Consider the following 57,671-nt stretch of genomic DNA (forward strand, 5'->3'; position numbering starts at 1 on the left):
TGAAGGAGATGCCATGAAAGAGAAGCCCCCTGTTGACGTCAGGCTGGATAAATGGCTGTGGGCTGCGCGTTTTTATAAAACGCGTGCGATAGCTCGCGAAATGGTTGAAGGCGGTAAGGTGCATTACAACGGGCAGCGCAGTAAGCCGAGCAAGATTGTCGAGCTGAATGCCACCCTCACCTTGCGCCAGGGAAATGACGAGCGGACGGTGATTATTAAGGCCATTACCGAACAGCGTCGCCCGGCAACGGAAGCCGTTACGCTGTACGAAGAAACCGCGCAAAGCGTGGAAAAGCGCGAAAAAATAGCGCTGGCGCGTAAACTTAACGCGTTGACCATGCCGCACCCGGACAGGCGACCGGACAAAAAAGAGCGCCGCGACCTGTTACGATTTAAACACGGCGACAGTGAATGACTGTCACCCGCAAGAGAGATGATTATGCCGCAACATGACCAATTACATCGTTATCTGTTTGAAAACTTTGCCGTGCGCGGCGAGCTGGTAACCGTTTCACAAACCCTGCAACAGATCCTCGAAAACCATACTTACCCACAGCCGGTTAAAACCGTGCTGGCCGAGCTGCTGGTCGCCACCAGCCTGCTGACCGCTACGCTAAAGTTTGCCGGTGATATCACCGTACAGCTCCAGGGCGATGGCCCGCTGAGCCTGGCGGTGATTAACGGTAACAACAAGCAGCAGATGCGCGGTGTCGCGCGCATTCAGGGCGATATCCCTGAAGATGCAGATCTGAAAACGCTGGTCGGTAACGGCTATCTGGTGATCACCATTACACCGGAAGAAGGTGAACGCTATCAGGGCGTGGTGGGTCTGGAAGGTGACACGCTGGCCGCCTGTCTGGAAGATTACTTCCTGCGTTCAGAACAGCTGCCAACGCGTCTGTTTATCCGCACTGGCGACGTCGATGGCAAGCCAGCAGCAGGCGGTATGCTGTTGCAGGTGATGCCAGCACAAGACGCGCAGGCCGATGATTTTACCCACCTCGCCACGCTGACGGAAACCATTAAAGCCGAAGAGCTGCTGACGCTGCCAGCAAATGATGTGCTGTGGCGTTTGTATCACGAAGAAGAGGTGACCCTGTACGATCCGCAGGACGTGGTGTTCAAATGCACCTGTTCACGTGAGCGTTGTGCAGATGCGCTAAGAACCCTGCCGGACGAAGAAGTGGACAGCATTCTGGCTGAAGAAGGCGAGATCGATATGAATTGCGATTACTGCGCGAGCCATTATCTGTTTAACGCGATGGATATTGCTGAGATCCGCAACAACGCATCCCCTGCTGACCCACAAGTACATTAAGTTCATTGCCCGGCAGACAGTCCATTCTGCCGGGCGACTTATTCCAGCGTTTACTCCGCGTAGTAGTTAATCTCTAACCGTTCCCCATCGAGAGTGATATCCCGCCAGATTCTGGGTGCTGTAGTCAGCCTGTGATTTTCCACCGCCTGCAAAAGCGTCGCTTTCGTGAATCCTTCAGGTAACTGGGCTGCGCCGAGCAAAGACCATTGCTTTTCCTTCATGCCAAAGATCAGACTTTCCCCCTCACCAAAAGCATAGAGCACCTGCTCCGGCTGACCATCTGCGTTAAGATCCTGATTCACTAGCACGCATGCATCCTGCTCAACACAGGAGTTAATGCGGTAGCTTTGCTGTTTTACAAACCGCCAGAATGCGTCATCGGGTTTTTTGCTACCCGGCGCAATCATCACCATCGGTGCCAGTTGCGTTGTGGTCAGTTCCCGCATGGGATCGAGGTTCCCGCGTAGAATGGCGTTTAAATCACGTCTGCGCTTACTGTCCTTAGTGAAAGCGTCATCTTTTTGTAACGCCTCCAACGCAGCACGCCCCGGTTTTCCGCTATTACGCAACATGTACAGGCTGACCTGATCCGGTGAAATTTGGCCACTATGATAACGGGCCATATGGCTGTTGACGCTAATACGCCAGACGTCAATGACCGGCGATGTCAGCAGAATCAACAGTCCCAGAGACAGTAACGAAACACCGAGGATGACTTTGCTCTGAATTTCCAGTGGATTGTGTCCGCGGCGCATAATGCTCGCCATGTAGCCGAATGACCAAACCAGCAGCACTGCGATGATCAGCGCACCATGCAGACGCTCAGGCGTCCAGCCATACTGATTGACGCGGACCCAGAGCGCCCAGCTGGCTATCAACATATAAACTGGGGCGACGAGAAGTGAGGTGTTAATCAGATAACGTAATGCCCCTGGATAGGGTAAGTCGCGTTTTTGCGGCTCGCGCACAACGACCATCAATAGCAGGAGCAGCAACGTCAGCGTCGACATCAGCCCCGCCGCAGACACCCGTTGCGAAATCGCCTCCAGACCGGTAAAGGGTAATGTCAGCATAAACATCAGCGCTAACAACGTGACCAGAGGCAACAGACCCGTGGCGATCAACGTCAGAAGCTTTTGTACCGCCGTCACCAGGCGTGACTGCGTACGTGCCAGAATCACCGCCAGCGCGGTAATAAGGCCAAACGTTACATAACCAAACCAGTCGGTCTCAAAGAATAGCGTGTTAAAAAAGGGAATACCGACCAGCTTAAACATCTCGCTCCACAGCAGGAGGACCATCCAGAACAGGCCGTTGGCGACAAAGACGATCAGCAATGTCAGAACATTCAGCCATATCTGGCTGTAAAACTGCGGATAGCGCGCCTGGTCGGTACGCGCATGGAGTTGGTACTGGATCCAGGGTAACGCCAGCATAGCCATGAGAAAGAGCCGCCAACCGTAGACAAAGAAAATCTCATCCTCATTCCACCGGTTCCCTCCTGCAACGTGCCCCTTCAACCAGATGCTCATCGCCAGTACAACGCAGAAGATCACCGCCATCCAGCACCACAGCGCGCGCTGTTTAAACGAGACCACAGAAAGCAGAATCGCCGACGTCAGCGCTATCGTTACAGGCATTCCATAGAACAGCCAGCTACTGTTATGGGGGATGAGGTAAGTCATCAGCAGGTAACACACTACGCCTTGCAGCAGGCCAATAAACATCATGCCCCAGCGGGTCGTACGTGAAAGCTCAACACTGTCCATGTCGTAATCCAGAATGAAGGGAAAAGATCATTATCGCATCAACATCACAATTATTGGCACTTACCGGTGTCTTTCAGCCCCTCACAACGCGACGTGAATCGATATTTCATATGTTTGAGTTACGTTATTTTCCTACATGAATGCGATTACACTCACAAGATTCCCGCCAAATATACTCTCCATTAACGTTTTAAGAACATTTTCCACAACAAAAAAGGGTTTCCTGCCATAATATCCGCCTATTTGCGACAGGAGTCGCAGCGTATTCAGTTATCTGTGATTTTGCCGGATGCGTAAATCTATGAGCCTTGTCGCGGTTAACAATCCCTAAAAAACCTTACTATTCCAGGTAATACATATTGGCTAAGGAGCAGTGAAATGCGTGTGAACAACAGTTTAACCCCGCAAGATCTCGAGGCTTATGGTATCAATGACGTTCAGGATATCGTTTACAATCCCAGCTACGACCTGCTGTACCAGGAAGAGCTTGATCCAAATCTGGAAGGCTACGAGCGCGGAGTGTTAACGAATCTGGGCGCCGTTGCTGTTGATACCGGTATCTTTACCGGGCGTTCACCAAAGGATAAGTACATTGTCCGTGACGACACCACGCGAGATACGCTCTGGTGGTCCGACAAGGGTAAAGGTAAGAACGACAACAAACCGCTTTCCCAGGAAACCTGGCAGCACCTGAAAGGATTAGTCACCCAGCAACTCTCAGGCAAACGCCTGTTTATCGTTGATGCATTCTGCGGCGCGAACGCCGATACCCGCCTTTCAGTGCGCTTTATTACCGAAGTCGCCTGGCAGGCACATTTCGTTAAAAACATGTTTATCCGCCCAAGCGATGAAGAACTGCTTGATTTTAAACCTGATTTTATCGTGATGAACGGTGCGAAATGCACCAACCCGCAGTGGAAAGAACAGGGGCTAAACTCTGAGAACTTCGTGGCTTTCAACCTGACTGAACGTATTCAGTTAATTGGCGGGACCTGGTACGGCGGAGAGATGAAAAAAGGCATGTTCTCCGTGATGAATTACCTGCTGCCGCTGAAAGGCATTGCCTCCATGCACTGCTCGGCAAACGTCGGTGAAAAAGGTGATGTGGCGGTGTTCTTTGGCCTGTCCGGTACCGGTAAAACCACGCTGTCTACCGACCCGAAACGTCGCCTGATTGGCGATGATGAGCACGGCTGGGACGACGACGGTGTGTTCAACTTCGAAGGCGGCTGCTACGCGAAGACCATCAAGCTGTCTAAAGATGCAGAACCAGAAATCTACAATGCGATTCGCCGCGATGCGCTGCTGGAAAACGTCACCGTACGTGAAGATGGTTCTATCGACTTCGATGACGGTTCTAAAACCGAGAATACCCGCGTTTCCTACCCGATTTATCACATCGATAATATCGTTAAACCAGTGTCAAAAGCGGGCCATGCCACCAAGGTTATCTTCCTGACCGCCGATGCGTTTGGCGTTCTGCCACCGGTATCCCGTCTGACCGCAGATCAAACCCAGTACCACTTCCTGTCTGGCTTCACCGCCAAACTGGCTGGAACCGAGCGCGGCGTGACTGAACCGACCCCAACATTCTCTGCCTGTTTCGGTGCGGCCTTCCTGTCACTGCACCCGACGCAGTACGCAGAAGTGCTGGTGAAACGCATGCAGGCTGCTGGCGCACAGGCCTATCTGGTTAACACCGGCTGGAACGGTACCGGCAAACGTATCTCGATTAAAGATACCCGCGCCATTATCGATGCCATCCTGAACGGTTCTCTGGATGACGCAGAAACGTTCCGTCTGCCGATGTTTGACCTGGCGATCCCAACCGAACTGCCGGGCGTAGACACACGTATTCTCGATCCGCGTAATACCTACGCGTCACCAGAACAGTGGCAGGAAAAAGCCAATGCGCTGGCGAAACTGTTTATCGAAAACTTCGAGAAGTATACCGATACCCCAGCGGGCGCCGCGTTAGTCAGCGCCGGTCCGAAGCTGTAATTTTTGATTCGTTATATAGCCCCTTATCTGAAAGGATAAGGGGCTTTTTATTGTATTTACTCTTTTAAAATGTACTCTGTACACCTATAATTTGTACTATTAGCCCCATGCGCAGGAAGCGCCATGTTCACATTTATTGAGCTACAGGGATTTAGTAAACGCCGTCCGTTACTTTTACCTGACGATGAGTTTCGTGCCTTTCAAGAGGCGCTTATTGAAAACCCTGAGGCAGGGGATACTATCGCTGGTACGGGGGGATTCAGAAAAATTCGCTGGAGTCGCTCTGGTATGGGTAAGCGCAGCGGTATTCGGGTTATCTATTACAACGTGACGCGTAAAGGTCGAATCTATCTGGCTTTGCTCTATCCTAAGAATGAACAGGATGATTTAACCGAAGAGCAAAAAAGAGTTTTAATGCACTTATCCGATATGCTGATTTAATTATGAGAATTTTAATCATCAGGACACCGCGATCCGGTGTGGTGAGGCCAAAATGAAAGACGAATTATTTGCCGATTTGCTGGCCAGTGCAGAAGAAATGGTACGTATAGAGAAAGGTGAAGAAACACCTAAACCTGAACATGTGCATACTTTTAGCGAAATTGATGTTAAAGCCATCCGCGAAGCAACAGGGTTACGCCAACAGGATTTTGCCATAGCGGTTGGTGTGAGTTATGACCTGGTTAAAAGCTGGGAAACGAAACGACGCCAACCCACTGGAGCACCAAGAAAACTGCTTTTATTAATTCAAAAAAACCCATTTATAATTAATCAATTAAAAGCAATTTAAGCCAGAGGTTTTACTGTTTACCCCATAAACAGAGGGAGGCTTTCGCCTCCCTTTTTTATGCGTCTTTGGTTGTTCCCGGCACACGGGAGACAGGAACCGGAAGCCAGGCGCGAATCGACAGCCCACCGCGTTCGCTGGTGCCGATTTCCAGCATGCCGTTATGGTTATCGATGATGCGCTGCACGATCGCCAGGCCCAGACCGGTACCGCTGGTACTACGGGCACTGTCGCCGCGTACAAACGGCTGGAACAGATGCTTACGCTGCTCCGGCTTGATGCCCGGACCATCATCCTCGACCTGGAACCAGGCGCGATGTGGCTCTGTGCCACTGCTAACCTTAATCCAGCCATTACCATAGCGGGCAGCATTGACCACCATATTGGCAACCGCGCGTTTGATCGACAGCGGATGCATCTTCACCTGAATGAGGCCAGGCTGCAGCGCGGTATCAATCTCACGTTCATAACCGCTTTCTGCCGCAACGACTTCTCCTAACACCGCGTTCAGATCCGCCATCTCCATCGGCATCTCCTGCCCGGTGCGCAGATAGTCGATAAACTGTTCGATAATGGCGTTACACTCTTCGATGTCCTTATTGATGGACTCCGCAAGGTAGCCGTCTTCTTCCCCCATCATCTCGGTCGCCAGGCGGATACGCGTCAGCGGCGTACGTAAATCGTGGCTTACCCCGGCCATCAGCAGCGTTCGGTCATCGGCCAGCTGCTTCACGCCCGCCGCCATATGGTTGAAGGCTCGGGTCACCGAGCGCACCTCAGAGGCACCATATTCGCGCAGTGGCGGCGGAATAATGCCTTTACCCACCTGCAACGCCGCATGTTCCAGATCCACCAACGGCCGGTTCTGGATACGAATAAACAGCCATGCACCACCGATTGCCAGCAGCATGATCGCCAGCGTATAGCGGAACAGCGGCGAGAAATCGCCCTGATGAATTTCAGTGAGAGGAACGCGAACCCAGATATTCGGAGACAGCCAGGTTTTCAGCCACACGACCGGCGAGCTTTTGTTGACCTCAACGCGAACTTCCGTCGGACCACCCAGCTGCTGCGCCATCTGATGACTTAAGAATTCATAGTGCTGCGCCCAACGCAACCCCGCTTCTTCAGCGGCTTCGTTGGAATAGAGGGAAATCCCCAGCTCACGGTAAATTTCCCGGCGGAATGCGGGAGGCACGACCAGTTGCGTGCCGTCCTCCAGCTGCAGTTTATCGGTCATCAGCATACGGACTTCGTAAGCCAGGACCTTATTAAACTGCTGGAGGCTCGGCAGGATCGCGAAGTTCAGCACCACCAGATAAGTCGTCACCAGGCTGGCGAACAGCAAGGTGACGATGAGCAATAACGTGCGAGCAAACGAACTTCGTGGCGAGAAGCGCATTCGCCTCATGCTTTAGAACCGTCCGGGACAAAGACGTAGCCCAGACCCCATACGGTCTGAATATAACGTGGATGTGCCGGATCTTCTTCCACCATACGACGCAGACGGGAAATCTGCACGTCAATAGAACGTTCCATCGCGGAGTACTCGCGACCACGGGCCAGGTTCATCAGCTTATCGCGGGACAACGGCTCACGCGGGTGACTGACCAACGCTTTCAGCACGGCAAATTCACCGCTGGTCAGCGGCATAGGTTCATCTTCACGGAACATCTCACGGGTGCCGAGGTTCAGTTTGAACTTACCAAAAGCGATAACCGCTTCTTCCTGAGACGGCGCGCCCGGCAGTTCATTTGCCTGACGACGCAGTACGGCACGAATACGCGCCAACAGTTCACGCGGGTTAAACGGTTTCGGGATATAGTCGTCAGCGCCGATTTCCAGCCCAACGATACGGTCAACCTCTTCCCCCTTCGCCGTCACCATAATGATCGGCATTGGGTTGCTCTGGCTACGCAGGCGGCGGCAAATCGACAGACCATCTTCACCTGGCAGCATCAAATCCAGTACCATAAGGTGGAAGGATTCACGGGTCAGCAGACGATCCATCTGCTCAGCGTTTGCGACGCTTCGAACCTGGAAGCCCTGCTCGGTCAGATAACGTTCCAGTAGCGCGCGCAGGCGCATGTCGTCATCGACCACCAGAATCTTATAGTTCTCTTGCATTGTTATTACTCCCAAAGGTTCGCAACAATTGTAAGTGTGTATTCTTAAGAAAGCTCACCTGAGTAACCAGCAAATTCTGGTATGAATTCCAGGCTAAATTGTTACAAAGCATATTAAACAGCAGCTTAAGTATACAATGTTTCTCGTAATACATTATTTATTCTGTTGATATGCTCACGTAATACCAATTGTGCGCATCATCACAGAATCAAGGTAAAACAATAAGATGAAAACGCCCCTGATAACCCGTGAAGGGTATGAAAAACTCAAACAAGAGCTGAATTACCTCTGGCGTGAAGAGCGCCCGGAAGTCACCAAGAAAGTGACCTGGGCCGCCAGTCTGGGTGACCGCAGCGAAAACGCTGACTACCAGTATAATAAAAAGCGCCTGCGCGAGATCGACAGACGCGTCCGTTATTTGACCAAGTGCATGGAGAATCTAAAAATTGTCGATTACTCCCCTCAGCAGGAAGGAAAAGTGTTCTTTGGCGCATGGGTTGAGATTGAAAATGATGACGGCGACATCCGCAAATTTCGCATTGTCGGCTACGATGAAATCTTTGGCCGTAAGGATTACATCTCTATCGACTCACCGATGGCGCGCGCCCTGCTCAAAAAAGAGGTCGGCGATCTCGCGGTAGTGAACACCCCTGGCGGAGAAGCAAGCTGGTACGTGAATGAGATTGAGTACGTTAAATAAGACGGAACAATCCGAAGCCCCTGCTGATGGCTGGCATTTTTGCCAGTCAATCCGTATAACTATCCCCTGATTTTTATCCTAAAGACGAAGCTATCCATGATGAATGATTCTTTCTGCCGCATTATCGCAGGTGAAATTCAGGCTCGTGCTGAACAGGTAGAAGCTGCCGTTCGCCTGCTTGATGAAGGGAACACCGTGCCGTTTATCGCACGTTATCGTAAGGAAATCACCGGCGGTCTGGATGACACGCAGCTGCGTAATCTGGAGACCCGTCTGGGATATCTGCGGGAACTGGAAGACCGCCGTCAGGCGATCCTCAAATCTATCGGCGAGCAAGGCAAACTGACCGACGATCTGGCGAAAGCGATCAACGGCACGTTAAGTAAGACCGAACTCGAAGACCTCTACCTGCCATACAAACCTAAACGCCGCACCCGTGGGCAAATCGCCATTGAAGCGGGTCTTGAGCCGCTGGCCGACCTGCTGTGGAACGATCCCTCTCACGACCCAGAAACCGAAGCAGCCAAATACCTCAATGCCGAAAACGGCGTGGCGGATACCAAAGCCGCGCTCGACGGCGCGCGCTACATTCTGATGGAGCGTTTTGCCGAGGACGCCGCGCTGCTGGCAAAAGTCCGTGATTACCTGTGGAAGAACGCCCATCTGGTTTCCATCGTAGTGAGCGGGAAAGAAGAGGAAGGCGCCAAATTCCGCGACTACTTCGATCACCACGAACCTATTTCCACCGTTCCTTCTCACCGAGCACTGGCGATGTTCCGCGGGCGTAACGAAGGCGTGCTGCAGCTTTCTCTGAATGCTGACCCGCAGTTCGATGAGCCGCCAAAAGAGAGCCACGGCGAGCAGATTATCCGCGATCATCTGGGTCTGCGCCTGAACAACGCACCGGCGGACAGCTGGCGTAAAGGCGTTGTCAGCTGGACATGGCGCATCAAAGTGCTGATGCACCTCGAAACCGAACTGATGGGCACCGTGCGCGAACGTGCGGAAGATGAGGCCATTAACGTCTTTGCCCGCAACCTGCACGACCTGCTGATGGCCGCTCCGGCCGGGTTGCGTGCCACTATGGGTCTCGATCCTGGTCTGCGTACCGGCGTGAAGGTCGCGGTTGTTGACGGGACCGGCAAGCTGGTGGCGACCGACACCATTTATCCGCATACCGGACAGGCAGCCAAAGCCGCCGTTGCTGTGGCCGCGCTGTGCGAAAAATACAACGTTGAGCTGGTGGCGATTGGCAACGGTACCGCATCGCGTGAGACCGAACGCTTCTTCCTCGACGTGCAGAAACAGTTCCCGAAAGTGACCGCGCAAAAAGTGATCGTCAGCGAAGCCGGGGCCTCGGTGTACTCTGCTTCTGAACTGGCGGCGCTGGAGTTCCCGGATCTCGACGTTTCCCTGCGCGGTGCGGTGTCTATTGCCCGCCGTCTGCAGGATCCGCTGGCCGAGCTGGTGAAAATCGACCCGAAATCGATCGGTGTCGGCCAGTACCAGCACGACGTTAGCCAGACCCAGCTTGCCCGTAAATTGGATGCGGTAGTCGAGGACTGCGTAAACGCCGTCGGCGTTGATCTGAATACCGCCTCCGTTCCGCTGTTGACTCGCGTAGCCGGTTTAACCCGCATGATGGCGCAGAACATTGTTGCCTGGCGTGATGAGAACGGTCAGTTCCAGAACCGTCAACAGTTGCTAAAAGTCAGCCGTCTGGGGCCTAAAGCCTTTGAGCAGTGCGCGGGCTTCCTGCGCATTAACCACGGCGATAACCCGCTGGATGCCTCAACCGTTCACCCGGAAGCCTATCCGATAGTGGAACGCATTCTGGCCGCCACCGAGCAGTCGCTGCGCGACCTGATGGGCAACAGCACTGAATTGCGTAACCTGAAAGCAGCCGACTTTACCGACGAGCGCTTCGGGGTGCCGACCGTAACCGACATCATCAAAGAGCTGGAAAAACCGGGTCGTGACCCGCGTCCTGAGTTCAAAACCGCACAGTTTGCTGACGGCGTAGAAACCATGAACGATCTGCTGCCGGGCATGATTCTGGAAGGCGCAGTCACCAACGTCACCAACTTTGGTGCGTTTGTCGATATCGGCGTTCATCAGGACGGTCTGGTGCATATCTCCTCGTTATCGAACAAATTCGTTGAAGACCCGCACACCGTGGTAAAAGCCGGCGACATTGTGAAGGTGAAAGTGCTGGAGGTTGATCTACCGCGTAAGCGTATCGCCCTGACCATGCGTCTGGACGAACAGCCGGGTGAAACCAATGCCCGTCGCGGCGGCGGTGGCAACAACGAGCGCACACAGGGTAACCGCCCGGCGCCTAAAGCCGCAAAACCCCGTGGTCGTGAGGCGCAGTCAGCCGGTAACAGTGCGATGATGGATGCACTGGCGGCGGCAATGGGTAAAAAGCGCTAGTGTGACGCGTGTGCCGGATGGCAGTGTAAACACCTTAGCCGGCCAACTTGTCGTAATTAACTTGTAGGCCGGATAAGACGCGCGAGCGTTGCCATCCGGCCTATTTAATATATTTATCGCTTTCCGTCACAATATATTTATCACTTTATTAACAGCTGAAACCTTAATTAAACATTAATAAATTCCAATAGTTTCTCCCTCGAATCATTCGTGTCAGACCTGAATAAATGTTGAGCCATATCAAAATTGACTCAAATTATTCGCCAATCCAACATTCCGTCACATTTATTCTATTGATGATAGAAACCATTCTCATTATCATTGTTTTGTTGATTATTTACTCTTTCCTTCGTTGGCTAATCATCTGGTCTCATGCCGCCTTTCGCCCCATGAGGTAATCATCCAGTTAGCGAGATATAAGTAGGTCCCTATGCAATTCACTCCAGACACTGCTTGGAAAATTACCGGTTTTTCTCGTGATATCAGCCCGGCGTACCGGCAGAAGCTCTTGTCGCTCGGCATGCTGCCAGGCTCATCGTTCAATGTGGTTCGCGTCGCCCCATTAGGCGATCCTATCCATATTGAAACACGCCGAGTCAGCCTGGTGTTGCGGAAAAAAGATCTGGCGTTATTAGAAGTGGAAGCGGTTTCCTGTTAATACAGTGAGTCTATAAAAATGAAAAAACTAACCATTGGTTTAATTGGTAATCCTAATTCCGGCAAGACAACATTATTCAATCAGCTTACCGGCGCGCGTCAGCGTGTGGGTAACTGGGCTGGCGTTACCGTTGAGCGCAAAGAAGGTCATTTCTCGACAACTGACCATCAGGTTACGCTGGTGGATTTACCCGGCACCTATTCTTTGACGACCATCTCATCGCAGACCTCCCTCGATGAGCAAATTGCCTGTCACTATATCTTAAGCGGCGACGCTGACCTGCTGATCAACGTGGTTGATGCCTCAAACCTCGAGCGTAACCTCTACCTGACGCTGCAACTGCTTGAACTGGGGATCCCCTGCATCGTCGCGCTGAACATGCTGGACATTGCTGAGAAGCAGCAAATCCGGATTGATATCGATGCCCTTTCCGCCCGTCTGGGCTGCCCGGTGGTGCCGCTGGTCTCAACCCGTGGTCGCGGGATTGAAGCACTGAAGCTGGCTATCGATCGCTACAAAGAAAACGACACCGTCGAGCTGGTACATTATGCCCAACCGCTGCTGCGTGAAGCCGAGTCTCTGGCTGACGCGATGGCCAAAGAGATGCCGCAGCAACAACGTCGCTGGCTCGGCCTGCAGATGCTGGAAGGCGATATCTACAGCCGTGCCTACGCGGGTGATGCGGCACAAAATCTGGATGCCGCGCTGACTCGCCTGAGTGAAACAATGGACGATCCGGCGCTGCATATTGCTGATGCACGTTACCAGTGCATTGCCGCCATCTGCGATACCGTCAGCAACACCCTGACCGCAGAGCCAAGCCGCTTCACCACCGCGGTCGATAAGGTCGTACTTAACCGCTTCCTCGGCCTGCCAGTATTTCTGTTCGTGATGTACCTGATGTTCCTGCTCGCCATTAACATCGGGGGCGCGCTGCAGCCGCTGTTTGACGTCGGTTCCGTGGCACTCTTTATCCATGGTATTCAGTGGATTGGCTACACCCTGCACTTCCCGGACTGGTTAACCATCTTCCTGGCGCAGGGTCTTGGCGGCGGGATTAACACCGTGCTGCCGCTGGTGCCGCAAATAGGCATGATGTACCTGTTCCTCTCGTTCCTCGAAGACTCCGGCTATATGGCGCGTGCTGCGTTTGTGATGGACCGTTTGATGCAGGCTCTGGGATTACCGGGTAAATCGTTTGTCCCGCTAATTGTCGGCTTCGGCTGTAACGTCCCTTCCGTGATGGGCGCACGCACGCTGGATGCACCGCGTGAACGTCTGATGACCATCATGATGGCGCCGTTTATGTCCTGCGGTGCGCGTCTGGCGATTTTCGCCGTGTTTGCTGCGGCGTTCTTTGGCCAGAACGGCGCGCTGGCCGTCTTCTCATTGTACGTACTGGGTATCGTCATGGCGGTACTGACCGGCCTGATGCTCAAGCACACCATTATGCGTGGCGAAGCCACACCGTTCGTGATGGAGCTGCCGGTTTACCATGTACCGCACGTGAAAAGCCTGGTCATTCAGACCTGGCAGCGCCTGAAAGGCTTTGTCCTGCGCGCCGGTAAAGTCATCATCATCGTCAGTATTTTCCTCAGCGCGTTTAACAGCTTCTCCCTGAGCGGAAAAATCGTCGATAACATCAACGACTCGGCGCTGGCGTCCGTCAGTCGCGTAATCACCCCTATCTTCAAACCGATTGGCGTACACGAAGATAACTGGCAGGCCACCGTGGGTCTGTTCACCGGAGCCATGGCAAAAGAAGTGGTTGTCGGTACGCTGAATACGCTCTATACCGCTGAAAATATTCAGGAAGAAGAGTTCAACCCGGCCGAGTTCAACCTCGGTGACGAGTTGGCAGGTGCGCTGGGTGAAACCTGGCAAAGTCTGAAAGACACCTTCAGCCTGAGCGTGCTGGCTAACCCTATCGAAGCCAGCAAAGGCGACGGTGAGATGGCAACCGGCGCAATGGGCGTGATGGGTGCGAAGTTCGGCAGCGCCGCCGCCGCGTACAGTTACCTGATTTTCGTGCTGCTGTATGTCCCGTGCATTTCGGTAATGGGCGCTATTGCTCGTGAATCCAGCCGTGGCTGGATGGGCTTCTCCATTCTGTGGGGACTGAACATCGCCTACTCTCTGTCGACGCTGTTTTACCAGACGGTCAGCTACAAAGAGCATCCGACCTACAGTCTGGTGTGCATTTTAACCGTCATTCTGTTTAACATCGTGCTGCTGGGAATGCTGCGCCGCGCACGCAGTCGGGTAGATATCGAACTGCTGGCGACCAATAAGACGCCAAGTTCCTGCTGTGCCAGCACCACCGGCGATTGCCACTAGGCGGTGAATGATGGCATCGCTTATTCAGGTACGTGATTTACTGGCTCTGCGGGGGCGTATGGAAGCAACACAAATCAGCCATACGCTGCACACCCCGCAGCCGATGATTGACGCCATGCTGAATCAGTTAGAACAGATGGGTAAAGCCGTGCGTATTCAGGAAGATGCCGACGGATGTCTTTCTGGAAGCTGCAAGAGTTGCCCTGAAGGGAAAGCCTGTCTGCGCGAATGGTGGGCATTACGCTAACCTGTTGCAATAGGCCGGATGGCGCTACGCTTATCCGGCCTACAAATAGCCCCCAATCCCCGAGCGGGATACAGCGCTAGATCTGCTGCTTCAACGCCACCAGCGCGGCACAGAACTCAGCAGGATGCGAAATAAACGGCGCATGTGCCGCTTTGGCGAATATCAACGACTCACTCTGCGGCCACAGTGCATCCAGCATCGGCACGACTTTACGCGGCACCAGACCATCGAGATAGCCGTACAAACGCAGGAACGGCATGTCCAGGGCGCAGAGCGGCTCACGCAGGTCGACCATTTTCAGGATCTCCAGCCCACCATTCAGCACCGCCACATCCGGCATCGGTAACGCCAGCACCGTTTTCTTCAGCGCTCGCGCATCCTGACGCGCCGTCTCCGTCCCCATCGTTTGCAGTGCCAGGAAACGCTCCACCGTCCGCTGGAAGTCTTCGCTAAGCTGCTGCTGGAAGCCCGCCAGCACTTCGGGCTTAATACCAGGCCACTCATCGCGTGCGCTAAAGCATGGCGAAGAGGCGACGGTAACCAGCGCCTGCACGCGCTCAGGATGGGTCAACGCCACCTGACTCGCCACCAATCCGCCCAGACTCCAGCCCAGCCAGATGGCTTTCTCCGGAGCCTGTTGCAAAACGCACTCCGCCATTTCTTCCAGCGGCATCGCACCAAAACCCTGACTGCGCCCAAATCCCGGTAAATCAACCAGGTGCAGCGTAAAATGCGAGCTTAATTCCTCACTTATGCAATGCCAGACTTCCGCATTCAGTCCCCATCCGTGCAGCAGCACAAGATGGCAATTTCCCGAACCCCGGGTCTGCCACCAGATGTCATTCATCAGTTACTGTTCTCTTTTGACCAACAAGGATGAACCTATGCTAACAGTACCAGGATTGTGCTGGCTATGCCGAATGCCGTTAATGCTCGGGCACTGGGGAATGTGTTCCGTTTGCACGCGTGCGACGTGTCAACATGTCTGCCTGTGCCCACAGTGCGGGCTGCCCGCCGCCCACCCCGATATTCCCTGCGGACGCTGCCTGCAAAAGCCGCCGCCGTGGCAGCGACTGATCGCGGTCAGTGACTACGTGCCGCCGCTGAGCGGGCTTATCCACCAGCTGAAGTTTTCCCGGCGTAGTGACATCGCCCCCGCACTGTCGCGCTTGATGTTGCTGGAGGTATTGCAGGCTCGCCGTACCCGTGGCCTTCCCCTGCCGGATCGGCTGATTAGCGTTCCACTCTGGCAACGCCGCCATTGGCGCAGGGGATTTAATCAAAGTGACTTACTGTGTCGCTCACTGGCACGCTGGCTGGGCTGCGACTGGGACGGTCAGGCCATCACACGAACTCGCCCCACCGCCACACAGCACCATCTCAGCGCCCGATTACGCAAACGCAACCTGAAAAATGCGTTTCGCCTTGAATTGCCGGTGCAGGGACTCCATATGGTTGTTGTGGATGATGTCGTCACTACCGGAAGTACCGTCGCGGAGATCGCGCAGCTGCTTTTACGCAACGGCGCGGCGACTGTCCAGGTATGGTGCCTGTGTCGAACCTTGTAGAGCCTCGATGATGGGCGTATTATAACCAAGTAAAATAGTCAACTATTAGGCCATTACTATGATCCATATTTCCGATGCTGCACAAGCGCACTTTGCCAAACTGTTGGCAAATCAGGAAGAAGGGACACAAATTCGCGTATTTGTGATTAATCCCGGCACGCCTAACGCTGAATGCGGCGTTTCTTATTGCCCGCCGGACGCCGTGGAAGCAACCGACACCGCCATTAAATTTGACCTGCTGACCGCTTACGTTGATGAACTGAGCGCACCGTACCTGGAAGAGGCAGAAATTGATTTTGTTACCGACCAGTTAGGCTCCCAGCTGACCCTGAAAGCACCTAATGCGAAAATGCGTAAAGTGTCTGATGACGCACCGCTGATGGAACGCGTGGAGTACATGCTGCAGTCGCAGATTAACCCACAGCTGGCTGGCCACGGTGGCCGTGTCTCCTTGATGGAAATCACCGACGAAGGCTACGCAATTCTGCAATTCGGTGGCGGTTGTAACGGCTGTTCAATGGTCGATGTCACACTGAAAGAAGGCATCGAGAAGCAGCTGCTGGCTGAATTCCCGGAGCTGAAAGGCGTTCGCGATTTGACCGAACACCAGCGCGGCGAGCACTCTTACTACTAGCTCCCGAACCTGTAGAGTATCCGTAGGCCCGATAAGACGCATCAGCGTCGTCATCGGGCATTGATGCCGGATGGCAGCGTAAACGCGTTATCCGGCCTACACCCCTGCATTTCTCCGCATATGTCCTGCAATAATCCCCCTATAATTTGACCTGCCTCTCATAATTTAAATTTTGCCTGCCCAGGTGATTTTCAATCACTACATGTTACCCGTATCATTATCGCACGCACCTGGAACACTCATAACAGCCAGCTAAACTACGTAGTTTTGAAGGCAATCAGCATTGGTGCCGTAATAACTCTGTTCCCGGTCGGGACAATCAGAATTTGTCATCTAAACACTGACGTTACCCATAACAAAGTAAAGGCCAGGTAAATCATGCCATTAGTCATCGTTGCTATCGGTGTAATCTTGTTACTCCTCCTGATGATCCGTTTCAAAATGAACGGCTTCATCGCTCTCGTCCTGGTGGCGCTTGCTGTCGGATTGATGCAAGGGATGCCACTGGATAAAGTCATCGGTTCAATTAAAGCCGGCGTCGGCGGAACCCTTGGTAGCCTCGCCCTGATTATGGGTTTTGGCGCCATGTTGGGCAAAATGCTGGCAGACTGCGGCGGTGCGCAACGTATTGCCACCACGCTGATTGCTAAATTCGGCAAAAAGCACATCCAGTGGGCCGTGGTATTAACCGGCTTCACCGTGGGCTTTGCGCTGTTCTACGAAGTGGGCTTCGTGCTGATGCTGCCGCTGGTATTCACCATCGCTGCCGCCGCAAACATCCCGCTGCTGTATGTCGGTGTGCCAATGGCCGCTGCGCTGTCTGTGACCCACGGCTTCTTGCCGCCACACCCGGGTCCGACCGCAATTGCCACCATTTTCCACGCCGATATGGGTAAAACCCTGCTGTTTGGTACGATTCTGGCGATCCCGACCGTTATTCTGGCGGGTCCGGTGTATGCGCGTTTCCTGAAGGGCATTGATAAGCCAATTCCGGAAGGTCTGTACAGCGCAAAAACCTTCACTGAAGAAGAAATGCCAGGCTTTGGCGTCAGCGTCTGGACCTCTCTGGTTCCGGTCGTGCTGATGGCAATGCGTGCTATCGCGGAGATGATCCTGCCGAAAGGCCATGCCTTCCTGCCGGTTGCAGAGTTCCTCGGTGACCCGGTCATGGCAACGCTGATTGCCGTTCTGATTGCGATGTTCACCTTTGGTCTGAACCGTGGACGTTCGATGGATCAGATTAACGACACGCTGGTGTCCTCCATCAAGATCATCGCAATGATGCTGCTGATTATCGGCGGTGGCGGTGCGTTCAAACAGGTACTGGTGGATAGCGGCGTCGACAAATACATCGCCTCTATGATGCATGAAACCAACGTCTCTCCGCTGCTGATGGCATGGTCAATTGCCGCTGTACTGCGTATCGCACTGGGTTCTGCTACCGTGGCAGCCATCACCGCAGGTGGGATTGTGGCACCGCTGATTGCAACGACCGGCGTGAGCCCTGAGCTGATGGTTATTGCAGTAGGCTCCGGCTCCGTCATCTTCTCCCACGTGAACGATCCGGGCTTCTGGCTGTTCAAGGAATACTTCAACCTGACCATCGGCGAGACCATCAAGTCATGGTCAATGCTGGAAACCATTATTTCGGTATGCGGTCTGGTAGGATGCCTGCTGCTAAATATGGCTATCTGATGTAAAAAAGCCGGGATTTTCCCGGCTTTTTTTTACTTCTTCTTCGCGGCAGCTTTTCGCCGTTTGTCCAAATCCTTAATCAGCTTGTTCACCCCACCATCGGCAAACATCGCCTCTAGCGTCGTCGTCAGCTTACGCCGCCAGTTTTTGTACTGGTCGCTGGTCCCCGGAATATTGACCGGCTCCGCCATATCCAGCCAGTCCTCCGGCTGCAGGCCCAGTAGGGCGCTGTTGCTGTCGGCGATATAGCGCTGCATACCCCGGTTGAGGATCGGCGTCATCGACATCAACGACGCCTTGTGTCCGGCGCGTTTTGGCAGACAGCCGTATTTGTGCAGCGCATCCAACAGGCCCTGCTTCGCCAGTTCACGGTCCTGATACAACCCGCGCAGCACAACTTCATCCGGGTACAGCCCCAGCGTTTTACCGAGCGTCAGATCACCGCTGTCCCAATAGCCTTTAAGCGTAGGAAGGTCATGCGTCGCCGCGACTGCCATTGATTGTTCCGGGTACGCCTGCGGCGCGCGGAAGTTCTTCTCATGGTCATTCTCAAAATAGAGCACTTTGTAGGAATACACGCCGCTGTCACGCAGCTTGCTGACAATTTCTACCGGTACAGTACCCAAGTCTTCACCAATCACCATACAGTGATGACGTTGACTTTCCAGCGCCAGAATAGAAAGCAGGTCGTCGACCGGGTAATGCACGTAGGCGCCATGATCGGCGGTTTCGCCGTAGGGGATCCACCACAAACGCAGCATCGACATTACATGGTCAATACGCAGCGCCCCGCAGTTCTGCATATTGGCACGCAGCAGCTCGATAAACGGCTCGTAGGCGCGCGCGGTGATGATATGCGGATCCATCGGCGGCAGGCCCCAGTTCTGACCGAGCGGACCAAGAATATCCGGCGGTGCACCAACGGACGCTTTCAGGCAGTACAGCTCACGGTCACACCAGGTTTCCGCCCCACCTTCTGCTACGCCGACCGCCAGATCGCGGTACAACCCGATAGGCATTGCAAAGCCCTGACTGGTTTCCCAACAGGCAGCAAACTGGGTATACGCCAGCCACTGTAGCCAGAGGTAGAAATCCACTTCATCGCGGTGCTCTGCGCAGAATTGTTTCACCGCCGGTGAGTCCACCGTCCGGAAGTTTTCCGGCCACGCAGGCCAACCCCAGCGCGATTCATCTTCTTTCGCCTGATATGCATGCAGCGCGTCGAACGCCGCCTGCCAGTAAAGACTTTCACCTTCCTGAGCCACAAAACGACGGAATGCCGCCATCTGCTCATCATCACGCACAGAGAACCCTTTCCATGCCAGACGTAGCGCGGTCATCTTCAGCGTGGTCACGGTGGTGTAATCCACCCACTCGGCATCGCGGGCCTGTTGCAGGGCTTGCTGCGTGGCAGGCTTCTGCCACCAGCTCTGCGCCGCTTTGCTCAGACGGAAGTCCTCTACCGCATTCACATCAATGTAGATCACGTTCAGCCAACGGCGCGAAGACGGGCTATACGGGCTGGCGCTCTCCGGGTTCGCCGGATACAGCGCGTGGATCGGGTTGAGGCCAATAAACGCCCCGCCGCGTTTAGCCACTTCCGGCAGCATCGCCTTCAGATCGCCAAAATCACCAATCCCCCAATTGTTCTCTGAACGCAGGGTATAAAGCTGGACGCAGGCACCCCACAGCTTTTGCCCGGCCAGTAGCGCCTGCGGCTCATAGCAACGTTTTGGCGCGACGATGATGCGGCAATGGCTGCGCGCTTCGTCCTGAGTCAGGGTGAGCGTGTGATACCCCTCCGGCAACTTCGCCGGAAGGTGAAAAGATTTACCGCCAGTGACATGTCCTTTGTGCTGCACACCGTCTTCGGTGGTCAGCAGCCAGCTAAATTCACCACTCCCTTCAACCGCCAGCGGCATTTTTTTGCCGACGGTATACACCATCACGTTTGGCACCGGAGTCACCGCATGCATGGCGTCAAGCAAACGCCGTTTGGTATCGGCGCCAATAGACTGCGGTTTACCGTGGGCATTAATGTAATTGGGGCTGATCCCCGCCGCCAGCGCGGCATTATCCAGACGTTTGCCTTCCATCGCGGTTCCTTATTAGCGTTTTGCCTGCCAGATACGAGCCTGATAATCGCGGATGGAGCGATCCGAGCTGAACATGCCACAGCGTGCGGTATTCAGGATCGCCGCTCGGGTCCAGGCCTCCTGGTCACGGTACAACACATCAACCTGCTTCTGGGCTTCAACGTAGGCGGCGAAGTCGGCCATCACCAGATACGGGTCACCGCCCTGCTTACCGATGCTGTGCAACATCTGATCAAAGGCGTGTTTATCACCGTTGCTGTATTTGCCGCTTTCCAGCTCTTTCAGTACCGCATCCAGCACTTTGTCTTTCTTGCGCCATTTCACCGGGTCATAGCCTTTCGCCTTCAGCGCCTTCACCTCTTCCACGGTGTGGCCAAAGATAAAGATGTTTTCATCACCCACTTTCTCGGCGATTTCGACGTTAGCCCCGTCCAGCGTGCCCACCGTTAACGCTCCGTTCAGCGCCAGCTTCATGTTGCCGGTACCAGACGCTTCTTTGCCCGCCGTCGAGATCTGCTCAGAGATATCCGCCGCCGGGATCAGCATTTCCGCCGCTGAGACACAGTAATCCGGCAGGAATACCACCTTCAACTTGTCGCCGACGTGCGGATCGTTATTAATGGTTTCCGCCACTTTGTTGATAGCAAAGATGATGTTCTTCGCCAGGTAGTAACCCGGTGCCGCTTTCGCGCCAAACAGGAATACGCGCGGGACGCGATCTGCCTGCGGGTTCTCACGAATTTCTTTGTACAACGCCAGAATATGCAGCAGATTCAGGTGCTGGCGTTTGTACTCATGCAGACGTTTGATCTGAATATCAAAGATGGCGTCGGTGGTTATCTCAATACCGGTACGCGCTTTAATAAACGCCACCAGGCGCTGTTTGTTCGCCAGCTTGATGTCGCGATACTGCTGACGGAACTTAGCGTCGTCGGCGTATTTTTCCAGGTTGATCAACTGGTCAAGATCGTTGGCCCACTCTTTCTTCAGCGATTTATCCAACAACGCAGCAAGTGCCGGGTTGCACTGTTTAATCCAGCGGCGCGGCGTAATACCGTTAGTCACGTTATGGAATTTGTTCGGCCACAGCTGGTGATATTCCGGGAACAAGTCTTTCACGACCAGATCAGAGTGCAGCGCCGCTACGCCGTTAACAGCAAAGCCACTAACCACGCACAGGTTCGCCATGCGTACCTGCTTGTTGTGCACGACTGCCAGCTTCGCCCACACCGCATCGTCGCCAGGCCAGGTTTTATCCACCAACGTCTTAAAGCGGTCGTTAATCTCTTTGATGATTTGCATATGGCGCGGCAGCAGCGCTTTTATCAGTTTCTCATCCCAGCACTCCAGCGCTTCCGGCATCAGCGTATGGTTGGTATACGCGAACGTTTTGCTGGTAATCGCCCACGCGTCGTCCCAGCTCATCTGATGCTCGTCAATCAGCACGCGCAGCAGCTCAGGAATAGCGATGGTCGGGTGGGTGTCGTTCAGCTGAATGACTTCGAAATCAGCCAGTTGATGCAGCTTACGCCCTGCCAGGTGATGGCGGCGCAGAATATCGGCTACCGAACAAGCACACTGGAAGTACTGCTGCATCAGGCGCAGCTTCTTGCCCGCCGTGTGGTTATCGTTCGGGTAGAGCACTTTAGTCAGTTTTTCAGCGTCGATACCTTGCTGCTCTGCACGCAGGAAATCGCCGTCGTTGAATTTGGTCAGGTTAAACGGATGCGCGTGGCTGGCCTGCCACAGACGCAGCGGTTGCGCCACGCCGTTACGATAACCGAGCACCGGCAGATCCCAGGCCTGGCCGGTGATGGTAAACCCGGGCGTCCAGTGACCTTCTTTGCTAACTTTGCCGCCAATACCGACCTGCACATCCAGCGCCTCGTTATGACGGAACCACGGATAGCTTCCGCGATGCCAGTCGTCCGGCGCTTCCATCTGTTGGCCATCAGCAAACGACTGACGGAACAGGCCGTACTGGTAATTCAGGCCGTAGCCCGTCGCGGATTGCCCCACCGTTGCCATTGAGTCGAGGAAGCAGGCCGCCAGGCGTCCCAGCCCACCGTTACCCAGCGCCGGGTCGGTTTCTTCTTCCAGCAGGTCGGTCAGATTGATGTCGTGCGCTTTCAGCTCATCGCTCACTCCCTGATACCAGCCCAGGTTTAGCAGGTTGTTGCCCGTCAGGCGACCGATCAAAAACTCCATCGAAATGTAGTTAACATGGCGCTGGTTTTTAGCGGGTTTCACCGCAGGCTGGGCGCTGAGCAATTCAGCCAACGCCCCACTCACGGCCTGCCACCACTGACGTGACGTCATTTCGTGAGCCGACAGTAAACCAAAGCGCTGCCACTGACGAGTCAGGGCCGCCTGAAAGAGATCTTTGTTGAAGGTTGGCTGTGACATAGAGGTTCCAGATCCTTTAGGTAATAAACAACGTTATCGCTAGTTTGCCAGGCTCAATGTTGACCTTCCTCATCCTGGTGAGGATTAGGGAGGGAGGAGGTGCGGGGATGAGCATAAAAATGTGATCGCCGCCACTTAAAGGAGAGGGTATTGCTCGTCGTTACGCAGAATACCCACATAAAATACCTGCCAATGCGACAGGTTTTTCGCATTAACCAAACGGGACTCAGCAGACAATATCAAATAGCGGGATACGGTTGAGAAAAAATATGTAAACAGAGAAACAGTTTCTAACCTGAAATACATATAGTGATTAAGATATTTCACACGAAAGTTTTAAGTCGATCGCGAATACCCATGACAACACTCCGGACAATACACGAGTCATAAAAAACGAGTGGGTATTTTCGCGACCATCAGAATAACGCCAAACCCAGTCGCCACGGCCTTTGTGGCCCCTAAGAGCAATTATTGCAATAGATGTATAGAATTGTGACATAGTGCAAATTCAGACACACAAAAAACCCGCTTAGCTTGCATAAAATGACTTTCTGGCCGACCTTATAGCTATTAATTACGAAGCGCAAAAAAAAATCATTTTCCCCATTTTCACACAGTGAAGTGACTAACATATGTTGATTCCGTCTAAATTAAGTCGTCCGGTTCGTCTCGACCATACGGTGGTTCGTGAGCGCCTGTTGGCTAAACTTTCCGGCGCGAACAATTTCAGGCTCGCCCTGGTAACAAGTCCTGCTGGTTATGGAAAAACGACACTGGTTTCACAGTGGGCGGCGGGGAAAAATGAACTGGGCTGGTTCTCACTGGATGAGGGTGATAACCAGCAGGAACGCTTTGCCAGCTATTTGATTGCCGCTATTCAACAGGCGACCGGTGGACACTGTACGACCAGTGAAGCCATGGTACAAAAACGCCAGTACGCCAGCCTGACCTCACTGTTTGCTCAGCTCTTCATTGAACTGGCAGAATGGCATCGTCCGCTGTACCTGGTGGTGGATGATTATCACTTAATCTCTAATCCGGCCATCCACGAAGCCATGCGTTTTTTCCTGCGCCACCAACCTGAGAATCTCACGCTGGTGGTGCTGTCACGTAACCTACCGCAGCTGGGTATTGCCAACCTGCGGGTGCGCGATCAGCTATTGGAAATCGGCAGCCAACAGCTGGCCTTCAACCATCAGGAAGCGAAACAGTTCTTCGATCGACGTTTATCCTCCCCCATTGAAGCGGCGGAAAGCAGCCGCATGTGCGATGACGTCGCCGGGTGGGCTACCGCATTACAGCTGATCGCCCTTTCCGCACGCCAGAACAATCATTCCGCGCACCAGTCGGCACGACGCCTGGCCGGGATCAATGCCAGCCATTTATCAGATTATCTGGTCGATGAAGTGCTGGACAGCGTGGATCTCAGTACCCGCCACTTCCTGTTGAAAAGCGCCATATTACGCTCCATGAACGATGCGCTGATTGTCCGGTATTCGCCCAGGGCTTTTTGCAAGCCGCCTGGGAAACCCAGGAAAAAGCCTTCCAGCTGGTGAAAGAGCAGCATCTGGAACAGCTGCCTATGCATGAATTCCTGGTACGCATCCGCGCGCAGCTCCTGTGGGCCTGGGCGCGGCTGGACGAATCCGAAGCGTCTGCCCGCAGCGGCATTGAACTGCTTTCCACCTTTCAGCCGCAGCAGCAGCTACAGTGTCTGGCACTGCTGGTACAGTGTTCGCTGGCGCGAGGCGATCTGGACAATGCCCGCAGCTTGCTCAACCGTCTGGAAAACCTGCTGGGCAACGGACATTATCACAGCGACTGGATCTCCAATGCCGATAAGGTCCGCGTGATTTACTGGCAAATGGTCGGTGACAAAAATTCGGCCGCCAACTGGCTGCGTCATACGCCGAAACCGGAGTTTGCCAACAACCACTTCCTGCAAGGTCAGTGGCGTAACATTGCCCGCGCGCAGATCCTGCTCGGTGAATTTGAACCGGCAGAAATTGTGCTGGAAGAACTCAATGAAAATGCGCGTAACCTGCGCCTGATGAGCGATCTCAACCGCAACCTGTTGTTGCTGAATCAGCTGTACTGGCAGGCTGGACGCAAAAATGATGCACAGCGCGTGTTACTTGATGCACTGCAGTTGGCAAATCGTACCGGGTTTATCAGCCATTTTGTGATTGAAGGCGAAGCGATGGCGCAGCAGTTACGCCAGCTAATCCAGCTTAATACGTTACCGGAACTCGATCAGCATCGCGCCCAGCGCATTCTGCGTGAAATTAACCAACATCACCGCCACAAATTCGCCCACTTTGATGAAGGGTTCGTGGAGCGTCTGCTGACCCATCCCGAAGTCCCGGAGCTTATCCGCACCAGTCCGCTGACCCAGCGCGAATGGCAGGTGTTAGGACTGATTTATTCCGGCTACAGCAACGAGCAAATCGCCGGTGAGCTGGCCGTTGCCGCGACGACCATCAAAACGCACATCCGCAATTTGTACCAAAAACTCGGCGTGGCTCACCGCCAGGACGCGGTACAGCATGCGCAAAAACTGTTGAAGATGATGGGGTACGGGGTGTAATTAGCCCGGAGGCGTTAACGCTTACCGGGCCTGTCGCTGGCTTAGCACAACTCCAGCTGAATATGGTGGTCGGCAATCACCTGCATCACGCCCGCAGGCGGCAGGGTGTCGGTATACACGGCGTCCACCATGCTGATGCTGCCCATATTCACCATTGCATTTCGACCAAACTTCGAATGATCCACCACCAGCATTACATGCCGTGAATTCTCAATAATGGCGCGTTTGGTGCGGACTTCGTGGTAATCAAATTCCAGCAATGAACCATCGCTGTCGATACCGCTGATCCCCAAAATACCGAAATCCAGACGAAACTGTGAAATAAAGTCGAGGGTGGCTTCGCCCATAATGCCGCCATCGCGGCTACGCAGTTCGCCCCCGGCCAGAATAATGCGGAAATCTTCTTTCACCATCAGCGTATTGGCCACGTTGAGGTTGTTGGTCACAATACGCAAGTTGCTATGGTTCAGCAGCGCGTGAGCGACGGCTTCCGGCGTGGTACCAATGTCAATAAACAGCGTGGAGCCGTTCGGGATCTGCGTGGCGACCTTACGGGCAATGCGCTCTTTTTCTGCCGTCTGCGTGGCCTTACGATCATGCCAGGGGGTATTCACCGAGCTGGATGGCAACGCCGCGCCGCCGTGGTGGCGCAAAATCATGTTCTGATCGGCCAGGTCGTTAAGGTCCCGGCGAATCGTTTGTGGGCTGACGGAGAAATGCTCCACCAACTCCTCAGTGCTGACGTATCCCTGTTTTTTTACCAGTTCAATGATCGCGTCATGTCGTTGTGTTTGTTTCATTATTGTTCCCTGGAATTTTGCCGGATGGCGCTAGCGCTTATCCGGCCTACAGTTTGCTATCACAACACTCTCATTCAAGTTCGTTTTCGCACATTGAGCGTGTCTGCCAATGCCATAGCCAGACCAACGGCCAGGCCAGCCATATGTGCGCCGTTCGCCATCGACATACCAAACAGATCGAACCAACCGGCAACAATCCAAATCAAGGCAAAGAGAATCAAACCACGCTGCAGGAAAATACCGCTTTGCGGATCGCGTTCGCCGCGTAGCCACACATAGCCCATCAACGCATACACCACGCCAGACAACCCACCAAACCACGGGCCGCTGAATTTCTGCTGCACATAGCCGCTCAGCAGGGCGCTGATGACGGTAATAACGATCAGTTTTCCGCTGCCCAACCGCTTTTCTACCGCCCCGCCGAGATACCACCACCACAGCAGGTTGAAGAGGATGTGCATCAGCGAGAAGTGCATAAAAGCGTGGGTGAAATAACGCCAGAATTCAAATTTCAGCGAGGGATCGAACGGCCACGCTAACCACAGCATCACCGTTTGATCGCCCACCACATTCATGGCGATAAACACCAGCACACACGCGGCCATCACCACCCAGGTGACCGGTCCGGCGCGTTCGCGCAGCGTGGCAAGAAACGGAAAACGTTGATAGTGCAGGCCACTGTCGGTTTGGCCGGACTGCCAACTGGCCGCCAGGTAACGCGGGTCGCCTGGGTTTTCCAGAAAACGCGCCAGCTCAGCGCGCACGCGTTCAGCCTGGGACTCATCCGCCAGCCAGACATCCGTTTGACTATGTTGCTGAATCGTCAGGATAACGCCCTGTGTCGCCATATAATCAACAAAGGCCTGCGCCACGCGGGGGTTAGCAAAAGAGGTAATCATCAACATCGTTGCTGTCGCTTCATCCACACAAAAGAGGACAGTATATCGACACTACCCGTTTCAGGCTGCATCTTTGTTATATCCGTCATACTTCACTGTAGCGTCGGGCTTACGCACCAAACGTCACTTCCGCAGGAAAATGTCGATGCCAGGCATCGAATCCACCGTCGATGCTGTACACCGCATCGTACCCCTGCTGAAGCAGATATTGTGCCGCACCTTTACTGCTGTTGCCGTGGTAACACATCACCAGCACAACGGTATCAAAATCATGGTCACGCATAAAGGAACCCAGCGTGTCGTTAGTCAGGTGAAACGCCTGTGGCGCATGGCCCATGGCATAGCTTTGCGGATCGCGGATATCCACCAGCACCGCCGTTCCGTGCAGCAGCTTCTGATGGGCTTCTTCGACATTGATACATTCAAACTGATCCATGATGTTCTCTTATTATTTCTATGCAGGTAACCAATATTACCTGGCAGTGTACGTCGCCTGCACAGGTAAACGCCATAATGTTATATGTATCACTGTAAATTGTTTATCCGATGTTACCAATGGCGCGATTCTTTGCTATTATGCTCGATAACGAACATTAATGAGCTATAACGAAAGTGCGAGAGGCCAGCATGGAAACCAAAGATCTGATTGTGATAGGTGGAGGCATCAACGGTGCCGGTATCGCGGCAGATGCCGCTGGACGCGGTTTATCCGTGCTGATGCTGGAAGCGCAGGATTTAGCCTGTGCAACCTCCTCCGCCAGCTCCAAACTCATCCACGGTGGCCTGCGCTACCTGGAACACTACGAATTTCGTCTGGTCAGCGAAGCGCTGGCTGAACGTGAAGTCCTGTTGAAGATGGCACCGCATATCGCCTTCCCGATGCGCTTTCGTCTGCCCCATCGCCCACACCTGCGTCCGGCCTGGATGATCCGTATTGGTCTGTTTATGTACGATCATCTGGGCAAACGCACCAGTTTACCGAGTTCCACTGGTTTGCGTTTTGGCGCAGATTCTGTGATGAAACCCGAGATCGTGCGCGGTTTCGAATATTCTGACTGTTGGGTAGACGATGCACGACTGGTTTTGGCAAATGCCCAAATGGTTGTGCGTAAAGGCGGGGAAGTATTAACCCGTACTCGCGCCACCTCCGCTCGTCGTGAAAACGGTCTGTGGATTGTCGAAGCGGAAGATATCGATACCGGCAAGAAACACACCTGGCAGGCTCGCGGCCTGGTTAACGCCACCGGTCCGTGGGTGAAAGAGTTCTTCGACGACGGTATGCACCTGCCTTCACCTTACGGTATCCGCCTGATTAAAGGCAGCCACATTGTGGTGCCGCGCGTACACACCCAGAAACAGGCTTACATCCTGCAAAACGAAGATAAACGTATTGTGTTTGTCATTCCGTGGATGGATGAGTTCTCAATTATCGGCACCACCGACGTCGAATACAAAGGCGATCCTAAAGCAGTGAAAATTGACGACAGCGAAATCAATTATCTGCTGCAGGTCTACAACGCACACTTTAAGAAACAGCTGGGCCGCGAGGATATCGTCTGGACCTACTCGGGCGTACGCCCGCTGTGCGATGACGAGTCCGACTCGCCGCAGGCTATTACCCGCGATTATACGCTGGATATCCACGACGAAAACGGCAAAGCGCCGCTGCTGTCAGTCTTCGGCGGCAAGTTAACTACCTACCGTAAGCTGGCCGAGCACGCGATGGAAAAACTGTCGTCGTACTATCAGGGCATCGGTCCGGCATGGACCAAAGAGTGCATCCTGCCTGGCGGTGACATCGGCGGCGATCGCGAAGATTACGCGGCAAAACTGCGCCGTCGCTATCCGTTCCTGACCGAATCACTGGCGCGCCACTATTCGCGCACCTACGGCAGCAACACCGAATGGATCATCGGCGAAGCGACCTCGCTTGCTGAGTTAGGCGAAGACTTCGGGCACGAGTTCTATGAGGCAGAGCTGAAGTATCTGGTCGATCACGAATGGGTACGCCGCGCCGACGATGCGCTGTGGCGCCGCACGAAAGAAGGCATGTGGCTGAACGCTGAGCAGCAGGCACGCATGACCCAGTGGCTGGCGGAGTATGTTGAAAAACACCAGCTGTCGCTGGCGTCCTGATAAAAATGCCGGATGGTGGCTGACGCCTTATCCGGCCGACAAGAGTGCATTAACGTAGGCCGGGCAAGCGAAGCGCCCCCGGCAACGAGCGCCCTGTAGGCCCGGTAAGCGTCAACACCACCGGGCATTTTTCCGGATGGCGGCTAACGCCTTATCCGGCCGACAAGAGTGCATTAACGTAGGCCGGGCAAGCGAAGCGCCCCCGGCAACGAGCGCCCTGTAGGCCCGGTAAGCGTCAACACCACCGGGCATTTTTCCGGATGGCGGCTAACGCCTTATCCGGCCTACAGGTAGCCCTATCTCTTGTTACAACCGCACCGAATCAATATGCCAGATGTTCTCGGCGTACTCTTTGATGGTTCTGTCCGATGAGAAGTAGCCCATGTTGGCGATGTTAATCATTGCCTTGGTGGTCCACTGCTCCGGCTCGCGGTACAGTTCATCAACCTTGTCCTGACAATCGACATAGCTACGATAATCCGCCAGCACCTGATAGTGGTCACCGAAGTTGATCAGCGAATCCACCAGGTCGCGATAGCGTCCCGGCTCTTCAGGACTGAAGACCCCGCTGCCAATTTGCGTCAGCACCTGATGCAGTTCCTCATCTTTCTCGTAATACTCGCGCGGCTTGTAACCTTTGCTACGCAAGGCCTCCACCTCTTCTGCGGTATTCCCGAAGATAAAGATATTCTCCGCACCCACATGCTCCAGCATCTCGACGTTGGCTCCGTCCAGCGTACCGATGGTCAACGCACCGTTCAGCGCAAATTTCATGTTACTGGTCCCGGAGGCTTCGGTCCCGGCCAGTGAAATCTGCTCAGACAGGTCGGCGGCAGGAATGATCACCTGCGCCAGACTGACGCTGTAGTTCGGGATGAACACCACCTTCAGCTTGTCGCCAATCTGCGGATCGTTGTTGATCACTTTTGCCACATCATTGATCAAATGGATGATGTGCTTCGCCATGTAATAGGCCGACGCGGCCTTACCGGCGAAGATATTCACGCGCGGCACCCACTCGGCGTCAGGATCGGCCTTGATGCGGTTGTAGCGGGTGATCACATGCAGCACGTTCATCAGCTGGCGTTTGTACTCATGAATACGCTTGATCTGCACGTCAAACAGCGATTTCGGATTCACCACCACGTTAAGCTGCTGGGCGATAAGCGTCGCCAGACGCTTTTTATTCTCCAGCTTCGCACGGCGTATGGCCTGGTTCACCAGAGGGTAATCACAATGCTGTTCCAGCTCGCTGAGTTGGCTGAGATCGGTTCGCCAGGTACGGCCAATGTTCTCATCCAGTACCTCAGAAAGCGGCGGGTTGGCCAGCGCCAGCCAGCGGCGCGGCGTCACGCCGTTGGTGACGTTGCAAAAACGCGTCGGGAAGATTTTCGCAAAATCAGCAAACAGCGACTGCACCATCAGGTTGGAGTGCAGCTCAGACACGCCGTTTACTTTATGGCTGACCACCACCGCCAGCCACGCCATACGCACGCGGCGGCCGTTGGACTCATCAATGATCGAGGTACGTCCCAGCAGGCCGGTATCGTTCGGATACTGCTCCTGCAACGTCTTCAGGAAGTAGTCGTTAATCTCAAAGATGATTTGCAGATGGCGCGGCAGGATCTTGCCCAGCATATCCACCGGCCAGGTTTCCAGTGCTTCGCTCATCAGCGTGTGGTTGGTGTACGAGAACACCTGGCAGCAGACCTCAAACGCATCGTCCCAGCTAAACTTGTGCTCATCAATCAGCAGGCGCATCAGCTCAGGGATCGACAACACCGGGTGGGTATCGTTGAGGTGAATGGCGATTTTATCCGCCAGGTTGTCGTAGGTTTTGTGCAGCTGATAATGGCGGCTCAAAATATCCTGGATCGTCGAGGAGACCAGGAAGTACTCCTGGCGCAGACGCAGCTCGCGCCCGGAATAGGTGGAGTCATCCGGATACAGTACGCGGGAGACGTTCTCAGAGTGGTTTTTATCTTCCACCGCCGCAAAGTAGTCGCCCTGGTTAAATTTACCGAGGTTGATTGCGCTACTGGCCTGAGCGTTCCACAGGCGCAGCGTATTGGTCGCGTCAGTGTCGTAGCCCGGGATAATCTGGTCGTATGCTACCGCGAGGATCTCTTCGGTCTCGACCCAGCGCATCTTCTTGCCTTCCATCTGAACACGGCCACCAAAGCGCACTTTGTAGCGCGTATTGTGGCGTTTGAACTCCCACGGGTTACCGTATTCCAGCCAGTAGTCCGGCGACTCTTTCTGTCGGCCATCAACAATATTCTGCTTGAACATGCCGTAGTCGTAGCGAATACCGTAGCCGCGGCCCGGCAGGCCTAACGTCGCCAGCGAGTCGAGGAAGCAGGCTGCCAGACGCCCGAGGCCGCCGTTACCGAGGCCGGGGTCATTTTCTTCGTCGATCAGATCTTCGAGATCCAACCCCATGCCTTCCAGCGCATTTTTGACATCGTCATAAATTCCCAACGATAACAGTGCATTGGAAAGCGTGCGGCCAATCAGAAACTCCATTGACAGGTAATAGACCTGGCGAGTTTCCTGAGATAATTGCGCACGATTAGAACGCAGCCAGCGCTCCACGAGGCGATCGCGCACCGCGAACAACGTGGCGTTCAGCCACTCATGTTTGTTGGCAATAACCGGATCTTTGCCAATCGTGAACATCAGCTTGTAGGCGATAGAATGCTTAAGAGCCTCTACGCTGAGTGTGGGCGATGCATAACTAAATGGAGCATTCATATAGGTGATTCCTGGATATCTATTTCAAGCGATAGTAAAGCTCACGGTAGGATTTCGCCGCGACTTGCCAGCTAAAATCCATGGCCATTGCCTGACGTTGTACAAACCGCCAGAGCGAAGGGCGCGACCACAACACGAAAGCACGCCGGATTGCCCGCAACAGCGACCAGGCATTACTATCTTCAAATACAAACCCACTGGCGATACCGTCCGCCAGGTTTTCCAGCGAACTGTCGGACACCGTATCAGCCAGCCCACCGGTACGCCGCACCAGCGGTAGCGTACCGTACTTCAGTCCATACAATTGTGTTAAGCCACACGGCTCAAAGCGACTGGGCACCAGAATAACGTCAGCCCCACCCATAATGCGGTGCGAGAAGGCCTCATGATAGCCAATCTGTACACCCACTTGGCCCGGATGCTCTGCCGCTGCCGCAAGGAAACCTTCTTGCAACACCGGATCGCCCGCACCAAGTAACGCTAACTGTCCGCCCTGCTCCAGTAAACCGGGCAGCGCTTCCAGCACCAGATCCAGCCCTTTCTGGCTGGTCAGGCGGCTCACGACTGCAAAAAGCGGCACTTTGTCGTTAACCTTAAGCCCCATCGCAATCTGTAGCTGACGCTTGTTCTCGGCTTTGTCTTCCAGCGAGTCACGCGTGTAACGCGATGCCAGCAGCAGGTCCGTTTCCGGACTCCAGATATTTTCATCAACGCCGTTCAGCACGCCGGAAAGACGTCCTTCACGATGACGCTGCTGCAACAATCCCTCCATTCCATAGGCAAATTGCGCCTCGGTGATTTCCCGCGCGTAGGTCGGGCTAACCGCCGTAATATGGTCGGCGTAGTACAACCCCGCCTTCAGGAAAGAAATCTGCCCGTTGAACTCCAGTCCATGCACATTAAAGAATGACCATGGCAATTGGATGTCATCCATATGCTTTGCATAAAACATGCCTTGATAGGCCAGGTTGTGTACGGTGAACACCGATTTCGCCGGGTGGCCGCGTGCCGCCAGATACGCCGGGGCCAGACCTGCATGCCAGTCGTGCGCATGCACCACATCCGGGCGCCAGAATGGATCAAGCCCGCAGGCCATTTCGCATCCCACCCAGCCGAGCAGCGCAAAGCGCAGGACGTTATCAGAGTAAGCAAACAGGTTAGTATCGTGATACGGGCTGCCGGGACGGTCGTAGAGGTGCGGCGCGTCAATCAGGTAAATACCGACGCCGTTGTAATGGCCGAACAGCAGCGTGATACGTCCGGCAAAGGTATCGCGCCGCGTCACGACCTGCGCATCAGGAATGCCGCGACGGATATCCGGAAACGCCGGGAGCACGACGCGGGCATCCACGCCATCGGCAATTTGCGCGGCCGGCAACGCGCCAAGAACATCTGCCAGTCCCCCGGTTTTTAACAGGGGGAACATCTCTGAACATACGTGTAAAACCTGCATTATCGCTCCTGTTTGATCTGCAGTTTGCGCAGCATTTCACGCGTGACCAGCACAATACCTTCCTCTGAACGATAGAAACGACGTGCATCTTCTTCCGCGTTTTCACCAATCACCATGCCTTCAGGGATGACGCAGGCACGGTCAACGATACAGCGGCGTAAGCGGCATGAACGCCCGACCCACACTTCAGGTAACAACACTGCCGAATCAATGTTACAGAAAGAATTCACCCGCACCCGCGGGAACAGAACAGACTGCACCACCACCGAACCGGAAATAATACAGCCGCCAGAGACCAGCGAGTTCAGCGTCATGCCGTGGCTACCGGAGCGGTCCTGCACAAACTTCGCCGGCGGCAGTGATTCCATGTGTGTGCGAATCGGCCAGTCCTGATCGTACATATCCAGTTCCGGGGTAACCGACGCCAGATCGAGGTTAGCCTTCCAGTAGGCTTCCAGCGTCCCAACGTCGCGCCAGTACGGCTCGGATTCCGGGTCTGACTGTACGCAGGATTTAGGGAATGGATGTGCATAAGCCATGCCAGCTGCGGTAATTTTCGGGATGATATCTTTGCCAAAGTCATGGCTGGAGTTTTCATCGAGATCATCTTCTTCAAGTAATTCATACAGATAATCGGCGTTGAAAACATAGATCCCCATACTGGCAAGGGATCGGGTCGGATCGTTTGGCATAGCCGGTGGATTCGCCGGTTTTTCCACGAATTCGATGATTTTTTCGCTGTCGTCGACGTCCATGACGCCAAAGGCGCTGGCTTCCTCAATCGGCACCGGCATACAGGCCACGGTGCAGCGTGCGCCTTTTTCGACGTGGTCGATCAGCATGCGCGAATAGTCTTGTTTGTAGATATGATCGCCCGCGAGGATCACCACATATTCCGCTTTATAGCGTCGAATGATGTCCAGGTTTTGGGTGACCGCATCTGCCGTGCCGCGATACCAATTTTCACCCTGCATTCTTTGCTGGGCAGGCAGCAGATCGACAAACTCGTTCATCTCTTCACTGAAGAACGACCAGCCGCGCTGAATATGCTGCACCAGCGTGTGGGACTGGTACTGGGTGATCACGCCAATACGGCGGATCCCGGAGTTAATGCAGTTGGATAAAGCAAAATCGATAATGCGGAACTTACCGCCAAAGTGCACGGCAGGCTTAGCACGTTTGTTGGTTAAATCTTTCAGGCGGGTACCACGACCACCGGCCAGGATTAGGGCAACAGATTTTAATGGCAGCTGGCGCGCCAACATTACACGATCGTTCTTCTCTAAACTCACCATGACTAACTCCTTTTTTATCATCTTTGGAACACACACAGTCCGTGCGCAGGTCCCTGCCAGACAGCCGTAATAACCGGATTATCCTCTCCGGCAAATGGAGGAACGGCATGCCATTCCCCTTCAGGTAAAACGATATCTGTCACCTCAAGCGTGGCGTTTATCACGATCAGAAAACGGTCTGAGAGCAGGATCTGCATCTGCCTCGGGCCGTTTTGCCACTCATCCGCACTTAAGGGTTGTGCGTATCGGTTCAGCCAACGCACATTGCCGTCGCCCTCTTCCCACCAGCGATCGTCTGTTAAGGCAGGGATCTGCTGGCGAAGATGAATCAACGCGGCGGTGAATGTGGTTAGCCCGCTGTTTGCCTGCTGCCAGTCCAGCCAGGTTAAGGCGTTATCCTGGCAGTAAGCGTTATTGTTACCGTGCTGGCTATGACCATGTTCATCTCCCGCCAGCAACATCGGTGTACCCTGAGAAAGCAGCAACGTCGTCAACAGGGCATGCATGCTGTCGCGTCGCCGTTCAATCAGGTCCAGCGTGCCGCCTAATCCTTCTTTACCATGATTGTCGCTGTAGTTATTGCTAGTGCCGTCGCGATTTTCCTCACCATTCGCTTCATTGTGCTTATTTGTGAAGCACACACAGTCACGCAGCGTAAAACCATCGTGCGCCGTCACCAGATTGACCGATGCGCTGGGTTTGCGACCAGGGTGTTTAAACATGTCGCTGGAAGCCGCAAAACGTCCGGCAAACTCCCCAAGGGGCAGATTACGCTGGAGCCAGAAGCGTCGACTTGCATCGCGGAAATGGTCATTCCACTCAGCAAACGGCGGGGGAAAATTCCCAACCTGATACCCGCCTTCACCGATATCCCACGGCTCCGCAATCAGCTTAACGCCTGAAAGCAGCGGGCAGTTTTGGATTGCGGTAAACAGCGGCGCATCCTGACGAAACGCAGGCGTACGCCCCATGACGGATGCTAAATCAAAACGAAAACCGTCCACATGGCAGGTTTCCACCCAATAGCGCAGGCATTCGCACGCATACTCCACGACACCGGGATGGCTCAGGTTGAGGGTGTTCCCACAGCCGGTCCAGTTGTAGTAATCACCATCGTCCCTGATCCAATAATAGCTACGGTTATCAATTCCGCGCAGGGAGAAGACCGGCCCTTCAAGATCCAGCTCAGCGCTGTGGTTCAAAACGATATCGAGAATGACCTCAATCCCCGCTTTGTGTAGCGCTTTGACGGCATCGCGAAACTCATCCAGCGCGTGTTCAGGTGAGCAGGCATAGGACGGATGCAGTGCAAACATGGCTACCGGGTTGTAGCCCCAGTAGTTCGACAGCCCCAGCCGCTGCAGTCGCGGCTCGCTGGCGAAATGCACCACGGGCAGCAGTTCCAGCGCAGTAATGCCGAGACGCTTGAAATAGTCGATCATCACCGGATGACCGAGCGCTTTGTAAGTGCCACGAATCTGTTGCGGAATGTCCGGGTGCAGATACGTCAGCCCTTTAACATGCGCTTCGTAGATAACGGTATTGCCCCACTGCGTGCGCGGCGGGGCATCGTCTTCCCAGTCATAATGGTCTGACACCACCACGCTTTTCAGGGCAAGCGCCGCGTTATCGTGATGATCCGGTTCGTTCATTCCACCGTGCAGCAGCGGGTTATCTTTTAACTCGCCATCGACCCGGCGCGCGCAGGGGTCAATCAGCAGTTTCGCTGGGTTAAAACGGTGTCCTTGCTGCGGCTGCCACGGACCATGTACGCGATAACCATAGCGCAAACCGGGCCGGGCATCGGCCAGATAGCCGTGCCAGACATCACCGCTACGCCCCGGCAAATCATAGCGATGCTCACAGCCTTGCTCATCGAATATGCACAGTTCAACGCGCTCGCCATGCGCCGAAAAAAGGGTGAAATTAACCCCATGGCCGTCATACGTTGCACCATGGGGGGTGGCATTGCCGGTTGCCAGTTGTGTCATCACCCCTCCCGCATCAGCCAAATCGTGGCCAGAGGCGGCAACGTCAGGCTCAGTGAATGCTGGCGACCGTGGCTGGCAATTTCATCGCTTTGTACTGCGCCGCCGTTGCCGGTATTGCTACCGTGGTAATGCATCGAGTCTGTGTTGAGGATTTCTCGCCATTTGCCCGGTTGATTGATGCCAAAGCGGTAGCCGTGGCGAGGTACCGGCGTAAAGTTGCTGGCAACGATAATTTCATTACCGGCTTTATCACGACGAACAAAAATCAGCACCGACCGTTCGTTGTCATCGACCACCAGCCATTCAAAACCATAGCCGTCAAAGTCGAGTTCATGCAGCGCTTTGTGATGACGATAAGTGTGGTTCAGGTCGCGCACCAGACGCTGTACGCCGTGGTGCCAGTTATCGCCCCCCTCCAGCAGATGCCAGTCGAGGCTGGCGTCGTGGTTCCATTCACGGCCCTGGGCAAACTCATTACCCATAAACAGCAGCTTCTTACCCGGGAAGGCCCACATCCAGCCATAGTAGGCGCGCAGGTTGGCAAACTTCTGCCACGCATCGCCCGGCATGCGGTCGAGGATCGATTTCTTACCGTGCACCACTTCATCGTGTGACAGCGGCAGCACAAAGTTCTCGGTGTAGTTGTACAGCATGCCGAAGGTCAGCTTATCGTGATGGTGCTGGCGATAAACCGGGTCCAGCTTCATGTAGTCCAGCGTGTCGTGCATCCAGCCGAGGTTCCACTTGTACCAGAAACCTAAGCCGCCCATGTCCTGCGGTCTTGATACACCGGCAAAGTCGGTCGACTCTTCCGCCATACTCACCGCGCCCGGTACCTGTTCGCCAAGAATACGGTTGGTATTACGCAAAAATTCGATGGCTTCGAGGTTCTCACGCCCGCCGAATTCGTTCGGGATCCACTCGCCGTCTTTGCGGCTGTAATCGCGGTAAATCATCGACGCCACGGCATCCACGCGCAGCGCGTCAATGCCAAAGCGTTCAATCCAGTACAGGGCGTTACCCACCAGATAATTACTGACTTCACGGCGACCGTAGTTGTAGATCAGCGTGTTCCAGTCCTGGTGATAGCCTTCGCGCGGGTCGCTGTGCTCATACAAGCTGGTACCGTCAAACTGAGCCAGGCCGAAGTCATCTGACGGGAAGTGACCGGGTACCCAGTCGAGGATCACGTTCAGCCCCGCCTGATGCGCGGCATTCACAAAATAGCGGAAGTCATCGCGCGTGCCGAAACGTCGGGTCGGTGCATACATGCCGGTCGGCTGATAGCCCCAACTGCCGTCAAACGGGTGCTCGCTAACCGGCAACAGCTCAATATGGGTAAAGCCCATCCACTTCACATAGGGGATCAGTTGATCCGCCAGTTCGCGATAGCTCAGCCAGAAGTTGTTGTCCGTATGGCGACGCCACGAGCCCAGATGCACTTCGTAGATTGAGATCGGCGCATCAAACTGGTTGGCTTTTTTGCGTTCCTCCGTTTGCACCACTTTTTCGGGCAAACCGCAGATCACCGACGCCGTTTCCGGACGCATTTGCGCTTCAAAGGCATACGGGTCGGCTTTAACACGCAAATGACCGTTGGCATCGATCATCTCGTATTTGTACAGCTGCCCCTGCTGTGCACCGGGGATAAACAGCTCCCAGATTCCGCTCTCTTTGCGCAGGCGCATCGGGTGGCGGCGACCGTCCCAGTAGTTGAACTGCCCTACTACCGAAACGCGTCGTGCGTTCGGTGCCCAGACAGAAAAACGCGTGCCGGTCACGCCGTCCATGGTATCCGCATGTGCGCCCAGCGTTTCGTACGGGCGCAGATGCGTCCCTTCGGACAACAGCCAGGCGTCCATATCCTGAATAAGCGGGCCAAAACGGTAAGGGTCATCGATCAGATTCTGCTGTCCATGCCAGACAACAGCCAGCTGATAGCGAAAGAAATTTTTACGGCGGGGAATTACAGCACAGAAAAAACCGCGAGGGTCGAGGCAATCCAGCTTGCCGACTTTGCGTCCGGTTTTAGGTTCGATCACCCACACTTCGGTGGCGTCAGGTAAAAGAGCACGGACTTCAAGTCCGGCGTCAGTTTGGTGCATACCGAGTACGGAAAAAGGATCCGCAAAATGGCCTGCAATTAGCGCATTAATCACGTCTCTATCGATACGAACGGACATGGTTGTCATCCTGTTTTATGGTGTCACCCCTTCCAACTGATTTTCGACATCAGGTAGTGACACTTTTTTTGACCTGAACGACGCAGCACAATTGTGCATCCTCTCTGCGTCGTCCCACCTTCAGGCAACAACTTAATACCTCCGGTATTAAGTCACTCTTAAAGAATAGCCAATGCTTTATCTTACTCCCGGTAAAAAATGAAACATCTGCGCTTACTCCTGTATTACGCAAAAAAAAGGGCGACTCAGCACCCAATGTTTAAACACGGTCTGTGTCTGCCGGATGGCGATATGCTTATCCGGCAGTCCCGCATTACGCCAGCTGACGCAGCATCCGGCGCAATGGTTCCGCAGCACCCCAGAGCAGCTGATCGCCCACGGTAAAGGCTGACAGGAACTCCGGTCCCATATTCAGCTTACGCAGACGACCGACTGGCGTGGTCAACGTACCGGTAACGGCCGCTGGGGTTAACTCACGCATGGTGATATCCCGATCGTTTGGCACCACTTTCGCCCACGGATTGTGCGCGGCCAGCAGTTCTTCCACGGTCGGAATCGACACATCTTTTTTCAGTTTAATCGTGAACGCCTGGCTGTGGCAGCGCAGTGCGCCGACGCGCACGCACAGACCATCCACCGGGATCACGGAAGACGTGTTAAGAATTTTGTTGGTTTCCGCCTGCCCTTTCCACTCTTCGCGGCTCTGGCCGTTATCGAGCTGTTTGTCGATCCACGGAATCAGGCTCCCGGCCAGCGGGACGCCAAAGTTATCAACCGGCAAGGAGCCGCTACGGGACAGGGTTGTCACTTTACGTTCGATATCGAGGATAGCAGAAGAAGGGGTCGCCAGTTCATCGGCCACATGGCTATACAGATGGCCCATCTGCGACAGCAGTTCACGCATATGACGCGCGCCGCCGCCGGAAGCCGCCTGGTAGGTCGCCACGGACACCCAGTCCACCAGATCGTTGGCGAACAGACCGCCGAGTGACATCAGCATCAGGCTAACGGTGCAATTACCGCCGACAAACGTCTTGATGCCGTTGTTCAGACCATCGGTGATCACATTCTGGTTAACCGGATCGAGAATAATGATGGCATCGTCTTTCATGCGCAGTGAAGAGGCCGCGTCAATCCAGTAACCCTGCCAACCGCTTTCACGAAGCTTTGGATAGATTTCGTTGGTATAATCGCCGCCCTGACAGGTCACAATAATGTCGAGCGCCTTCAGCGCATCGAGATCAAATGCATCCTGAAGCATGCCGGTGGAGGTCGCACCAAACGTCGGTGCCGCCTGCCCAAGCTGGGAAGTAGAAAAGAAAACAGGGCGAATGGCGTCGAAGTCGCGTTCTTCTACCATGCGTTGCATGAGTACAGAGCCGACCATACCGCGCCAGCCGATAAAACCAACATTTTTCATAGCGTTTTTTCCTGCAGAGATGTGTGCTGTGTATGTACGCCATTATCCTGTGACGTATCCTTCACCATACAAAAAGCAGCCAAAGTCGCAAGTGAAATTAATCAATGATAGCGAAGCCATCAGTAATGCGACTTATCCCGCTGCGCTCGCAAGCAGAAAGTCCGCGGTAATTATCAGGGAATTTGAGTTATGAATGAAATCATTTCAGCGGCAGTTTTATTGATCCTGATTATGGATCCGCTCGGAAATCTGCCCATTTTCATGTCCGTATTGAAACATACTGAACCGAAACGCCGTCGCGCAATTATGATTCGCGAGCTGTTTATTGCGCTGCTGGTGATGCTGATATTCCTGTTTGCGGGCGAGAAAATTCTGGCATTTCTTAACCTGCGCGCGGAAACCGTGTCGATCTCCGGGGGCATCATTTTGTTCCTGATCGCCATCAAGATGATTTTCCCCAGCGCCACCGGTAACAGCACCGGACTGCCCGCAGGCGAAGAGCCGTTTATCGTTCCGCTGGCCATTCCGCTGGTGGCGGGCCCCACCATCCTGGCGTCGTTGATGCTGTTGTCGCATCAGTACCCGAATCAGATGGGACATCTGGTGATTGCCCTGCTGATCGCCTGGGGCGGAACGTTTGTGATTTTATTGCAGTCGTCGCTGTTCCTGCGCCTGCTGGGTGAGAAAGGGGTTAACGCGCTCGAGCGCCTGATGGGGCTGATTCTGGTGATGATGGCAACCCAGATGTTCCTCGATGGCGTACGGATGTGGATGAAGGGGTGACGCACTCATATTACGCCGGGTGGCGGCTTCGCCTGACCCGGCCTACGATGTGGATGTGTGCTCGTTTGTAGGCCCGGTAAGCGCAAGCGCCACCGGGCAACCGTTTTGAAGCTGGAGAGCATGGCATTTCAGAGAACGATTCCGTTCACGTTATGTTCATTGCTTCTCTGAGATCTCGTCACCGGTGAACGTGTTAAGGGGGCTACGCAGCCCCCTTAACAATCCCGGCTCTCCGGCAGGAAAATCGCCGCTTCGCGGTTCCCTCATCTTATTCCTTCCCGCTTCCGGGGACGGGCACAGGTAGCGTCCATGCAAACAGCGCCCTCGCCGCGCATCCTTGCGCGTCGCCCCGGCGCTAAGGAAACGACTCAGCAATTTTCAGCCGGACCAGCCCACACCTGACCACACCTGACCACCTGAGCTTTTACTTGAATATCTCTGAACAGCAAAATGGATATAGCTGAAAGCCAGAGCGCTGAAGCGACACCCTGGTCCGGCTGAAAATCGATGAGGTGTTGACGGCTGACCGGGTCTGCCCGCAGGGATGCGGGCAGAGGGGACGGCCTGCATGGATGCAGGCTCGGCCCCGACCCGACAGGCAGACGGAATAAGACGAATAACTCGCGCAGCGACGATTTTCCCGCCGGGAGCCTGGGTTGCAAGGGAGGCGGCGGTGAGCCTCCCTTGCACGTTCACGGGTATCAGCGCTTCAGAGAAATGACACCACTCAGGTGAACGGAACCCTGAGCAATAATCACATGTTCACCCTACATGCTTAACTGAACGGCATTGCACTGTAATTTCAGGTATTCCTTATGCTTTTAAACCGCTGAGAAAACGTATTTTCATTTCTGCGAAGCGCCTTCCGGAATGCCCTCTTGTCAGCATCGCGGATTAGCATTATCTTCTCGCTGCTCCTGCAAAATCAGGTGCCAGAATTAGCCTTCTGAACTCCTTCATCGGTGACGCAAGTATTTTTGTGTCGCACGCTTAGGTACACTTCAATGGTGGACCGGGCGGGGGCGTCGCAAGACGCACCGGTATCCGATGAGGCCGGTAAGGCTAACCCTGCTCGGTTCCACCACCAGTGAGATTAGCCTCTCCAGTGGTGGATGAAAATCACTCATCGGAGGCTGCCCTATGGCGACTACCCCTCTCTTTTCACACTCTTTATTTACCCTGCCCTTTAGCCATGCCACAGATTTCACCGAGCTGGCGGATAACTGCGAGCGTTTTGTCGAAGGACTTGTTGAATGCCATAACCCGGTTGAAAAACTGGCGATTTGCGCACGGCTGTCGGCCTGCCTCGCGTTATTGCAACCGACCCTGACAGAACCGGTGCCGCATCACCTGCAAGTCAGCCTCACGGTGGAAACATTCCCCACCCGTTCTCCGCTCTTTGAGCCTGAACCCGACCAGATGGGGCGCTACTGTCAGTTATTAACGCACCTGCTGATGAGTAAAACGCTGTCTGACGAGATGGAACGCGTGGCGGGTGACTTACTGCAGGATCTGGTGGAATATTTCGCCGATACGCTAAAAGCGCCGCGCTGGCTGAAAACAGAAGAAGGGTTGGTCGTGCTATAAAAAAGCCGGGTAGCGCTTGCGCTTAATGCCCTCAGCTCAATAGCTGGAAAGCAATCATACCGACAATTGCACCGACCGTGCCGAGGATGGTTTCCATCATCGTCCAGGTCTTCAGCGTTTGCGCTTCGGTCGCACCAGTGAACTTACCGAACAGCCAGAAACCGGCGTCATTCACGTGACTGACCACGATAGAGCCACCCGCGATACAGATAGACAGGGCCGCCATCTGCGCGCCGGAGAAGTTCAGCTGTTCAATCACCGGCATCACCAGACCGACCGCCGTTAAGCAGGCCACGGTTGCAGAACCCTGAATGATACGCACCGCCGCTGCCAGCACAAAGCAGGTGATGGCAATCGGCAGGCCCATTCCGGTTAATGCTTCACCCAGTGCCGGACCGACACCAGAATCCACCAGCACCTGCTTGAATACGCCACCAGCACCGATCACCAGCAGAATAATCCCCGCCGGTTGCAGCGCATGACCGCAGATCTCCATCACTTTGTCTTTTGGCATCCCCTGGCGAATGGCCAGGCCGTAAATCGCCACCAGGCACGCCACCAGAATCGCGGTGAACGGGTGACCGATAAACTCGAACCATTCGTAGGTTGAAGAACCGACCGGCACAAAGCGTGCGGCGATGGTTTTCAGACCCACCAGTACCAGCGGCAGCAGGATCAGCGACAGGCTGAAGCCGAAGGATGGCATTTTCCCCTCGCCCAGATGCGGCTCGGTAATGTCTTCCGGCACGTGCAGCTCAACGTAACGGCTGATAAAGTTGCCCCACAGCGGCCCGGCGATAATCATGCCCGGGATCGCCGCACACAGGCCAATCAGGATCATCCAGCCAAAGTCGGCGTGCATCTGAGAAGCCAGCAGCATCGGCGCAGGCCCCGGCAGCAGAAACGCCGCCGCTGCCGCCACGCCCGCAAACAGCGGAATGACCAGCTTAACCAGGTTGGTACCGGTGTGGCGCGCCATCGAGAACGCCACGCTTATCAGCAGCACAATCGCCACTTCAAAGAACAACGGTAATGCGCAAATCAGACCGGCCAGGCCAATCGCATAGTGCGCGCGACTGTGACCAAAGGATTTCAGCATTTTGACGGCAATCTGATCGACCGCGCCCGTTTCATGCAAAATCTTACCGAACATGGCACCGAGAGCGACCACAATCGCCAGGAAGCCCAGCGTGCCCCCCATCCCTTTTTCCATGGTGGCCGCGATTTTATCGAGCGGCATACCGGAAAAGAGACCTGCACCAATAGACACCACCATCAAAGCAACGAAGGCGTGCATACGCGCCTTCATTACTAAAAACAGCAGTAATAAAACAGACCCTACTGCTGTTAAAACAAGCGTTAATGTAGTCACTACTTACTGCCTTGGTTTATAACCTCAATGGTGCTCGCTACCACACCGTCCAGTGGTTGATCGATATCCACCACCAGTACATCGCTTTCGTCCGCACCCGGCTCTTCCAGCGCATCGAACTGGGTAACCAGCATCTGCGTTTTGAAGAAGTGACCTTTGCGCGCTTTCAGGCGGCTTTCAATCACGTCGAAGTCCCCTTTCAGGTAGATGAAAGAGAGATTCGGATTGCCTTCGCGAAGCAGGTCGCGATAGTGTTTTTTCAGCGCAGAACACACGATCAGCGAGACCTTGTTGGTACGCTGCATCGCAAAGGCGGCATCATTGAGCGCCTGTAACCACGGCTTACGGTCGTCGTCGTTCAACGGCTCACCGGCGGCCATTTTCGTGATGTTGCTGCGCGGATGGAGAAAATCGCCATCAAGAAACGCGGCCTGCAGTTGATGCGCCACTTCACTGGCGACAGCAGATTTACCGCTGCCCGATACGCCCATCAGAACGTAAACGTGGTGATCATGATTAGTCGTGCTCAAAGCGTTGCCCCCACTGGTACAAGAATCAGGAATTGTTACGGGTAACTGTTATCGGTAACATTGTCCAGCCGGACAAATGGAGAAGCAATATCCATTCGTGCTCGAAGTGTATAAGTGTGAGCTACGTCAAACTTGTCGGCTTAAATAGATCCGCCCGGTGACAAGGTGAAACCTAAATCTAACATTTTAGGTGTGACTGCTTCACCGCGGATACGCGCCAGCAGACGCTCAGCGCCAATGCTGCCCATCCGTTCACGCGGCGTGAGCACGCTCGCCAGACGCGGTTCCATCACCTGCCCGATGTCATGACCGTGGAAACCAGCGATCGCCATATCATCCGGAATTTTCAGCCCTAAGCGCTGGCATTCAAATGCCGCCCCGACCGCCAGGTCATCGTTAGTACAGAACACACCGTCCAGCTGCGGGTATTCACGCCGCGCCTGACGGATAAGCTCAATACCAGACGAATAGGAAGAAGATTGTTCCACCATCACGCTATACGGCACCAGACCGGCGTCGCGCATGGCCTGCTCGTAGCCCCTCTGTTTGATGATAGTTCGTTCATCCAGACGCGCTCCCAGATAGGCAATGTGGCGATGCCCACGCGCGATAATGGCGGCGGTCATCTGGCGGGCGGCTTCGAAGTTGTCAAAACCGACGGCGATATCAAGACACGGAGACTGGCTGTCCATCAGTTCAACCACCGGGATCCCCGCCACTTCGATCATTTTCAATGTACGCGGGGTGTGGCTGCGTTCGGTGAGGATCAGGCCATCGATATTCCACGATAGCATTGATTCCAGACGTTCCTGCTCCATCTCGGGCTTATAGCCGTAGTGCGCCAGCATGGTCTGATAACCGTGGCGGTCAGTCACGGCCTCAATGCCGCGTAACACTTCAGCAAAAACCTGGTTGGTGAGAGAGGGTAACAGCACGCCGATAGCACGACTGGTAGCATTTGAAAGGATATCAGGAGCACGATTGGGAATATAACCCAGCTCATCAAGTGCAGCGGCAATTTTGCCCCGCAGCGCCACGGAGACCTGCTCCGGGTTGCGCAAAAAGCGACTGACCGTCATTTTGGTCACGCCCACGCGGTCGGCTACATCCTGAAGTACGGGTCTTTTCTTTTTCATCGTCCTGAAGCGTTAAAAAGGGATAGATTCCCCGAGTTTACCACGGACGTGCGTGAACCTTCGCAGAGAAAAAAAGGAGTTTTTTATTGTGAGAAATACACAAAATCATTCGAGTTGCATCAAGGCGGCGACGCAGTAGATTTGAACGCTGCTTACAGCGGCCCCGAAGGGGCGAGGCCTATGGATGGGCCGAGTAATAAAGCCAACACAGATGCAGTTTGAAGGATGCCGTGTATTTTTATACAGGCGGCAAGTCAAACAGTAACACTTCGCTGTCGGCATGAATCGAAATGGCCTGTTCATCCCAGATTGCCAGACCATCACTGGTGGACGCTTTGGTTCCGTTGATGGTGACATTGCCTTTCACGACCTGGATCCACACGCGGCGTTCCGCGGCTATCTGATGTACCGATTGCTCATCTTTGAGCAGCGCCCAGCGATACAGCTCCATATCCTGGTAAACCTTCAGCGAACCGTCACGCGCATCCGGCGACAACACCAGCTGTTTGCCCTGCGCGGCATCAAAACGGCGCTGCTCGTAGCGTGGCGTAATGCCGTTTTCCTGCGGGATGATCCAAATCTGATACAGGTGCAGCTTCTCGGTGTCGCTTGGGTTGTACTCCGAGTGACGGATCCCCGTCCCGGCGCTCATAATCTGGAATTCACCTGCAGGTACCTGCTCTTTGTTACCCATGCTGTCCTGATGCTCCACCGCACCTTCCAGTACGTAGGTCAGGATTTCCATGTCTTTATGGGGGTGCGTACCAAAACCCTGGCCTGCGTCGATCACGTCATCGTTAATCACGCGCAATGCTGAGAACCCCATAAAATTCGGGTCATAGTAGTTGGCAAACGAGAAGGTATGCCAGGAATCGAGCCAGCCATGATTTGCATGACCACGGTCGTTTGCTTTGCGTAAGAAGATCATTGTGTTCACCCCCAGATGTTTTCGATGGAGTCAGTGTGGACTCAATCACTCAGGGATCATAGAGGGTGAAAATTGACGCCTCTGTTCAAAAAAAATGAACAAGCCCAGAGGCGTCACTTAGCGCTATTTGGCGAGGGTTATCGTGGCAGGCGTTGCCTGTTCAAAGGCGCGCTCGAGGATCTCGAGGTTAGTAAGAACGTCAGATTCCTTGACGTAATTAGGCGTACCGGTGGTCAGCGACTGATACAGCGCATCATAGACGCGGCCGTAGTCGCCCACTTCCGGTTTCATCTCTTCTTTCACCGTAATGCCATCATCGTTGACATATTCCAGCACACCCACTGAATCATCGGCGGCAAAACCGGGTTCCCCCGGCATAATATTGGCCTTCAGGCTGGTCTCCTGCTGGTCGATACCGTACTTCACAAACGAGCCTTTAGTGCCGTGAACGATAAACTTCGGATAGTCGATTTTCACCAGGTGGCTGGTTTTGACGATAGCCTTCAGGTCACCGTAGAACAGCTGCGCTTCAAAGGTATCATCAGGATTCGCTTTGTTGCGTAGGCTACGGATGTCATAGGCAACGTGGTCGGGGCGACCAAACAACGAGATAATTTGGTCCATGGTGTGTACGCCCAGCCCATAGAATGCGCCGTCCTGCGGCAGACCCGGCTGGGTTTCCACCACCGGGCGGTAGTAGTCAAAATGGCTCTCCACTTCAACAATCTCGCCCAACTTGCCGCTCTCAATCGCCTTTTTGGCGGTGAGGAAGCAGGAATCGAAGCGACGATTCTGGTACGGCGTAACGATCAGCCCCTTGCTTTGCGCCAGTTCGAACAGCGCTTTTGCCTCTGCCAGCGTTGGTGTGAATGGTTTCTCCACCAGCACGTTTTTACCCGCTTCCAGCGCACGCTTTGCGTATGCAAAGTGACTGTCTGCATGTGTGCAGACGATCACCAGCTTCACCTGCGGATCGTTTAATACCTCGTCGAGGTCGCTGGTAAAGTGGATGTGTGAATATTGCGGTGCCTGCTCTTCCGGCTTGGCGTGACGACGGAAGATATGCGCCACGTGCCAGCTGTCTTTGCGGTTGAGAACGTACGGTAAATGGTAGCGGGCGGTGCTTTTACCAAACCCAATGAATGCGCAGTGTAAGGTCATGAGGCAATCCTTTTGAAGGTGATTGCCTACACCATAACGCAAAGTGGGGGGAGACTGAATCCATCCTGTCATCGTGCCGGATGCGGCGTGGCCTTATCCGGCCTACAAAAGCAGTAGCCTCAAGATCGGCCGGCGGCGTCGCGGTCAGTTTGTTCACGGCAAGCGCGCAGGGCCCGGAGCGTACTAAATGTACGTGAGGAGCACGAGCACTTCCCGGGGACAAAATGGCAAGTAAGCCAGGCTGAAACAAAACCCCAAAAAAAAAGCCAGCAAAAGCTGGCTAAAGTAATACTGGAAGCAATGTGAGCAATGTCGTGCTTTCAGGTTCTCCGTAGGGTTCCCCTGAACGCAGAGCAATAATAATCATTCTCATTCGCACTTGTCTACTTCTTTTTGCAAAAAAAATGCAGTTGACGGATTTTTCTTTCTCAGCGAGTGTAAATACACAATTAACCCTGCAGGAGATAAGGAATGAGTGAGATAGTGATACGCCACGCTGAAAAGAAAGATTACGACGCCATTCGTCAAATCCATGCCCAGCCGGAGGTGTATCACAATACGCTACAGGTTCCTCATCCTTCCATGGAGATGTGGCAAGAACGGCTCGCCGAGCGCACCGGTGTCAAACAACTGGTTGCCTGCATTGATGATATTGTCGTGGGGCACTTATGCATTGAAGTCACCCAGCGCCCGCGCCGCAGTCACGTCGCTGATTTTGGGATCTGCGTAGATGCCCGCTGGCAAAATCGCGGCGTCGCCAGCGCGCTCATCCGCACCATGATCGACATGTGCGACAACTGGCTGCGCGTCGAGCGCATTGAGCTGACGGTGTTTGTCGATAATGAGCCTGCTGTGGCGGTGTACAAAAAGTATGGCTTTGAAATCGAAGGGACCGGTAAGAAATATGGCCTGCGCAACGGTGAGTACGTTGATGCGTACTTTATGGCGCGCGTGAAGTAATGGTTGGGCGAGTCATCTCGCCCTTTTTATTGAAAGGACGCATCGTGAAAAAGGTTTTATCGCTGGTTCTGCTGGCAACGATTTCCCCCGGCTACGCCACGACCGTACAAAATGTGGATTCCATCCCCAACGCCATTCAACATCCGGAAGGCAAGCAGATTTTCGCCGAGCAAATGATGGGGGCAACGCCCGCCAAAGGGTTTGGTGAACTGCCGCAAGGGTTAGAGGTAGCGCAATGGATCAGCTGGGTTGCGCCGAATGAAGACCCCAAAAACCTGATTATGACCGGTGCCAAAGCCTGGGGCAAAAACGGGAAATACATTGGCGTCGCCTGTTTTGCCGATAATCAGGCAGAGGCAGAACAAACCAGGAAACGCGCAGATAACGGCTGTCCGGAAAATTACAGCACCAGCCGCGTCAATAAATTATATCTCGGCGTTTTCTCCTGGCAGAATCAACAGTTGCAGCCGATCGCACGTTCAGAAAAACCGCTAGACCAGCTCTCAACGTGGAATGAAAACGCCGAAGCGCAGAGTGATGATGAGTCCGTCAAACCGCTGGCTTATTACACCAAACTGGATCTGGCCCCTTATCGGATCGCACCCGATACCCTGGCATTCGGGGTACGCGGCGGGTACTCAAATGCGTATTCCGGCGGCGGTGCATTTTATGAAGTGCTGGAGCTCTACGCGATTAAAGACAACAAGATAATCAACGTGTTTTCCAACCTTGTTTACCAATATCAGGATATCGCCGGGGACTGGAATCAGGACGGAACGCGACAGCACGACATCAGCGAAAGTAAGTACATCCTGAAAATACGCACGGCAAAGACCGCCGGTTTTTATGACGTAGAGCGTGTTAACCTTGAGGATAAAAGCAGTCGCATATATCGCTGGTCTGAATCACAGCAACAGTACGTTCCCTAGCTGACAGATAAGGCCTACAGCGTATAGCACGATGTAGGCCATTCACCTTAGTACCCCGCCGTTAAATCATCCACGGAGCGTGGGTCAGACGCGCCATACAGTGCGCCATCCGGCCCGACCATAATGCTCTGGGTGCTGCCCATCGCCTCTTTGAGCGCGACTTTTTGCCCTTTCTGTTCCAACAGTTTGATGGTGTCCGGGCTGAAGCCTTTCTCGATGCGCAGCTCATCCGGCAACCACTGATGATGGAAACGCGGTGCATTGGTGGCTTCGGCGACGTTCATTCCAAAATCGATGCTGTTGACCACCATTTGCAGCACAGTAGTGATAATACGACTGCCGCCAGGGCTGCCGGTAACCAGCCAGGTTTTGCCGTCTTTCACTACGATGGTCGGCGACATGGACGACAGCGGGCGCTTATTCGGCCCTACCGCGTTGGCATCACCGCCCACCAGCCCGTAAACGTTCGGGACACCCGGTTTGGCAGAGAAGTCATCCATTTCGTTATTGAGCAGAATACCGGTGTTACCCGCCACAATACCGGTGCCGAAGGTGGTGTTCAGGGTATAGGTCACCGCCACGGCGTTGCCGTCTTTATCCACCACCGAGAAGTGGGTGGTTTGGTTACTTTCGTACGGGGCAAGCTTGCCCGGTTTGATCTGACTGGAGGGTTTGGCTTTATTGATATCGATCTGCTCAGCAAGCGATTTGGCATACGCTTTGTTGGTCAGCGCCTGCCACGGTACCTTCACAAAATCCGGATCGCCAAGGTATTCAGAGCGGTCGGCGTAAGCATACTTCTCCGCCTCCGCCATTACCTGCATGGCATCGGCGCTGCCAAATCCGTATTTCTTCATATCGAAGTTTTCGAGAATATTAAGGATCTGCACGATATGAATACCGCCAGAGGACGGGGGCGGCATCGAGAAGACCTGGTATCCGCGATAGTCGCCGCTAATCGGTTTACGCTCCACGGCTTTATAAGCGGCTAAATCGTCTTTGCTCATCAGCCCGCCGTTCTTCTTCATCTCCTCGGCTATCTGATCGGCAATCGCCCCTTTATAAAACGCATCCGGGCCATTCTCGGCAATCATCTCGAGGCTTTTCGCCAGGTTTTTCTGTACCAGCTTGTCGCCCTTTTTCAGCGGTTCGCCGTCTTTCCAGAAAATAGCTTTGCTGTTCTCGTGGTTGGGGATCACTTCGCTGCCGTAGGTTTTGAGATCGTCAGCCAGCGCATCGTTTACCACAAACCCCTCTGCCGCCAACTTCATCGCCGGGCGTACCACTTTGTTGAGCGGCAGGGTGCCATATTTTTCCAGTGCCAGCGAGAATCCGGCCACGGTCCCCGGCGTGCCGGAAGCCAGATGCGAGGTTAGCGATTTTTTACTGTCCGGATTGCCCTGATCGTCGAGGAACATATCACGCGTGGCGTTAGCCGGCGCCATTTCACGGAAATCAATAGCGGTCGTATTCCCGTCTTTGGTGCGCAGCAGCATAAATCCACCGCCGCCCAGGTTCCCCGCCTGGGGATGCGTCACCGCCAGTGCATACCCCACGGCCACGGCAGCATCTACCGCGTTACCCCCCTGCTTTAAGATATCTACCCCAACCTGCGTGGCCATCGCATCCACGGAGGCAACCATCCCCTGCTGCGCGCGCACGGGATGGAACACATCTTCTTCCACGCCATATGATACTGGCGGCGCAGCCGGTGCGGCAGCCGCGCTGAAACAGCTTCCTGAGAGCAGAGCAGCAATGGCTACCCGGCGTATAAACGTCGGTTTTATCATCGTTATTCTCCAGATGTACGGGGGTCTGCCCCCACTAAGCCTGGTGCATAACTCTGAAATAACCATCGTAACGACGAGAAAGGAGTAAACTAAAGAGATCCCCGAGAGGAGAAAAGCGATGAAACGACTCTTGATTTTAGCCATGCTATTGCCGTTTGCAGGCTTTGCACAGCCCATCAACACCATGAACAACCCGAATCAACCGGGTTATCAGATCCCGAGTCAGCAGCGGATGCAGACACAAATGCAATCACAGCAAATTCAGCAGAAAGGGATGCTGAACCAACAGTTGCAGACGCAGACGCGCATGCAACAGCAGCATATGGAAAATCAAATCAACACCAACTCCCAGCGCGTGCGCCAGTCTCAGCCGGGGGAGTTGAATACCAGCCAACAGCAAATGCTACCCAACAACAACGGTGGGATGCTAAACACCAACCGCAATCCGGACAGCACGCTGAATAAACAGCAGCAAATGCTGTCGGAGAAAAAGAACGGCGACATGCTTAAGCCCTCCAGCACGCCGCAGCCTAACGTGCCGTTAAAAACGATTGGGCCTTAATAGGGCTGAAAATCCGGCCCAATGACATCAATGGCATCGGTACAGATGCAATCCACCCCCCAGCGCAATAGCTCTGCCGCGCGCTGGGGACGGTTGACGGTGTACACCAGAATGCGTAACCCGGCATCACGTATCGCATCGACACGCGCTTCATCCAGCAGCGTATAGTTTAGATGAAGAGAAACGCAGCCCAGCCGCGACGTGAGTTCGCGCCAGTCGTCACGCCATTCATCAAGCAGCAGCCCGCGCGGCAGTTCCGGTGCGGCCTGCTGTGCAGCTTCAAGAGCCTCAATGTCAAAGGATGACAGCAGCGGCGGCGTCATGTCAGCCCAGAGTTCACGCGCTGCCAGCGCAACGGCTCTGCCGGTGAGTGCCTCGCTACCCGTAGTGGGTTTAATCTCAATATTGGCCATCATGCGATGCTGACGGCAGCGGTCCGCCACCTGAGAAAGCAACGGCAACGGCTCGCCTTTGAACTCGCCGCTAAACCAGCCCCCGGCATCAACGCGCAGCAGATCCTGCCAGTTCAGCTCCCCTGCGACGCCCCAGCCGTTGCTGGTGCGTTCAAGGTTGTCGTCGTGCAGTAAGAAGATCTCGCCATCTTTTGACAATTTCGCGTCAAATTCGATCATGGTATGCCCGAATCGCGCCCCCACATCGATTGCCGCCAGCGTGTTTTCCGGGGCCAGTTTACCGCCACCACGATGGGCAACAATATGGGGATAAGGCCAGTTACTCATACTCGTTGTCCTGTTTCGCCATCAAAGAGATGCATATGGTTTTCGGGCAGATGCAGCCACAGCGTGCTGCCTGCCGTCGGGCGATGCTGATGCGCCAGCCGCACCACCAGTTTCTGCTCGCCCCAGCGTCCGTGGGCCAGGTTATCCGCGCCCAGCATTTCCAGGGTGTCTAGCACCTGTGGCACGCCGCCTTCGGCCTGCGAGCTTAGCGCAATATGCTCCGGGCGGATACCCAGCGTCATGTTACGCCCAATATGGCGCGAATAATCCTTGCCGAGGGGCAACATCATGCCGCTCTCCAGCTCAAAATGATGGCCCGTGGCGCTGATACGCCCGTCCAGAAGGTTCATGGCCGGGCTGCCGATAAAGCTCGCCACAAAGCGGCTGGCCGGTTTTTCGTACACCTCAACCGGCGTACCGATTTGTTCGGCGACGCCTTTGTTCATCACCAGTACCCGCTGGGCAAGGGTCATAGCTTCGACCTGATCGTGGGTTACGTAAAGTGAGGTGGTTTTCAGTCGCCGGTGCAGATGTTGTAACTCCAGACGCATCTGCACGCGCAGCTTGGCATCAAGGTTGGAAAGCGGCTCATCAAACAGGAATACTGCCGGTTCGCGTACAATCGCCCGTCCCATCGCCACACGCTGACGCTGGCCACCGGAAAGCTCGCGTGGGCGACGTTTGAGCAGTTCGCTCAGCTCAAGGATACGCGCGGCATCGTTCACACGCTCGGCAATGTACGCTTTGCTCATGCCGCGAATTTTCAGCCCCCAGGCCATATTTTCTTCCACACTCATATGCGGGTAGAGCGCGTAATTCTGGAACACCATCGCAATACCGCGATCTTTCGGCTCCATCTCGGTGACGCGCTTATTTTCAATCCAGATATCGCCGCTGCTCACCCGCTCCAGTCCGGCGACCATGCGCAGCAGCGTAGACTTACCGCAGCCAGACGGCCCGACCATTACGATAAACTCCCCGTCCGCAACGTCCAGCGTCAGCGGTTTAATCACCTGGGTTTTACCGTCCCAGCTTTTGGTTACTGCCTGTAGTTTTAAACCAGCCATTTTATTTCTCACTATCGACCAGGCCACGCACAAATGCGCGCTGCATGGCTAACACGATGATTACCGGAGGAATAAGCGTCAGCAGCATAGCTGCCATCACGTGGTTCCACTGCGTCGTACCTTCACCGGTGGCGATCATGCCTTTGATACCCGCCACCATAATCAACAACGGCCACAGATACTGGTTCCAGCCGTAAATAAAGGTGATGACGAACAGCGCCGCCAGATTGGTTTTTGACAACGGCAGCACGATGTCGCGGAAAAAACGCATCGGTGATGCGCCGTCAATACGCGCCGCTTCCACCAGTTCATCTGGCAGGGTCATAAAGAACTGGCGGAACAGGAATGTCGCGGTGGCGGATGCCATCAGCGGCAGCGTCAGACCTGCGTAGCTGTCGAGCATTTTCAGGTTGGCGATCACCTCTACCGTCGGGAAAATTCGCACCTCCACCGGCAGCATCAACGTAATAAAAATCATCCAGAAGAACAGGTTACGCAGCGGAAAGCGAAACCAGACGATGGCGAATGCGGAGAGCATCGACACCGTGATTTTCCCCAGCGTAATGCTGAACGCCATGATGAAACTGTTGAGCATCATCAACCAGAATGGTGCGCTGTTCACGCCCACCCCGTTGACCCAGATGGTGTGCATGTTATCCAGCAGATGGGTTCCGGGGACCAGCGTCATCGGCGTGTCATATACCGCCTGGTTGTCCAGCGTCGCCGCCACAAACGCAACGTACAGCGGGAACAGGATCACCATGATCCCCAGAATCAGCAGGGTATGGCTGAATATTGTCAGCCAGCGACGGTTCTCAATCATTGGTAACGCACCTTACTTTCCACATAGCGGAACTGCACCACGGTCAAAATAATAACGAGGAACATCAGCACCACCGATTGTGCAGCGGAAGACGCCAGATCCAGCCCGACAAATCCTTCACGGTAGATCTTATAAATCAGCGTGGTCGTCGCCTGCACCGGTCCGCCCGCCGTGGCGGCATCAATCACCGGGAAGGTGTCAAAGAAGGCGTACACCAGATTCACCACCAGCAGGAAAAAACTCACCGGGGCAATCAGCGGCAGCGCCAGCTTGAAGAAGCGGCGGATTGGACCCGCACCGTCAATCGCCGCGGCTTCTATCAGCGAGCGAGGAATAGACTGTAATGCGGCAAAGAAGAACAGGAAGTTGTAACTAATCTGCTTCCAGACCGAGGCAAATACCACGAGGAACATGGCCTGGCCGCTGTTTTGCGCGTGATTCCAGTCATAGCCAAACTCACCGAGAAAATGCGTAATCAACCCGCGCCCTGGATTAAACAGAAAGATCCACAGCACCGCAGCGACGGCAGGGGCCACCGCGTAAGGCAGCAGCATCAGCGTCTGGTAGAAACGGCTGCCGCGCACCACGTAATTCACCAGCGCGGCAAAAAACAGAGACACCAGCAGACCGCTTACCGTGACTAACGTACTGAACTTGATGGTGGTCCAGAACGAATCAAGGTAGTACGGGTCATGAAACAGCGCGACAAAATTATCCAGCCCCACGAACTGGCTGGAAAAACCAAATGGATCGACGCTTTGTAGCGAATACCACAGCGCTTCACCCGCAGGCCAGATAAAGAAAATAAGGGTGATAGCCAGTTGCGGGGCCACCAATAAATAGGGTAGCCAGCGCGAGCGGAACACCGGTCGGGATGAGGACATGGCAGTTCTTTTCCTGGAAGGTGCCGGATAGCGCTCCGCTTATCCGGCCTACGCGCATTTGTAGGCCAGATAAGGCGAAGCCGTCACCCGGCATTTCACATTACGATTTAGTCGACTGCTCGAAGCGACGCAGTAACTGGTTGCCGCGCTCAACGGCGGTATCCAACGCTTGCTGTGGGGTTTTCTTACCGGTCCAGACGCTTTCCAGTTCCTCATCCACGATGGTGCGGATCTGCGGCATATTGCCCAAGCGCAGTCCTTTGGTGAACGGCAACGGTGGCTTGTTCAGCATCTGACGCGTGGCGGTATCCGCCCCCGGGTTCTTGTCATAGAAGCCCTGTTCGCGAGTCAGATCGTAGGCGGCGGTGGTGATCGGCAGATAGCCCGTTTTCTGGTGCCATTCAGCCGCAATTTCAGGCTTCGCCAGGAAGTTAAGGAACTGCGCCACGCCAGCGTAGGTTTCTTTGTCTTTACCCTGCATCACCCACAGGCTCGCACCGCCGATAATCGCGTTCTGCGGGGCACCTTTCACGTCGGCATCGTACGGCATCATACCGACGCCATAGTTGAATTTCGCATAGTGACGGATGTCGGCCAGAGAGCCGGAAGAAGCAGTGGTAATAGCACAGTCACCGCTATAAAACTTCTCGGTGGATTCATCTTTGCGCCCGAAGTAGCTGAAATCACCCTTCTTGTTTAGCTCTTGCAGCAGTGCAATATGTTTCACCTGCTCCGGCTTATTAAACTCTAGCACCGCATCGGTACCGTCAAAACCATTGTTTTTAGTGGCGACCGGCAAACCGTTCCAGGCACTAAAGTTTTCAATCTGGATCCACCCCTGCCAGCCGCTGGCATAGCCGCACTTCATGCCTGCAGCCTTCAACTTCGCGGTGTACTCCGCCAGGTCCTGCCAGGTTTTTGGCGGCTGTTCAGGGTCTAAACCGGCTTTTTTGAAGGCATCTTTGTTGTAGTACAGCACCGGGGTGGAGCTGTTAAACGGCTGGGAGAGCAAATGTCCGGTTTTAGAGTCGGTGTAATAACCGGAAACCGTCGGCACAAACTGAGACTCATCAAAGTTAATTCCAGCCTCTTTGAACACTTCATAGACCGGCTTAATTGCCTTTGAGGCCATCATGGTTGCCGTCCCGACTTCGTAAACCTGCAGCAGAGCAGGCGCGTTACCGGTACGGAATGCGGCGATCCCCGCGCTCAGGCTCTGCTCATAGTTGCCTTTGTACTGCGGAACGATTTTGTAGTCGGGATTGGATTCATTAAAACGTTGCGCCAGTGAATCAACTTCTTTACCCAGTTCGCCTTCCATTGAATGCCAGAACGGGATAGTGGTGACGGCCAGTGCCTGACCTGCAAATGCCAAGCTGATTGCCAGTCCTAAAGCTGTATGTCGTAACGATTTCATCGGTTATCTCTCTTGTTGTGCCGGATGCGCGATATCACGCGTTTTATGCTCGCGGGGGTAACATGACATGCTCGAATGACAGAAAAATAACTTTTTTATTACAAAAAAAAGATAGTAAGGCGACAGAGAGATGGCAAGGCAGTGAAGGCGTAGTGACAGGAAAATGCGGGGTGGTGCACAACAAAGCCGGGTAGTGGTGATGTCTTACCCGGCCTACGGAGGGATTTTATCAGTCCAGTAAAATCAGGAAGATTGCGCGAAAGTAAATTCCAGCGCCAAACCCAGGATCTGCATACCATGGATATTTTCTTCCGGAGATATCGCCACCAGGCTTTCCAGAAACTTGAGTTGGCGTGACTGGGCGTTAATGATGCGTTTTCCCCGTAACGCAGGAAGTTTCAGCGAAGAGATGGGATAAACCACGCGACCACAGACTTCCACCTGCAGATTGCGCAGATCGACCTGCTGGAGCACTCCTACAGAGGAATACAGCAGCGCAACTGGCATAACGGCAAGCAACAGCGTTGCCGGCCTTAATCTCTACGCCAGCGTCGTTCGTACTCATTCTGTAAACGCTGCTGCTCCCACCGCTCACGCTCACGCTGGATATCCGATTTTTCATCTTCCCAACTCGGGCACACCGAGCTGGTGAATACTTCGCAGGGCGAGTTGGATTGTGCTAACGGATTGGTGGTTTTTTCTTCCCAG

General features: G+C 54.3%; 47 protein-coding genes and 2 pseudogenes (2 of these 49 only partly in view). 21 read left to right on the forward strand and 28 right to left on the reverse strand.

Annotated elements, in window-relative coordinates:
* The 3 genes in view from yrfG to hslO are tightly spaced (at most 24 nt apart) and all read left to right on the forward strand, a layout consistent with a single transcriptional unit that may run on beyond the window.
* Positions 1-3, forward strand: partial view of a GMP/IMP nucleotidase gene (yrfG, locus tag FDW88_RS10960; RefSeq protein ID WP_096759274.1) — the 3' portion only. 666 nt of this gene lie to the left of the window's left edge; the window shows 3 of its 669 coding nt (coding positions 667-669); its start codon lies off the left edge, out of view; it ends in the stop codon at positions 1-3.
* Between the two features lie 10 nt (positions 4-13).
* Positions 14-415, forward strand: coding sequence for a ribosome-associated heat shock protein Hsp15 (gene hslR, locus FDW88_RS10965; protein WP_115257302.1), 402 nt, complete (start codon positions 14-16; stop codon positions 413-415).
* Positions 416-439: 24 nt separating this feature from the next.
* On the forward strand, positions 440-1,318 hold the full coding sequence (gene hslO / locus FDW88_RS10970) for an Hsp33 family molecular chaperone HslO (RefSeq protein ID WP_096759272.1): 879 nt from the start codon (positions 440-442) through the stop codon (positions 1,316-1,318).
* Positions 1,319-1,368: 50 nt separating this feature from the next.
* Here the strand turns inward: hslO and FDW88_RS10975 are convergent, their stop codons facing one another.
* Positions 1,369-3,087, reverse strand: coding sequence for a DUF4153 domain-containing protein (locus FDW88_RS10975; protein WP_137362552.1), 1,719 nt, complete (start codon positions 3,085-3,087; stop codon positions 1,369-1,371).
* Positions 3,088-3,465: 378 nt separating this feature from the next.
* Between FDW88_RS10975 and pckA the strand changes: the two genes are divergently transcribed.
* The 3 genes from pckA (at position 3,466) to nadS (ending at position 5,878) form a co-directional block, all read left to right on the forward strand.
* A complete protein-coding gene (gene pckA / locus FDW88_RS10980) occupies positions 3,466-5,088 on the forward strand; it encodes a phosphoenolpyruvate carboxykinase (ATP) (protein ID WP_115257300.1) in 1,623 nt (540 codons plus the stop codon).
* 123 nt (positions 5,089-5,211) lie between these two features.
* Complete coding sequence (locus FDW88_RS10985) at positions 5,212-5,529, forward strand: type II toxin-antitoxin system RelE/ParE family toxin (RefSeq protein WP_117342464.1); 318 nt, start codon at positions 5,212-5,214, stop codon at positions 5,527-5,529.
* A gap of 52 nt (positions 5,530-5,581) precedes the next feature.
* Positions 5,582-5,878, forward strand: a complete 297-nt coding sequence (gene nadS, locus FDW88_RS10990) for a NadS family protein (RefSeq protein ID WP_003837894.1) — start codon at positions 5,582-5,584, stop codon at positions 5,876-5,878.
* 55 nt (positions 5,879-5,933) lie between these two features.
* On the opposite strand, the gene envZ is transcribed toward nadS, so the two are convergent.
* The gene (envZ, locus tag FDW88_RS10995) at positions 5,934-7,286 is read right to left on the reverse strand and encodes a two-component system sensor histidine kinase EnvZ (protein ID WP_096759268.1); all 1,353 of its coding nucleotides are present in this window, start codon (positions 7,284-7,286) and stop codon (positions 5,934-5,936) included.
* Positions 7,283-8,002: a two-component system response regulator OmpR gene (ompR, locus tag FDW88_RS11000; protein ID WP_001157751.1), complete on the reverse strand. Its 720-nt coding sequence runs from the start codon at positions 8,000-8,002 to the stop codon at positions 7,283-7,285. Before ompR ends, envZ begins: the two co-directional genes overlap by 4 nt.
* 226 nt (positions 8,003-8,228) lie before the next feature.
* Between ompR and greB the strand changes: the two genes are divergently transcribed.
* The 5 genes from greB (at position 8,229) to feoC (ending at position 14,377) form a co-directional block, all read left to right on the forward strand.
* Positions 8,229-8,702: a transcription elongation factor GreB gene (greB, locus tag FDW88_RS11005; RefSeq protein WP_003023524.1), complete on the forward strand. Its 474-nt coding sequence runs from the start codon at positions 8,229-8,231 to the stop codon at positions 8,700-8,702.
* Between the two features lie 96 nt (positions 8,703-8,798).
* On the forward strand, positions 8,799-11,135 hold the full coding sequence (locus tag FDW88_RS11010) for a Tex family protein (RefSeq protein ID WP_135911286.1): 2,337 nt from the start codon (positions 8,799-8,801) through the stop codon (positions 11,133-11,135).
* A 430-nt stretch (positions 11,136-11,565) separates the two neighbouring features.
* On the forward strand, positions 11,566-11,793 hold the full coding sequence (feoA, locus tag FDW88_RS11015) for a ferrous iron transporter A (protein ID WP_115257296.1): 228 nt from the start codon (positions 11,566-11,568) through the stop codon (positions 11,791-11,793).
* A gap of 18 nt (positions 11,794-11,811) precedes the next feature.
* A complete protein-coding gene (gene feoB / locus FDW88_RS11020; protein WP_137362553.1) occupies positions 11,812-14,130 on the forward strand; it encodes a Fe(2+) transporter permease subunit FeoB in 2,319 nt (772 codons plus the stop codon).
* 10 nt (positions 14,131-14,140) lie between these two features.
* Complete coding sequence (gene feoC / locus FDW88_RS11025) at positions 14,141-14,377, forward strand: [Fe-S]-dependent transcriptional repressor FeoC (protein ID WP_096759504.1); 237 nt, start codon at positions 14,141-14,143, stop codon at positions 14,375-14,377.
* A 76-nt stretch (positions 14,378-14,453) separates the two neighbouring features.
* Here the strand turns inward: feoC and bioH are convergent, their stop codons facing one another.
* A complete protein-coding gene (gene bioH, locus FDW88_RS11030) occupies positions 14,454-15,224 on the reverse strand; it encodes a pimeloyl-ACP methyl ester esterase BioH (protein ID WP_137362554.1) in 771 nt (256 codons plus the stop codon).
* Positions 15,225-15,261: 37 nt separating this feature from the next.
* On the opposite strand from bioH, the gene gntX reads away from it, so the two are divergent.
* From gntX to gntT, 3 genes are all read left to right on the forward strand, one after another.
* Complete coding sequence (gntX, locus tag FDW88_RS11035; RefSeq protein ID WP_115257293.1) at positions 15,262-15,945, forward strand: DNA utilization protein GntX; 684 nt, start codon at positions 15,262-15,264, stop codon at positions 15,943-15,945.
* A gap of 58 nt (positions 15,946-16,003) precedes the next feature.
* Positions 16,004-16,579, forward strand: a complete 576-nt coding sequence (gene nfuA / locus FDW88_RS11040; RefSeq protein WP_096759262.1) for a Fe-S biogenesis protein NfuA — start codon at positions 16,004-16,006, stop codon at positions 16,577-16,579.
* Between the two features lie 378 nt (positions 16,580-16,957).
* A complete protein-coding gene (gene gntT / locus FDW88_RS11045; RefSeq protein ID WP_045448464.1) occupies positions 16,958-18,274 on the forward strand; it encodes a gluconate transporter in 1,317 nt (438 codons plus the stop codon).
* 32 nt (positions 18,275-18,306) lie between these two features.
* Here gntT and malQ read toward each other — a convergent pair whose 3' ends face one another.
* Entirely contained in the window at positions 18,307-20,370 is a 2,064-nt protein-coding gene (gene malQ, locus FDW88_RS11050; protein ID WP_137362555.1) for a 4-alpha-glucanotransferase, read from the reverse strand.
* 12 nt (positions 20,371-20,382) lie between these two features.
* Positions 20,383-22,776, reverse strand: a complete 2,394-nt coding sequence (malP, locus tag FDW88_RS11055) for a maltodextrin phosphorylase (RefSeq protein WP_137362556.1) — start codon at positions 22,774-22,776, stop codon at positions 20,383-20,385.
* Between the two features lie 632 nt (positions 22,777-23,408).
* On the opposite strand from malP, the pseudogene malT reads away from it, so the two are divergent.
* Positions 23,409-25,363, forward strand: a pseudogene (gene malT / locus FDW88_RS11060) (HTH-type transcriptional regulator MalT).
* A gap of 41 nt (positions 25,364-25,404) precedes the next feature.
* Here malT and FDW88_RS11065 read toward each other — a convergent pair.
* The 3 genes from FDW88_RS11065 to glpE form a co-directional block, all read right to left on the reverse strand.
* Positions 25,405-26,163, reverse strand: a complete 759-nt coding sequence (locus FDW88_RS11065; protein WP_096759257.1) for a DeoR/GlpR family transcriptional regulator — start codon at positions 26,161-26,163, stop codon at positions 25,405-25,407.
* 74 nt (positions 26,164-26,237) lie between these two features.
* A complete protein-coding gene (gene glpG / locus FDW88_RS11070; RefSeq protein WP_137362557.1) occupies positions 26,238-27,068 on the reverse strand; it encodes a rhomboid family intramembrane serine protease GlpG in 831 nt (276 codons plus the stop codon).
* Positions 27,069-27,171: 103 nt separating this feature from the next.
* A complete protein-coding gene (gene glpE, locus FDW88_RS11075) occupies positions 27,172-27,498 on the reverse strand; it encodes a thiosulfate sulfurtransferase GlpE (RefSeq protein ID WP_096759255.1) in 327 nt (108 codons plus the stop codon).
* Between the two features lie 191 nt (positions 27,499-27,689).
* On the opposite strand from glpE, the gene glpD reads away from it, so the two are divergent.
* On the forward strand, positions 27,690-29,198 hold the full coding sequence (gene glpD / locus FDW88_RS11080; protein ID WP_096759254.1) for a glycerol-3-phosphate dehydrogenase: 1,509 nt from the start codon (positions 27,690-27,692) through the stop codon (positions 29,196-29,198).
* A 306-nt stretch (positions 29,199-29,504) separates the two neighbouring features.
* Here glpD and glgP read toward each other — a convergent pair whose 3' ends face one another.
* The 6 genes from glgP to asd all read right to left on the reverse strand — a co-directional run bounded on the left by glgP (position 29,505) and on the right by asd (position 40,294).
* Positions 29,505-31,952, reverse strand: coding sequence for a glycogen phosphorylase (gene glgP, locus FDW88_RS11085; RefSeq protein ID WP_115257289.1), 2,448 nt, complete (start codon positions 31,950-31,952; stop codon positions 29,505-29,507).
* Positions 31,953-31,971: 19 nt separating this feature from the next.
* Positions 31,972-33,405, reverse strand: coding sequence for a glycogen synthase GlgA (glgA, locus tag FDW88_RS11090; protein WP_096759252.1), 1,434 nt, complete (start codon positions 33,403-33,405; stop codon positions 31,972-31,974).
* Positions 33,405-34,700, reverse strand: a complete 1,296-nt coding sequence (gene glgC, locus FDW88_RS11095) for a glucose-1-phosphate adenylyltransferase (protein ID WP_137362558.1) — start codon at positions 34,698-34,700, stop codon at positions 33,405-33,407. The genes glgA and glgC overlap by 1 nt, the downstream gene beginning before the upstream one ends.
* Positions 34,701-34,717: 17 nt before the next feature.
* Complete coding sequence (gene glgX / locus FDW88_RS11100; protein WP_137362559.1) at positions 34,718-36,691, reverse strand: glycogen debranching protein GlgX; 1,974 nt, start codon at positions 36,689-36,691, stop codon at positions 34,718-34,720.
* Positions 36,691-38,874, reverse strand: a complete 2,184-nt coding sequence (gene glgB / locus FDW88_RS11105; protein WP_115257285.1) for a 1,4-alpha-glucan branching enzyme — start codon at positions 38,872-38,874, stop codon at positions 36,691-36,693. Before glgB ends, glgX begins: the two co-directional genes overlap by 1 nt.
* A 313-nt stretch (positions 38,875-39,187) precedes the next feature.
* Complete coding sequence (gene asd / locus FDW88_RS11115) at positions 39,188-40,294, reverse strand: aspartate-semialdehyde dehydrogenase (protein ID WP_096759248.1); 1,107 nt, start codon at positions 40,292-40,294, stop codon at positions 39,188-39,190.
* A 189-nt stretch (positions 40,295-40,483) separates the two neighbouring features.
* Here asd and yhgN point away from each other — a divergent pair, with 189 nt between their 5' ends.
* Complete coding sequence (gene yhgN, locus FDW88_RS11120; protein ID WP_003023480.1) at positions 40,484-41,077, forward strand: NAAT family transporter YhgN; 594 nt, start codon at positions 40,484-40,486, stop codon at positions 41,075-41,077.
* A gap of 1,140 nt (positions 41,078-42,217) precedes the next feature.
* On the forward strand, positions 42,218-42,664 hold the full coding sequence (locus FDW88_RS11135) for a hypothetical protein (protein ID WP_137362560.1): 447 nt from the start codon (positions 42,218-42,220) through the stop codon (positions 42,662-42,664).
* A 31-nt stretch (positions 42,665-42,695) separates the two neighbouring features.
* Here the strand turns inward: FDW88_RS11135 and gntU are convergent, their stop codons facing one another.
* From gntU to FDW88_RS11160, 5 genes are all read right to left on the reverse strand, one after another.
* Positions 42,696-44,036, reverse strand: a complete 1,341-nt coding sequence (gene gntU, locus FDW88_RS11140) for a gluconate transporter (RefSeq protein WP_115257284.1) — start codon at positions 44,034-44,036, stop codon at positions 42,696-42,698.
* On the reverse strand, positions 44,036-44,566 hold the full coding sequence (gene gntK, locus FDW88_RS11145; protein WP_096759246.1) for a gluconokinase: 531 nt from the start codon (positions 44,564-44,566) through the stop codon (positions 44,036-44,038). Before gntK ends, gntU begins: the two co-directional genes overlap by 1 nt.
* Positions 44,567-44,706: 140 nt before the next feature.
* Positions 44,707-45,702 carry a gluconate operon transcriptional repressor GntR gene (gene gntR, locus FDW88_RS11150; protein ID WP_096759245.1) on the reverse strand — a complete coding sequence of 332 codons (996 nt, stop codon included), beginning with the start codon at positions 45,700-45,702 and terminating at the stop codon, positions 44,707-44,709.
* Between the two features lie 238 nt (positions 45,703-45,940).
* Positions 45,941-46,630 carry a quercetin 2,3-dioxygenase gene (gene yhhW, locus FDW88_RS11155; RefSeq protein ID WP_137362561.1) on the reverse strand — a complete coding sequence of 230 codons (690 nt, stop codon included), beginning with the start codon at positions 46,628-46,630 and terminating at the stop codon, positions 45,941-45,943.
* A 123-nt stretch (positions 46,631-46,753) separates the two neighbouring features.
* On the reverse strand, positions 46,754-47,791 hold the full coding sequence (locus tag FDW88_RS11160) for an oxidoreductase (protein WP_137362562.1): 1,038 nt from the start codon (positions 47,789-47,791) through the stop codon (positions 46,754-46,756).
* A gap of 471 nt (positions 47,792-48,262) precedes the next feature.
* On the opposite strand from FDW88_RS11160, the gene yhhY reads away from it, so the two are divergent.
* Positions 48,263-48,751: an N-acetyltransferase gene (gene yhhY, locus FDW88_RS11165; RefSeq protein ID WP_096759242.1), complete on the forward strand. Its 489-nt coding sequence runs from the start codon at positions 48,263-48,265 to the stop codon at positions 48,749-48,751.
* A 44-nt stretch (positions 48,752-48,795) separates the two neighbouring features.
* Positions 48,796-49,680 (forward strand): hypothetical protein, encoded by an 885-nt coding sequence (locus tag FDW88_RS11170; RefSeq protein ID WP_117342612.1) that lies wholly within the window; start codon positions 48,796-48,798, stop codon positions 49,678-49,680.
* A gap of 47 nt (positions 49,681-49,727) precedes the next feature.
* On the opposite strand, the gene ggt is transcribed toward FDW88_RS11170, so the two are convergent.
* A complete protein-coding gene (gene ggt, locus FDW88_RS11175) occupies positions 49,728-51,470 on the reverse strand; it encodes a gamma-glutamyltransferase (protein WP_096759239.1) in 1,743 nt (580 codons plus the stop codon).
* Between the two features lie 118 nt (positions 51,471-51,588).
* On the opposite strand from ggt, the gene FDW88_RS11180 reads away from it, so the two are divergent.
* Positions 51,589-52,032, forward strand: a complete 444-nt coding sequence (locus FDW88_RS11180; RefSeq protein WP_096759238.1) for a DUF2756 family protein — start codon at positions 51,589-51,591, stop codon at positions 52,030-52,032.
* Here the strand turns inward: FDW88_RS11180 and ugpQ are convergent.
* The 7 genes and pseudogenes from ugpQ to FDW88_RS11215 form a co-directional block, all read right to left on the reverse strand.
* Entirely contained in the window at positions 52,029-52,772 is a 744-nt protein-coding gene (gene ugpQ, locus FDW88_RS11185) for a glycerophosphodiester phosphodiesterase (protein ID WP_115257276.1), read from the reverse strand. The genes FDW88_RS11180 and ugpQ overlap by 4 nt on opposite strands.
* Positions 52,769-53,839 (reverse strand): sn-glycerol-3-phosphate import ATP-binding protein UgpC, encoded by a 1,071-nt coding sequence (locus FDW88_RS11190; RefSeq protein ID WP_137362563.1) that lies wholly within the window; start codon positions 53,837-53,839, stop codon positions 52,769-52,771. Before FDW88_RS11190 ends, ugpQ begins: the two co-directional genes overlap by 4 nt.
* Position 53,840: 1 nt before the next feature.
* On the reverse strand, positions 53,841-54,662 hold the full coding sequence (gene ugpE / locus FDW88_RS11195) for a sn-glycerol-3-phosphate ABC transporter permease UgpE (protein WP_137362564.1): 822 nt from the start codon (positions 54,660-54,662) through the stop codon (positions 53,841-53,843).
* Complete coding sequence (gene ugpA, locus FDW88_RS11200) at positions 54,659-55,546, reverse strand: sn-glycerol-3-phosphate ABC transporter permease UgpA (RefSeq protein ID WP_096759234.1); 888 nt, start codon at positions 55,544-55,546, stop codon at positions 54,659-54,661. The genes ugpE and ugpA overlap by 4 nt, the downstream gene beginning before the upstream one ends.
* Before the next feature lie 100 nt (positions 55,547-55,646).
* A complete protein-coding gene (gene ugpB / locus FDW88_RS11205) occupies positions 55,647-56,963 on the reverse strand; it encodes a sn-glycerol-3-phosphate ABC transporter substrate-binding protein UgpB (RefSeq protein ID WP_096759233.1) in 1,317 nt (438 codons plus the stop codon).
* A gap of 243 nt (positions 56,964-57,206) precedes the next feature.
* Positions 57,207-57,476: pseudogene (locus FDW88_RS11210) on the reverse strand (dTDP-glucose pyrophosphorylase); the annotation flags it as partial.
* A gap of 20 nt (positions 57,477-57,496) precedes the next feature.
* On the reverse strand, positions 57,497-57,671 hold the 3' portion of the coding sequence (locus FDW88_RS11215; protein WP_137362565.1) for a hypothetical protein. The gene runs 107 nt beyond the window's last position; the window shows 175 of its 282 coding nt (coding positions 108-282); its start codon lies off the right edge, out of view; its stop codon occupies positions 57,497-57,499.

The organism is Citrobacter sp. wls829 (genome assembly GCF_005280825.1).
Classification (GTDB): domain Bacteria; phylum Pseudomonadota; class Gammaproteobacteria; order Enterobacterales; family Enterobacteriaceae; genus Citrobacter; species Citrobacter gillenii.

What these genes read in the sequence shown, in the direction of transcription:
- ugpA (WP_096759234.1), bottom strand. Translation starts at nt 55,546, where the DNA reads ATGTCCTCATCCCGACCGGTGTTCCGCTCGCGCTGGCTACCCTATTTA.
- FDW88_RS11160 (WP_137362562.1), bottom strand. Translation starts at nt 47,791, where the DNA reads ATGACCTTACACTGCGCATTCATTGGGTTTGGTAAAAGCACCGCCCGC.
- glgX (WP_137362559.1), bottom strand. Translation starts at nt 36,691, where the DNA reads ATGACACAACTGGCAACCGGCAATGCCACCCCCCATGGTGCAACGTAT.
- malQ (WP_137362555.1), bottom strand. Translation starts at nt 20,370, where the DNA reads ATGGAAGGCAAACGTCTGGATAATGCCGCGCTGGCGGCGGGGATCAGC.
- feoC (WP_096759504.1), top strand. Translation starts at nt 14,141, where the DNA reads ATGGCATCGCTTATTCAGGTACGTGATTTACTGGCTCTGCGGGGGCGT.
- FDW88_RS11010 (WP_135911286.1), top strand. Translation starts at nt 8,799, where the DNA reads ATGATGAATGATTCTTTCTGCCGCATTATCGCAGGTGAAATTCAGGCT.
- glgC (WP_137362558.1), bottom strand. Translation starts at nt 34,700, where the DNA reads ATGGTGAGTTTAGAGAAGAACGATCGTGTAATGTTGGCGCGCCAGCTG.
- asd (WP_096759248.1), bottom strand. Translation starts at nt 40,294, where the DNA reads ATGAAAAATGTTGGTTTTATCGGCTGGCGCGGTATGGTCGGCTCTGTA.
- nadS (WP_003837894.1), top strand. Translation starts at nt 5,582, where the DNA reads ATGAAAGACGAATTATTTGCCGATTTGCTGGCCAGTGCAGAAGAAATG.
- ompR (WP_001157751.1), bottom strand. Translation starts at nt 8,002, where the DNA reads ATGCAAGAGAACTATAAGATTCTGGTGGTCGATGACGACATGCGCCTG.
- FDW88_RS11065 (WP_096759257.1), bottom strand. Translation starts at nt 26,163, where the DNA reads ATGAAACAAACACAACGACATGACGCGATCATTGAACTGGTAAAAAAA.
- pckA (WP_115257300.1), top strand. Translation starts at nt 3,466, where the DNA reads ATGCGTGTGAACAACAGTTTAACCCCGCAAGATCTCGAGGCTTATGGT.
- FDW88_RS11135 (WP_137362560.1), top strand. Translation starts at nt 42,218, where the DNA reads ATGGCGACTACCCCTCTCTTTTCACACTCTTTATTTACCCTGCCCTTT.
- ugpB (WP_096759233.1), bottom strand. Translation starts at nt 56,963, where the DNA reads ATGAAATCGTTACGACATACAGCTTTAGGACTGGCAATCAGCTTGGCA.
- FDW88_RS10985 (WP_117342464.1), top strand. Translation starts at nt 5,212, where the DNA reads ATGTTCACATTTATTGAGCTACAGGGATTTAGTAAACGCCGTCCGTTA.
- nfuA (WP_096759262.1), top strand. Translation starts at nt 16,004, where the DNA reads ATGATCCATATTTCCGATGCTGCACAAGCGCACTTTGCCAAACTGTTG.
- gntT (WP_045448464.1), top strand. Translation starts at nt 16,958, where the DNA reads ATGCCATTAGTCATCGTTGCTATCGGTGTAATCTTGTTACTCCTCCTG.
- glgA (WP_096759252.1), bottom strand. Translation starts at nt 33,405, where the DNA reads ATGCAGGTTTTACACGTATGTTCAGAGATGTTCCCCCTGTTAAAAACC.
- FDW88_RS11180 (WP_096759238.1), top strand. Translation starts at nt 51,589, where the DNA reads ATGAAACGACTCTTGATTTTAGCCATGCTATTGCCGTTTGCAGGCTTT.
- yhhW (WP_137362561.1), bottom strand. Translation starts at nt 46,630, where the DNA reads ATGATCTTCTTACGCAAAGCAAACGACCGTGGTCATGCAAATCATGGC.
- glpG (WP_137362557.1), bottom strand. Translation starts at nt 27,068, where the DNA reads ATGTTGATGATTACCTCTTTTGCTAACCCCCGCGTGGCGCAGGCCTTT.
- feoA (WP_115257296.1), top strand. Translation starts at nt 11,566, where the DNA reads ATGCAATTCACTCCAGACACTGCTTGGAAAATTACCGGTTTTTCTCGT.
- glgB (WP_115257285.1), bottom strand. Translation starts at nt 38,874, where the DNA reads ATGTCCGTTCGTATCGATAGAGACGTGATTAATGCGCTAATTGCAGGC.
- gntR (WP_096759245.1), bottom strand. Translation starts at nt 45,702, where the DNA reads ATGAAAAAGAAAAGACCCGTACTTCAGGATGTAGCCGACCGCGTGGGC.
- ggt (WP_096759239.1), bottom strand. Translation starts at nt 51,470, where the DNA reads ATGATAAAACCGACGTTTATACGCCGGGTAGCCATTGCTGCTCTGCTC.
- ugpQ (WP_115257276.1), bottom strand. Translation starts at nt 52,772, where the DNA reads ATGAGTAACTGGCCTTATCCCCATATTGTTGCCCATCGTGGTGGCGGT.
- feoB (WP_137362553.1), top strand. Translation starts at nt 11,812, where the DNA reads ATGAAAAAACTAACCATTGGTTTAATTGGTAATCCTAATTCCGGCAAG.
- hslR (WP_115257302.1), top strand. Translation starts at nt 14, where the DNA reads ATGAAAGAGAAGCCCCCTGTTGACGTCAGGCTGGATAAATGGCTGTGG.
- hslO (WP_096759272.1), top strand. Translation starts at nt 440, where the DNA reads ATGCCGCAACATGACCAATTACATCGTTATCTGTTTGAAAACTTTGCC.
- yhhY (WP_096759242.1), top strand. Translation starts at nt 48,263, where the DNA reads ATGAGTGAGATAGTGATACGCCACGCTGAAAAGAAAGATTACGACGCC.
- glpD (WP_096759254.1), top strand. Translation starts at nt 27,690, where the DNA reads ATGGAAACCAAAGATCTGATTGTGATAGGTGGAGGCATCAACGGTGCC.
- FDW88_RS10975 (WP_137362552.1), bottom strand. Translation starts at nt 3,087, where the DNA reads ATGGACAGTGTTGAGCTTTCACGTACGACCCGCTGGGGCATGATGTTT.
- glgP (WP_115257289.1), bottom strand. Translation starts at nt 31,952, where the DNA reads ATGAATGCTCCATTTAGTTATGCATCGCCCACACTCAGCGTAGAGGCT.
- malP (WP_137362556.1), bottom strand. Translation starts at nt 22,776, where the DNA reads ATGTCACAGCCAACCTTCAACAAAGATCTCTTTCAGGCGGCCCTGACT.
- yhgN (WP_003023480.1), top strand. Translation starts at nt 40,484, where the DNA reads ATGAATGAAATCATTTCAGCGGCAGTTTTATTGATCCTGATTATGGAT.
- envZ (WP_096759268.1), bottom strand. Translation starts at nt 7,286, where the DNA reads ATGAGGCGAATGCGCTTCTCGCCACGAAGTTCGTTTGCTCGCACGTTA.
- greB (WP_003023524.1), top strand. Translation starts at nt 8,229, where the DNA reads ATGAAAACGCCCCTGATAACCCGTGAAGGGTATGAAAAACTCAAACAA.
- FDW88_RS11190 (WP_137362563.1), bottom strand. Translation starts at nt 53,839, where the DNA reads ATGGCTGGTTTAAAACTACAGGCAGTAACCAAAAGCTGGGACGGTAAA.
- ugpE (WP_137362564.1), bottom strand. Translation starts at nt 54,662, where the DNA reads ATGATTGAGAACCGTCGCTGGCTGACAATATTCAGCCATACCCTGCTG.
- glpE (WP_096759255.1), bottom strand. Translation starts at nt 27,498, where the DNA reads ATGGATCAGTTTGAATGTATCAATGTCGAAGAAGCCCATCAGAAGCTG.
- bioH (WP_137362554.1), bottom strand. Translation starts at nt 15,224, where the DNA reads ATGAATGACATCTGGTGGCAGACCCGGGGTTCGGGAAATTGCCATCTT.
- gntX (WP_115257293.1), top strand. Translation starts at nt 15,262, where the DNA reads ATGCTAACAGTACCAGGATTGTGCTGGCTATGCCGAATGCCGTTAATG.